This window comes from Metabacillus niabensis (assembly GCF_020524345.1).
GTDB lineage: Bacteria > Bacillota > Bacilli > Bacillales > Bacillaceae > Metabacillus > Metabacillus niabensis_B.
The window spans coordinates 115,344-173,014 of the sequence record NZ_JAIVLH010000011.1 but is presented as its reverse complement, the minus strand read 5'-3'; the positions used below and the strand labels follow the sequence as shown (position 1 = coordinate 173,014).

At 37.2% G+C, this 57,671-nt stretch carries 51 protein-coding genes (2 of these 51 cut by a window edge); 43 read left to right on the top strand and 8 right to left on the bottom strand.

Annotated features, from left to right (window positions below; translation table 11 throughout):
• The 3 genes in view from pcrA to LC095_RS13800 are tightly spaced (at most 51 nt apart) and all read left to right on the top strand, a layout consistent with a single transcriptional unit that may run on beyond the window.
• Positions 1–1,104 carry the end of a DNA helicase PcrA gene (gene pcrA, locus LC095_RS13810; protein ID WP_226528716.1) on the top strand. It extends 1,116 nt beyond the left edge of the window, so only the last 1,104 of its 2,220 coding nucleotides appear in the window; its start codon lies beyond the left edge, outside the window; it ends in the stop codon at positions 1,102–1,104.
• 34 nt (positions 1,105–1,138) lie between these two features.
• Complete coding sequence (gene ligA / locus LC095_RS13805; RefSeq protein ID WP_226528692.1) at positions 1,139–3,145, top strand: NAD-dependent DNA ligase LigA; 2,007 nt, start codon at positions 1,139–1,141, stop codon at positions 3,143–3,145.
• Between the two features lie 51 nt (positions 3,146–3,196).
• Positions 3,197–4,381: a CamS family sex pheromone protein gene (locus LC095_RS13800; RefSeq protein WP_226528691.1), complete on the top strand. Its 1,185-nt coding sequence runs from the start codon at positions 3,197–3,199 to the stop codon at positions 4,379–4,381.
• 238 nt (positions 4,382–4,619) lie between these two features.
• Here the strand turns inward: LC095_RS13800 and LC095_RS13795 are convergent, their stop codons facing one another.
• Entirely contained in the window at positions 4,620–5,033 is a 414-nt protein-coding gene (locus LC095_RS13795; protein ID WP_226528690.1) for a hypothetical protein, read from the bottom strand.
• 555 nt (positions 5,034–5,588) lie between these two features.
• Here LC095_RS13795 and putP point away from each other — a divergent pair.
• The 5 genes from putP to gatB all read left to right on the top strand — a co-directional run bounded on the left by putP (position 5,589) and on the right by gatB (position 11,027).
• A complete protein-coding gene (gene putP, locus LC095_RS13790) occupies positions 5,589–7,052 on the top strand; it encodes a sodium/proline symporter PutP (protein WP_226528689.1) in 1,464 nt (487 codons plus the stop codon).
• Between the two features lie 105 nt (positions 7,053–7,157).
• Positions 7,158–7,544 carry an Hsp20/alpha crystallin family protein gene (locus LC095_RS13785; protein ID WP_226528688.1) on the top strand — a complete coding sequence of 129 codons (387 nt, stop codon included), beginning with the start codon at positions 7,158–7,160 and terminating at the stop codon, positions 7,542–7,544.
• A 276-nt stretch (positions 7,545–7,820) separates the two neighbouring features.
• Positions 7,821–8,111 carry an Asp-tRNA(Asn)/Glu-tRNA(Gln) amidotransferase subunit GatC gene (gene gatC, locus LC095_RS13780; protein WP_216775668.1) on the top strand — a complete coding sequence of 97 codons (291 nt, stop codon included), beginning with the start codon at positions 7,821–7,823 and terminating at the stop codon, positions 8,109–8,111.
• Between the two features lie 13 nt (positions 8,112–8,124).
• Positions 8,125–9,582: an Asp-tRNA(Asn)/Glu-tRNA(Gln) amidotransferase subunit GatA gene (gene gatA / locus LC095_RS13775; RefSeq protein WP_226528687.1), complete on the top strand. Its 1,458-nt coding sequence runs from the start codon at positions 8,125–8,127 to the stop codon at positions 9,580–9,582.
• A gap of 14 nt (positions 9,583–9,596) precedes the next feature.
• Positions 9,597–11,027, top strand: coding sequence for an Asp-tRNA(Asn)/Glu-tRNA(Gln) amidotransferase subunit GatB (gene gatB, locus LC095_RS13770; RefSeq protein ID WP_026562353.1), 1,431 nt, complete (start codon positions 9,597–9,599; stop codon positions 11,025–11,027).
• Between the two features lie 39 nt (positions 11,028–11,066).
• On the opposite strand, the gene LC095_RS13765 is transcribed toward gatB, so the two are convergent.
• Complete coding sequence (locus tag LC095_RS13765) at positions 11,067–11,828, bottom strand: AAA family ATPase (RefSeq protein ID WP_226528686.1); 762 nt, start codon at positions 11,826–11,828, stop codon at positions 11,067–11,069.
• A gap of 235 nt (positions 11,829–12,063) precedes the next feature.
• Between LC095_RS13765 and LC095_RS13760 the strand changes: the two genes are divergently transcribed.
• The 9 genes from LC095_RS13760 (at position 12,064) to LC095_RS13720 (ending at position 20,246) form a co-directional block, all read left to right on the top strand.
• A complete protein-coding gene (locus tag LC095_RS13760) occupies positions 12,064–12,975 on the top strand; it encodes a diacylglycerol kinase (protein ID WP_026562351.1) in 912 nt (303 codons plus the stop codon).
• A 90-nt stretch (positions 12,976–13,065) separates the two neighbouring features.
• Positions 13,066–14,454 carry a 23S rRNA (uracil(1939)-C(5))-methyltransferase RlmD gene (gene rlmD, locus LC095_RS13755; protein WP_226528685.1) on the top strand — a complete coding sequence of 463 codons (1,389 nt, stop codon included), beginning with the start codon at positions 13,066–13,068 and terminating at the stop codon, positions 14,452–14,454.
• 206 nt (positions 14,455–14,660) lie between these two features.
• Positions 14,661–15,353, top strand: coding sequence for a response regulator transcription factor (locus LC095_RS13750; protein WP_226528684.1), 693 nt, complete (start codon positions 14,661–14,663; stop codon positions 15,351–15,353).
• A 104-nt stretch (positions 15,354–15,457) separates the two neighbouring features.
• Positions 15,458–16,381 (top strand): ABC transporter ATP-binding protein, encoded by a 924-nt coding sequence (locus LC095_RS13745; RefSeq protein WP_226528683.1) that lies wholly within the window; start codon positions 15,458–15,460, stop codon positions 16,379–16,381.
• Positions 16,374–17,123, top strand: coding sequence for an ABC transporter permease (locus tag LC095_RS13740; protein ID WP_226528682.1), 750 nt, complete (start codon positions 16,374–16,376; stop codon positions 17,121–17,123). Before LC095_RS13745 ends, LC095_RS13740 begins: the two co-directional genes overlap by 8 nt.
• 46 nt (positions 17,124–17,169) lie before the next feature.
• On the top strand, positions 17,170–18,042 hold the full coding sequence (locus LC095_RS13735) for a sensor histidine kinase (protein WP_226528681.1): 873 nt from the start codon (positions 17,170–17,172) through the stop codon (positions 18,040–18,042).
• 373 nt (positions 18,043–18,415) lie between these two features.
• Positions 18,416–19,381, top strand: coding sequence for a tRNA dihydrouridine synthase (locus LC095_RS13730; RefSeq protein ID WP_226528715.1), 966 nt, complete (start codon positions 18,416–18,418; stop codon positions 19,379–19,381).
• A gap of 197 nt (positions 19,382–19,578) precedes the next feature.
• Positions 19,579–19,893 carry a hypothetical protein gene (locus LC095_RS13725; protein WP_226528680.1) on the top strand — a complete coding sequence of 105 codons (315 nt, stop codon included), beginning with the start codon at positions 19,579–19,581 and terminating at the stop codon, positions 19,891–19,893.
• A 23-nt stretch (positions 19,894–19,916) separates the two neighbouring features.
• Positions 19,917–20,246: a DUF2085 domain-containing protein gene (locus LC095_RS13720; RefSeq protein ID WP_226528679.1), complete on the top strand. Its 330-nt coding sequence runs from the start codon at positions 19,917–19,919 to the stop codon at positions 20,244–20,246.
• Between the two features lie 80 nt (positions 20,247–20,326).
• On the opposite strand, the gene tatC is transcribed toward LC095_RS13720, so the two are convergent.
• The 3 genes from tatC to LC095_RS13705 form a co-directional block, all read right to left on the bottom strand.
• The gene (tatC, locus tag LC095_RS13715; protein WP_226528678.1) at positions 20,327–21,076 is read right to left on the bottom strand and encodes a twin-arginine translocase subunit TatC; all 750 of its coding nucleotides are present in this window, start codon (positions 21,074–21,076) and stop codon (positions 20,327–20,329) included.
• A gap of 67 nt (positions 21,077–21,143) precedes the next feature.
• Positions 21,144–21,380 carry a twin-arginine translocase TatA/TatE family subunit gene (locus LC095_RS13710; RefSeq protein ID WP_026562244.1) on the bottom strand — a complete coding sequence of 79 codons (237 nt, stop codon included), beginning with the start codon at positions 21,378–21,380 and terminating at the stop codon, positions 21,144–21,146.
• Between the two features lie 29 nt (positions 21,381–21,409).
• Positions 21,410–22,861, bottom strand: a complete 1,452-nt coding sequence (locus LC095_RS13705) for an alkaline phosphatase PhoX (protein WP_226528677.1) — start codon at positions 22,859–22,861, stop codon at positions 21,410–21,412.
• Positions 22,862–23,566: 705 nt separating this feature from the next.
• Between LC095_RS13705 and LC095_RS13700 the strand changes: the two genes are divergently transcribed.
• From LC095_RS13700 to LC095_RS13620, 17 genes are all read left to right on the top strand, one after another.
• Complete coding sequence (locus tag LC095_RS13700; RefSeq protein ID WP_226528676.1) at positions 23,567–24,148, top strand: CalY family protein; 582 nt, start codon at positions 23,567–23,569, stop codon at positions 24,146–24,148.
• Between the two features lie 201 nt (positions 24,149–24,349).
• The gene (locus LC095_RS13695) at positions 24,350–24,913 is read left to right on the top strand and encodes a TasA family protein (protein ID WP_226528675.1); all 564 of its coding nucleotides are present in this window, start codon (positions 24,350–24,352) and stop codon (positions 24,911–24,913) included.
• A gap of 64 nt (positions 24,914–24,977) precedes the next feature.
• On the top strand, positions 24,978–25,220 hold the full coding sequence (locus tag LC095_RS13690) for a SipW-dependent-type signal peptide-containing protein (RefSeq protein WP_226528674.1): 243 nt from the start codon (positions 24,978–24,980) through the stop codon (positions 25,218–25,220).
• A 13-nt stretch (positions 25,221–25,233) separates the two neighbouring features.
• Complete coding sequence (gene sipW, locus LC095_RS13685; protein ID WP_264196036.1) at positions 25,234–25,791, top strand: signal peptidase I SipW; 558 nt, start codon at positions 25,234–25,236, stop codon at positions 25,789–25,791.
• A gap of 193 nt (positions 25,792–25,984) precedes the next feature.
• Positions 25,985–26,674, top strand: a complete 690-nt coding sequence (locus LC095_RS13680) for a response regulator transcription factor (protein ID WP_226528673.1) — start codon at positions 25,985–25,987, stop codon at positions 26,672–26,674.
• Positions 26,671–27,936 (top strand): sensor histidine kinase, encoded by a 1,266-nt coding sequence (locus LC095_RS13675; protein ID WP_226528672.1) that lies wholly within the window; start codon positions 26,671–26,673, stop codon positions 27,934–27,936. Before LC095_RS13680 ends, LC095_RS13675 begins: the two co-directional genes overlap by 4 nt.
• Before the next feature lie 134 nt (positions 27,937–28,070).
• Entirely contained in the window at positions 28,071–28,832 is a 762-nt protein-coding gene (locus LC095_RS13670; protein ID WP_226528671.1) for an ABC transporter ATP-binding protein, read from the top strand.
• A gap of 7 nt (positions 28,833–28,839) precedes the next feature.
• On the top strand, positions 28,840–31,179 hold the full coding sequence (locus tag LC095_RS13665) for an ABC transporter permease (protein ID WP_226528670.1): 2,340 nt from the start codon (positions 28,840–28,842) through the stop codon (positions 31,177–31,179).
• Between the two features lie 132 nt (positions 31,180–31,311).
• Positions 31,312–32,940, top strand: a complete 1,629-nt coding sequence (gene nikA, locus LC095_RS13660) for a nickel ABC transporter substrate-binding protein (RefSeq protein WP_226528669.1) — start codon at positions 31,312–31,314, stop codon at positions 32,938–32,940.
• Positions 32,941–32,957: 17 nt separating this feature from the next.
• Positions 32,958–33,899 carry a nickel ABC transporter permease subunit NikB gene (gene nikB, locus LC095_RS13655; protein WP_226528668.1) on the top strand — a complete coding sequence of 314 codons (942 nt, stop codon included), beginning with the start codon at positions 32,958–32,960 and terminating at the stop codon, positions 33,897–33,899.
• Positions 33,899–34,732, top strand: coding sequence for a nickel ABC transporter permease subunit NikC (gene nikC / locus LC095_RS13650; RefSeq protein WP_226528667.1), 834 nt, complete (start codon positions 33,899–33,901; stop codon positions 34,730–34,732). The genes nikB and nikC overlap by 1 nt, the downstream gene beginning before the upstream one ends.
• Positions 34,733–34,748: 16 nt before the next feature.
• Complete coding sequence (gene nikD, locus LC095_RS13645; protein ID WP_226528666.1) at positions 34,749–35,579, top strand: nickel import ATP-binding protein NikD; 831 nt, start codon at positions 34,749–34,751, stop codon at positions 35,577–35,579.
• Positions 35,580–35,603: 24 nt separating this feature from the next.
• Positions 35,604–36,422 carry a nickel import ATP-binding protein NikE gene (nikE, locus tag LC095_RS13640; protein WP_226528665.1) on the top strand — a complete coding sequence of 273 codons (819 nt, stop codon included), beginning with the start codon at positions 35,604–35,606 and terminating at the stop codon, positions 36,420–36,422.
• A 257-nt stretch (positions 36,423–36,679) separates the two neighbouring features.
• The gene (locus LC095_RS27070) at positions 36,680–37,459 is read left to right on the top strand and encodes a MerR family transcriptional regulator (RefSeq protein WP_226528664.1); all 780 of its coding nucleotides are present in this window, start codon (positions 36,680–36,682) and stop codon (positions 37,457–37,459) included.
• Positions 37,437–39,209 carry an ABC transporter ATP-binding protein gene (locus LC095_RS13630; RefSeq protein ID WP_226528663.1) on the top strand — a complete coding sequence of 591 codons (1,773 nt, stop codon included), beginning with the start codon at positions 37,437–37,439 and terminating at the stop codon, positions 39,207–39,209. Before LC095_RS27070 ends, LC095_RS13630 begins: the two co-directional genes overlap by 23 nt.
• Positions 39,210–39,352: 143 nt before the next feature.
• A complete protein-coding gene (locus LC095_RS13625; RefSeq protein WP_226528662.1) occupies positions 39,353–40,060 on the top strand; it encodes a M48 family metallopeptidase in 708 nt (235 codons plus the stop codon).
• A gap of 319 nt (positions 40,061–40,379) precedes the next feature.
• Positions 40,380–41,897: a glycine betaine uptake BCCT transporter gene (locus tag LC095_RS13620; RefSeq protein ID WP_226528713.1), complete on the top strand. Its 1,518-nt coding sequence runs from the start codon at positions 40,380–40,382 to the stop codon at positions 41,895–41,897.
• A 56-nt stretch (positions 41,898–41,953) separates the two neighbouring features.
• Here LC095_RS13620 and LC095_RS13615 read toward each other — a convergent pair whose 3' ends face one another.
• Positions 41,954–43,447, bottom strand: coding sequence for a peptide MFS transporter (locus LC095_RS13615; RefSeq protein ID WP_226528661.1), 1,494 nt, complete (start codon positions 43,445–43,447; stop codon positions 41,954–41,956).
• Between the two features lie 252 nt (positions 43,448–43,699).
• On the opposite strand from LC095_RS13615, the gene LC095_RS13610 reads away from it, so the two are divergent.
• The 3 genes from LC095_RS13610 to LC095_RS13600 all read left to right on the top strand — a co-directional run bounded on the left by LC095_RS13610 (position 43,700) and on the right by LC095_RS13600 (position 46,656).
• Complete coding sequence (locus tag LC095_RS13610; RefSeq protein ID WP_226528660.1) at positions 43,700–44,353, top strand: hypothetical protein; 654 nt, start codon at positions 43,700–43,702, stop codon at positions 44,351–44,353.
• Positions 44,353–46,056 carry a GMC family oxidoreductase N-terminal domain-containing protein gene (locus LC095_RS13605; RefSeq protein ID WP_226528659.1) on the top strand — a complete coding sequence of 568 codons (1,704 nt, stop codon included), beginning with the start codon at positions 44,353–44,355 and terminating at the stop codon, positions 46,054–46,056. Before LC095_RS13610 ends, LC095_RS13605 begins: the two co-directional genes overlap by 1 nt.
• 72 nt (positions 46,057–46,128) lie before the next feature.
• Complete coding sequence (locus LC095_RS13600) at positions 46,129–46,656, top strand: DUF3231 family protein (protein ID WP_226528658.1); 528 nt, start codon at positions 46,129–46,131, stop codon at positions 46,654–46,656.
• Positions 46,657–47,198: 542 nt separating this feature from the next.
• Here LC095_RS13600 and sstT read toward each other — a convergent pair.
• Complete coding sequence (gene sstT, locus LC095_RS13595) at positions 47,199–48,446, bottom strand: serine/threonine transporter SstT (protein WP_226528657.1); 1,248 nt, start codon at positions 48,444–48,446, stop codon at positions 47,199–47,201.
• A 311-nt stretch (positions 48,447–48,757) separates the two neighbouring features.
• On the opposite strand from sstT, the gene LC095_RS13590 reads away from it, so the two are divergent.
• The 6 genes from LC095_RS13590 (at position 48,758) to rlmD (LC095_RS13565) (ending at position 56,972) form a co-directional block, all read left to right on the top strand.
• Positions 48,758–49,531, top strand: a complete 774-nt coding sequence (locus LC095_RS13590) for an NUDIX domain-containing protein (RefSeq protein WP_226528656.1) — start codon at positions 48,758–48,760, stop codon at positions 49,529–49,531.
• A gap of 15 nt (positions 49,532–49,546) precedes the next feature.
• Positions 49,547–50,236: a nicotinamide riboside transporter PnuC gene (pnuC, locus tag LC095_RS13585; RefSeq protein ID WP_226528655.1), complete on the top strand. Its 690-nt coding sequence runs from the start codon at positions 49,547–49,549 to the stop codon at positions 50,234–50,236.
• On the top strand, positions 50,237–51,253 hold the full coding sequence (nadR, locus tag LC095_RS13580; protein ID WP_226528654.1) for a multifunctional transcriptional regulator/nicotinamide-nucleotide adenylyltransferase/ribosylnicotinamide kinase NadR: 1,017 nt from the start codon (positions 50,237–50,239) through the stop codon (positions 51,251–51,253). It begins immediately after the preceding gene.
• Between the two features lie 165 nt (positions 51,254–51,418).
• Positions 51,419–53,800 carry a polyprenyl synthetase family protein gene (locus LC095_RS13575; protein ID WP_226528653.1) on the top strand — a complete coding sequence of 794 codons (2,382 nt, stop codon included), beginning with the start codon at positions 51,419–51,421 and terminating at the stop codon, positions 53,798–53,800.
• 104 nt (positions 53,801–53,904) lie between these two features.
• On the top strand, positions 53,905–55,377 hold the full coding sequence (locus tag LC095_RS13570; RefSeq protein WP_226528652.1) for a protein adenylyltransferase SelO: 1,473 nt from the start codon (positions 53,905–53,907) through the stop codon (positions 55,375–55,377).
• A 230-nt stretch (positions 55,378–55,607) separates the two neighbouring features.
• Positions 55,608–56,972, top strand: coding sequence for a 23S rRNA (uracil(1939)-C(5))-methyltransferase RlmD (gene rlmD, locus LC095_RS13565; RefSeq protein WP_413467487.1), 1,365 nt, complete (start codon positions 55,608–55,610; stop codon positions 56,970–56,972).
• A gap of 171 nt (positions 56,973–57,143) precedes the next feature.
• Here the strand turns inward: rlmD (LC095_RS13565) and LC095_RS13560 are convergent, their stop codons facing one another.
• A protein-coding gene (locus LC095_RS13560; RefSeq protein WP_226528650.1) for a manganese catalase family protein crosses the window boundary here: on the bottom strand, positions 57,144–57,671 show its 3' portion. It continues 369 nt past the right edge of the window; 528 of the gene's 897 nt are visible here — the last part of the coding sequence; the start codon falls outside the window, past its right edge — the gene reads right to left on this strand; its stop codon occupies positions 57,144–57,146.

The following is a 57,671-nucleotide window of genomic DNA, read 5'->3' as shown; positions in this document are numbered from 1 at the left end:
AAGTCAAATTTAAATTATACAATCGTTGGTGGTATTAAGTTCTACGACCGAAAAGAAATTAAGGATTTACTAGCATATCTTCGTTTAATTGCTAATCCGGATGACGACATTAGCTTGGCCCGTGTTATCAATGTACCAAAACGTGGTGTTGGGTCCACATCTTTCGATAGGATTGCAAATTATGCAATCGATCAAGATATCTCTATATTCCGCGCACTTGATGAAATTGAACATATTGGAGTAAGTGCCAGAGTTGTTAATGCCATGGTAGAGTTTCGGGAATTAATTCGAAATCTTGGAAATATGCAGGATTATCTTTCTGTTACAGAGCTTGCTGAAGAAATTATTGAAAAGTCGGGTTATCGAGACATGCTAAAGCAGGAAAAAACACTTGAAGCCCAAAGCCGCCTGGAGAATATTGATGAGTTTTTATCTGTTACTCAAACTTTTGAGAAGCAAAATGAAGACAAAAGCCTTGTTGCCTTTTTAACGGACTTAGCTCTTGTATCAGATATTGACAAACTTGATGAAGAGGAACAGGAACAAAGTGATGCACTCGTTTTAATGACACTTCATTCTGCAAAAGGCCTGGAGTTCCCGGTTGTCTTTTTAATTGGACTTGAGGAAGGAGTTTTCCCACATAGCCGTTCTTTAATGGAAGAAGATGAGATGGAGGAAGAACGCCGTCTGGCATATGTAGGGATTACAAGGGCTGAGCAGGAGCTGTTTATAACAAATGCCCAAATGCGTACATTATTCGGTAGGACGAGCATGAATCCGGAATCACGATTTATTTCTGAAATTCCAAGTGAGTTAATTGAGAACTTGAATGAACAGGTGAAAAAAGCTTCAACTTCATTCAATACTGCACGCAGACAGGAAAAACGTCCGCCAGTGTCAAGGCCTGTTGTTACACCATCTTCTACTGGGGGAGATGAACTTCCATGGGCGGTTGGAGATAAAGCTGAACATAAAAAATGGGGTATTGGTACGGTTGTAAGTGTAAAAGGAGCAGGAGAAGGAAAGGAATTAGATATTGCGTTTCCTAGTCCAGTAGGGATTAAACGTCTCCTTGCTAAATTTGCTCCTATTAATCGTGTGTAAACCAAAGTTCCGGAAGAAAGGATTGGACATCTGAATGGATAAACAATCAGCAACAAAACGCGTTCAAGAGCTTCATAAGCTATTAAACACTTACAACTATGAATATCATGTTTTAGATCAGCCAAGTGTTCCTGATGCAGAATATGACCGCCTCATGCAGGAACTTATAAAGGTCGAAGAAGAATTTCCTGAATTTAAAACACAAGACTCTCCAACCCAAAGGGTTGGAGGGGTTGTGTTAGAAGCCTTTCAAAAGGTTGTTCATCGAACGCCAATGCTAAGCCTAGGAAATGCATTTAATGAACAGGACCTGCGGGACTTTGATCGAAGAGTCAGACAAGCAGTTGGGGACGACGTACAATATGTTGTTGAATTAAAAATAGATGGATTGGCTGTTTCTCTTCGATATGAAAATGGTTATTTTGTCCAAGGTGCTACACGTGGAGATGGAACTACTGGAGAGGATATCACGGAAAATTTGAAAACTGTTCGCTCTATACCGCTAAAGCTAAAATCGAATGTGTCCTTTGAGGTACGCGGCGAAGTATTTATGCCGAAGAAATCTTTTGAAAAATTAAATGAACTTCGACTAGCTGCAGAGGAAGAGCCATTTGCCAATCCCAGAAATGCTGCTGCAGGTTCAATTAGACAACTGGACCCTAAGATAGCAGCCAAGAGAAATCTCGATATTTTTGTTTATAGTATCGCTGATTTAGGGGCAACAGGTATTCAAAGACATAGTGAAGCACTAGATTTTCTTGAGAAAGAAAGCTTCAAAACAAATAAAGAACGTAGAAAATGTGAAAATATTGATGAAGTGATTACTCTGATTGAAAACCTTCAACAAAAACGTGCAACACTACCTTATGATATTGATGGGATTGTTATTAAAGTAGATTCCTTAGATCAGCAGGAAGAACTTGGGTTTACGGCAAAAAGTCCTCGCTGGGCTGTTGCTTATAAATTTCCAGCTGAAGAAGTTATGACAAAACTAATCAATATTGAACTAAGTGTAGGAAGAACAGGGGTTATTACACCAACAGCTATTTTAGAACCGGTGAGGGTTGCTGGTACAACCGTACAACGTGCATCACTACATAATGAAGATTTAATTCGAGAAAAAGACATTAAGCTCGGAGACACAGTTGTGGTTAAAAAAGCGGGAGATATCATTCCCGAGGTCGTCAATGTCTTAGTGGAACATCGTACAGGTGAAGAACAGGAATTTTCAATGCCAACACATTGCCCGGCATGTGAAAGTGATTTAGTAAGAATTGAAGGAGAAGTAGCATTACGATGTATTAACCCACAATGCCCTGCTCAAATTCAAGAAGGTCTCATTCATTTTGTATCACGAAATGCGATGAATATAGACGGTCTTGGAGAAAGAGTTGTCGCTCAACTATTCCATGCAGGATTAATTAAAGATGTGGCAGATCTCTATCGTTTAACAAGAGAACAGCTCCTCGGGCTTGAGAGAATGGGTGAAAAGTCAACAGACAACCTGTTACAAGCAATTGAGCAATCAAAGGAGAATTCACTTGAAAGACTTCTTTTTGGTTTGGGAATTCGTCACGTTGGATCAAAAGCAGCTAAAACATTGGCTCAACAATTTGAAACAATTGAAAACCTTCAAAAGAGTACAGAGGAAGAGCTAGTAGCAATCAATGAAATCGGTGGGAAAATGGCAGATGCCATTACAACCTATTTTCAAAACCCGGATGTACAGCATCTTGTGAGTGAATTACAAGCATTAGGTGTTAACACAATGTACAAAGGTCCTAAACTGGTAAAAGCGGAAGACAGTGATTCTTATTTTGCAGGAAAAACGATTGTGTTAACAGGGAAGCTTGAACAATTGTCACGAAATGAAGCGAAAGAAGGTATTGAAGCTCTAGGTGGTAAAGTGACTGGAAGTGTTAGCAAAAGCACAGATCTTGTCATAGCCGGCGAGGCCGCAGGAAGTAAACTGAAAAAAGCGGAAGAGCTAAATATCGAAGTATGGAATGAAACTCAATTAATAGAAGAGTTAAATAAATAATCGTCAATCCGTCCCAGTGAAATAGGAAAAAATAAGAGGTGTGGACTTACATTGAAAAAGAAACTAGTTATGGTGTTAACAGGCTTACTATTTTTAACGGCCTGTGCACCTAATTTCGGAGAGCAAGAGGAAATCGTTCAGGAAACCGAGGATGAATCTACAGAAACAGCGATCATTCCAAAGTATAATATTTCAGATTCATATTACAAAATGATTTTGCCGTTTAAGCAAGGGGAAGCAAGAGGCTTAGTTTCAGAGCAATTAAATACCCGACTAGATATTGATGAGTTTGAAACAGGATTAATGAGAGTTGCGCAGGAGACATTTTCCACAGATAAATATCTATACCAGGAAGGACAATATTTAACAAGTGATGTTATTACTAGCTGGTTAAAACGAAAGCTAACAGGAGATGCCTTGAAACAGGCACAAGCAGAAGCGAAAGAAGATGGAGAGGAATTTGTGGATTTAGGATTAAATCCTGCTCTGACTGGTGAAGGTGGACTAGAACAACAGAATGCAGCTAATCCTATTTACTTAGCACATATGCTTGAACATAACTACTTAATCCGTGAAGGTGATACCGTAGAGCTTGGTGGAGTTGTTATCGGGTTAGCGATGAATTCTATGCACTACTTTAATCAAGAGGATGGTTATGCTAGGTACCATAACATTAGTAGAAGTGAGGTCTTAGCAAAAGGGAAAGAGATTGCACAGGAAGTCATTAATCGTGTTAGAAATACAAACGGATTAGAAAATGTGCCTATTGTTATTGCTTTATACGAACAAGAAGAGAAGTCCTCAATTGTGCCTGGTAATTTTATTGCGAAAACAACCGTAAAACAGGGAACAAACAATTTAGGGAAATGGGAAGATATAAATGAAGATTACTACTTCTTTCCATCACCGGAAGCAACAGAAGACTACAGAGATGACGCACAAATGTTTAATCGATTTAAGCAGGATATCGAAGAGTTTTTCCCAAATTACACAGGTGTAATCGGAAAAGCATTTTACAAGAATGAGGAACTTAACTACCTTGATATTGAAATTCCAATGCAGTTTTATGGAAAAGCAGAAGTAGTGGCATTTACTCAATTTGTTACAGGGAAAATCATGGAATACTTTCCGGATTACATGAATGTAGAAGTCAATATTATGTCAACATCTGGTCAGGAAGCACTCATTTTGAAAGAGCCAAATCAAGAGGAACCAACCGTTCATATTTATAAATAATAAAACCGCTTGGAGATCATCTCCAAGCGGTTTTATTCTATTCAACATGACAATAAAAATATTCTATCTTTGTACCAGACTTTCAATAATAGGAAAGCCTCCTTGGGTCTTACAACTACCAGAGAGTGATTGTACCTCTTTATAACTAAAGTAAAATTGAGAGATAACCAATGATCCTGCTATTAGTAACATGGTTGAGAGTATACATATAAGTATGGGCTTCTTTTGTCTGAGCATGTTATCCATTCCAATAAAGCCGCTCATTTTGTGGCTGTTCATAAAGTGGAATTTCATCCTCTTTTGAATTCTGCTGTGGTGTATTTTCTGTTTGTTGTGGTTGGGGAGAAATAACATTTATTTTTTCATCTGAATCTTTGTTTGATAAAGTATGAATTAACTGTGATGTGAGGTCATTTCTTTTTTCGTATGCAGTTAAAAAGGCTGCAATGGCAATAATGATTCCTCCACCTATCAACGCAAATAAATAAGGTCCGAAAGAACCAACCATTTGAAGTAACATAAAGTCGATTGACCCGCCATACATTTCTCTTTCTGCCTCAGCAGCTTTAAAGGTCATAGATATATGATTGATTAATCCACCTGCACCCAGGAGGATTAAAAATCCACCAAAGCCAATTAAGAATTTCTTCAATTTTACCACTCCTGACGAAATGATTCTCGTCCAATTTTACCATAAATTAATAGATATCTCCAGAAACTTGAAAATATAAGTAGTGTTTTAGATAAGTAAATAGAGGGAAAAATAAATTATTATATCATGAAATTCTGAGTGCTGTAAGACAAATATCATCAAAAAATATGTGGAAAAACGAAATTTTTGCGAACTTAATTTTATGAATTTTAATGAATAGATATAATCTATAACAAGGTATTTTGACTGATAGATGCGTTTTTATGAATAAATATACAATTTCTGTTTAATATCCAAGATGGGAATTTGTTTGATCTGTCAAATTGTGTTAAGATGTTAAACGTCTCGCGCCTATTGTTAGTCTATTGACCTATAAATATCTTTCATCATGAAATTGCATATGACTGCATAAGGATTTGGTAATAGCGATTTAGGAGGTGAAGAAACGATGGAACACGCATTAACAGGGGCTACATGGTTCTGGTTATTCGTACCAATGTTAGCATTAGTGGCAATATCAATTATTACAGTATTTACAGAGAGGAGTGACTAATTATGGAAACAGGTGTTTTGGTAACGTTTATTATTTATTTAGTGGGTATGTTAGGTATTGGTGTAGCGGCATACAAAATGACAAGTAATCTATCAGATTATGTTTTAGGTGGAAGAAGATTAGGTCCTGGTGTGGCAGCTTTGAGTGCCGGTGCATCAGATATGAGTAGTTGGCTATTATTAGGATTGCCTGGTGCCGTTTATGCTTCAGGTGGTATGAACCAAATATGGTTGGCAGTAGGATTAGCGATAGGAGCGTATTTAAATTGGCAATTTGTCGCAAAACGTTTACGTGTCTATACCGAAGTGGCAAATGATTCTATTACAATACCGGATTTCTTTGAAAATCGTTTTAAAGATGGTTCCAGACTTTTACGTGTTATTTCAGCATTAGTTATTTTACTATTTTTTACGTTCTATACTTCATCAGGCATGGTAGGTGGAGCAAAGTTATTTGAAGCATCATTTGGTTTATCATATACTCAAGCTCTTTGGATTGGGGCAATTGTTATCATTTCTTACACATTCCTTGGAGGGTTCTTAGCAGTAAGTTGGACTGATTTTGTTCAAGGAATTCTAATGTTTTTAGCATTAATTATTGTGCCAATTGTTGCTATTAACAAGCTTGGTGGATGGGGAGAAACCGTTAATCAAGTTGGAGATATCGATCCGATTTACCTTGATGCATTTTCAGGTATGTCAGCATTAGCTATTATTTCTTTATTAGCGTGGGGATTAGGTTACTTTGGTCAGCCTCATATCTTAACACGTTTTATGGCACTACGTTCAAAGAAAGATGTTCCAAAAGCACGTATGATTGGGACAATTTGGATGATCTTTGCACTGTTTGGAGCAATATTTACTGGATTCGCTGGTATCTCCTATTTTGCAGATAGCCCGCTTCCAGATGGAGAACAAGTATTTATCATGTTTACACAAGTATTATTTGATCCTTGGGTGTCTGGTATTCTATTAGCTGCTATTTTAGCTGCAATTATGAGTACTATTGATTCACAGCTTTTAGTTTCTTCAAGTGCTGTAGCAGAAGATTTCTATAAAGCCATTTTAAGAAAAGATGCTTCTGAGAAAGAACTAGTATGGGTAGGTCGTATTTCCGTTGCAGCTATTGCATTAATTGCGATTTTACTAGCTTCAAATCCGGATAGCTCTGTATTAGATCTTGTAAGTTACGCTTGGGCAGGATTTGGCGCTGCATTTGGTCCTGTAATCATTCTCTCCCTTTTCTGGAAACGTATGAATCGTTGGGGAGCTTTGTCGGGAATGGTCGTAGGAGCAGTTACAGTTGTTGTATGGCAGAAATTAACCGCTGCGGAAGTAATTCCATTTAGCCTATATGAAATTGTCCCAGGATTTGTCTTCGCGTGGATTGTTGCTATGGTGGTAAGCTTAGTGACAGAAGCTCCTTCAAAAGAGATTGAGGAAGAGTTTGAACAAGCGAAATTATAAGCGTTAGAGAGTAGGGGTCATGATTTGACCTCTACTTTTTATTTAGAGGCAATCTCTTCCTTAAATCATATAATAAAGTAACGAGGATATGAGGAGGGGTGTGTCATGGGGAATGATCCGATGAAATTGATCAATGAGTTTTTTCAAAGTCGACCAAAACGTACACTTTTAGATTCGATTGATGATGCGTTTCGTAAGAACTCAACGTTTGCAGCAAGTTTTTTAGTTGACGTAAAGGAAACATCTGAACACTTCAAAATTCTTGCTGAATTACCTGGTGTGCCGAAGGAAGATATTAATGTAGAGATTCAGGGTGATGATGTTATCATTCATGTAAAAGAACAACAACACCAAAACCGTAGAATTGGTGGAGTGAAAAGTGTTTCATTGCCTCATTATGTATTGAGGAAAAATATGAAGGCCATGTATAAACACGGATTACTGGAGATTCAGTTGGATAAAAAGAAGCCAAAGAAGATTGAGATTGAGTAGTACTTAACGTGTCCCGCTAGTATGAAGCTAGCGTTTTTTTATTCCCAAATTGTAGGTTTTTGTCGAATAGTCGATAAATTTAAAAAATCGAAGATAAGATAGAAGGAATCGAAGATATAACTTAATAATCGTAGATGAAACCCTCAGAATCGAAGATAATCCATAAATTTGATCTCTAAGTATGGTAGCTTTTCTTTACAATTGTTGATTAAATATATGTTCATTTGGTATCATCAGAGTATTGTGATTGTACGATTTTGTGGAGGTGAGTGTTAGATGTCTAGAATTTCAACTGATCAAGTAAAGCATGTTGCGAATTTAGCTCGTTTGGCTATTTCTGAGGAAGATGCGGAGCTTTTTACAAAACAATTAGATGCAATTATTACATTTGCAGAGCAATTAAATGAAGTCGATACCGAAAATGTTAAGCCTACTTCTCATGTATTGGATATGAAAAATGTGATGAGAGAAGATATTCCGAAAAAAGGTTTAGATAACGAAGAGGTTGTTAAAAATGCACCAGATCATGCTGATGGGTATATTCGTGTACCATCAATTTTAGAATAAAGGAGGGATAATCATGGCATTATTTGATCATAAAATATCAGAATTAAAAGAACTTTTACATAAGAAGGAAATAACTGTTTCTGATTTAGTGGATGAATCTTATCAACGCATCCAAGCGGTTGATGATAAAGTTGGAGCGTTTCTTGCATTAAATGAAGAGAATGCCCGTACATATGCTAAGGAATTAGATGAAGCGTTAGAAAGCCGTAATGAATTTGGGCTATTATTCGGTATGCCGATCGGGGTCAAAGATAATATCGTAACAAAAGGATTACGTACAACTTGTGCTAGTAAAATCCTGGAAAACTTTGATCCTATTTATGATGCAACGGTTGTGAAACATCTTCAAACTGCTGAAGCAGTGACAATCGGCAAGCTAAACATGGACGAATTTGCGATGGGTTCGTCAACTGAAAACTCCGGTTATAAACCGACTCGAAATCCTTGGAATTTAGAAACTGTACCAGGTGGTTCAAGTGGCGGATCTGCTGCTGCTGTAGCTGCTGGTGAAGTTCCTTTTTCACTTGGATCAGATACAGGTGGCTCCATTCGTCAACCGGCTTCTTTCTGTGGAGTTGTTGGATTAAAGCCTACATATGGACGTGTTTCCCGTTTTGGTTTGGTTGCATTTGCATCTTCTTTAGACCAAATTGGACCAATTACACGTACAGTTGAAGATAATGCCTTCCTCCTGCAAGCGATCTCTGGTATAGATGAAATGGATTCAACTTCTGCAAATGTAGAAGTACCGGACTTCCTTTCTTCACTAACAGGTGATGTGAAAGGATTAAAAATCGCTGTACCAAAAGAATATCTTGGTGAAGGTGTAAATGAAGAAGTAAAGCAGTCTGTTCTTGATGCATTAAAAGTGTTGGAAGGACTAGGAGCAACATGGGAAGAGGTTTCATTACCACACTCTAAATATGCTCTAGCAACTTACTATTTACTATCTTCATCTGAAGCTTCTGCAAACCTGTCTCGTTTTGATGGTGTGCGTTACGGCTACCGCTCAGATAATGCCGAAAACTTAATTGATTTATACAAGCAAAGTCGTGCTGAAGGCTTTGGTAATGAAGTGAAGCGACGTATCATGCTTGGAACATTTGCATTGAGCTCCGGTTACTATGATGCTTATTATAAAAAAGCACAAAAAGTACGTACATTAATCAAAAAAGACTTTGAAGATGTATTTGAGAAATATGATGTCATTATTGGACCAACTACACCAACACCAGCCTTTAAAATTGGTGAAAATGTAAAAGATCCATTAACAATGTATGCAAATGATATTTTGACCATTCCAGTTAACTTAGCAGGTGTACCAGGAATCTCTGTTCCATGTGGTTTATCAAATGGATTACCACTTGGTTTACAAATTATTGGTAAGCATTTTGACGAAAGCACGATTTACCGCGTTGCTCATGCGTTTGAGCAGGCAACAGAACATCATAAAGCAAAACCTGAATTGTAAGGGGTGAGGAAACAATGGAATATGAAACGGTCATAGGACTTGAGGTCCATGTTGAGTTAAAAACTGAATCAAAAATCTTTTCAAGTGCACCAAACCACTTTGGTGCTGAGCCGAACACAAATACAACCGTAGTCGAGCTGGGCTATCCAGGTGTATTACCTGTCTTGAATAAAAAAGTTGTTGATTTTGCGATGAAGGCATGTATGGCTTTGAACTGTGAAGTTGCTACTGAGACGAAATTTGATCGTAAAAATTATTTTTATCCGGATAATCCGAAAGCATACCAGATTTCTCAATTTGATAAACCGATTGGGGAAAACGGATGGATTGATATTGAAGTAAATGGTGAAACAAAACGTATCGGTATCACGCGTATTCATATGGAAGAGGATGCAGGTAAATTAATTCACTCAAATGACGGCTACTCTTTAGTTGATTTAAACCGTCAAGGTACACCTCTTATTGAAATCGTATCTGAACCGGATATCCGTACACCTGAAGAAGCTTATGCTTATTTAGAAAAGCTTAAAGCGATCATTCAATATACTGAGGTATCAGATTGCAAAATGGAAGAAGGCTCACTACGTTGTGATGCGAACATCTCTTTACGTCCTGTAGGACAAGAAGAGTTCGGAACAAAAACAGAGCTTAAAAACTTAAACTCCTTTGCATTTGTTCAAAAAGGACTAGAATATGAGGAAAAGCGTCAGGAAAAAGTTCTTCGTTCAGGTGGGGTGATTGACCAGGAAACTCGTCGCTATGACGAAGCTACGAAGAAAACGATTCTTATGCGTGTAAAAGAAGGCTCTGATGATTACCGTTATTTCCCTGAGCCGGACCTTGTAGAGCTTTATATTGATGATGAATGGAAGAACAGAATTCGTGCGTCCATTCCTGAGCTTCCGGATGCTCGCCGCAAACGATATATTGACGAGCTTGGCCTACCTGCGTATGATGCACAGGTGTTAACGATGACGAAGGAAATGTCTGATTTCTTTGAAGCTACACTTACAGCTGGTGCTGAAGCAAAACAAGCATCCAACTGGATCATGGGTGAAGTTTCTGCTTACTTAAATGCTGAAGGGAAAGAGTTAAATGATGTCGCTCTTACAGCAGAAGGTTTAGCAGGGATGATTAAGCTGATTGAAAATGGAACGATTTCTTCAAAAATTGCGAAGCAAGTATTTAAAGAGCTTATCGAAAACGGTGGAGATCCTGAAACGATTGTAAAAGAAAAAGGCTTAGTTCAAATTTCCGATGATGAAACATTACGTAAATTTGTTAATGATGCGATTGATGCAAATCCACAATCGGTTGATGACTTCAAAAATGGTAAACAAAAAGCAATTGGCTTCTTAGTTGGTCAAATTATGAAGGCAACAAAGGGACAAGCAAATCCACCGATGGTAAATAAATTATTGATGGAAGAAATCCAAAAAAGATAAAAGCAAAAAGAGAGATCTGCTCTGCAAGGGATCTCTCTTTTACATGGTATCTTGTTGTAATAAATGATGAAGCATGCGATCTTTGTCATCAAAAAACTGTTTCATTAATTGATAATGGTTTGTGTCCTCAAGCTTTGTTTCACGAATCCCTTCTTCTGATAGTTCATAAATTTTTGCTTGGGGATAAGCCATAATAATCGGTGAATGAGTGGCGATAATAAATTGAGAATCATCATGAACAAGTTCATCAATTCTGGAGAGCATTGATAGTTGCCGTAAAGGTGAGAGAGCCGCTTCAGGCTCATCCAGTAAATAGATACCTTGTCCACGAAATCGGTTCTTAAAAGTGGCAAAGAAGGACTCGCCATGTGATTGTTCATGTAAGGATACCCCGCCATATCCGTCGATGACCCGGGGACCCCGACCTTCCTTGTCTAATTCTTCAATATTTGAAGCAACATTATAAAAGCTTTCAGCTCTTAAGAAAAAACCGTCTCTAGGTCTAATTGTTCCTTTTATTAGTCTTAGGTAGTGATCAAGGTTTGAGTGAGAATCATAGGTGGAAAATGTAAAATGGAGTGAACCGCCTTCAGGATTAAAGCCTATACCAAGGGCAATAGCTTCTAATAATGTTGACTTACCCATTCCATTTTCTCCAACCAAAAACGTTACATTTGGATGAAGTGATATTTCCTCAAGAAATTCTATACTTGGCAGATTAAAGGGAAATTGTTGAAAAGAAGGAACAGAATTTCTTAAAAGTTGAATACGCCTAATATACTGGTCATTCAGCTCATCCATATGTATACCTGCCTTCCATATGATTTGCTAATAATTGTAACAAAAATGCGAACGGGTTCATACTGCTTCTGCATGGAAAATCGAATGAAAAACTTTACTTTTATTATAAAACATGGTGATAATGGTAGTTGGGTTAAAATGTTTTGTACCCATCAAAATGGGAGACAATGATAATAGTATATAAATGATTTTAAAAAAGACTTAAATGTCATTTCATGAATATAGGATGATGTGTATGAAAAGAGCTAGAATTATTTATAATCCAACCTCGGGACGTGAGCTTTTTAAAAAGAATCTTCCAGAGGTATTACAAAAATTTGAACAAGCAGGCTATGAAACGTCCTGTCATGCTACAACATGTGAAGGAGATGCCACGAAGGCAGCAAAAGCTGCATGTGAACGTGACTTTGACTTGATCGTTGCAGCTGGTGGAGATGGAACGATCAATGAGGTCGTGAATGGCGTGGCTGATCAAGAAAACCGTCCGACACTTGCCGTTATTCCAGTTGGGACAACAAATGATTTTGCGCGGGCTATCGGTATTCCGTTAAATAATGTGCTTCAAGCAGTTGAAGTCATACTAGCCGGAAAGGCGAAAAAAATCGATATTGGGAAAGTGAATGACCATTACTTTATTAACATTGCAGGTGGCGGTCGTCTCACAGAGCTTACCTATGAAGTGCCAAGTAAGCTAAAAACAATGGTAGGACAGCTGGCTTATTATTTAAAAGGAATGGAGATGCTTCCGTCCATTCGTCCTGCTGAGGTGGAAATTGAGTATGATGGAAAGCTGTACGAGGGAGAAATTATGTTGTTTTTAGTTTCTCTTACAAACTCAGTTGGAGGATTTGAAAAGCTTGCACCAGATTCAAGGTTAGATGATGGAATGTTTGATCTGTTAATTTTAAAAAAGACAAACCTTGCAGAGTTTATCCGAATTGCCGGCTTAGCCCTTAGAGGCGAGCATATTAATGATGAGCATCTTATTTATACAAAAGCGAACCGTGTTAAGGTACAAAATAAAGATAAAATGCAGCTCAATTTAGACGGTGAATATGGTGGATTGCTGCCTGGAGAATTCGTTAATATGTACCAGCATATTGATGTTATCATGTCAGCGGAAAAAGTAAAGCAAATGGAAGAATAAGAAACTTGGCATAGGGTAACAGCCAGGTTTTTTACTTTCACTGAACTATGGTAAAATAGTGAAAATTATTGTACGTAAAGGAAGAACGACATGTCAAAAATTCAAGTACCTGTTGCGAAAAATGAATACTACGATGTGATATTTGAGGATTTAACACATGAAGGAGCAGGCGTTGCTAAAGTGGACGGCTTTCCCATCTTTGTTGAAAATGCTCTGCCAGACGAACGAGCAAAAATAAAAGTCATCAAGGTGAAAAAAGGTTTTGCCTTTGGTCGATTAATTGAAACTTATGAACAAAGTAAACATCGTACAAACGCACCCTGTCCCATCTATTCACAATGCGGAGGATGTCAGCTCCAGCATCTTAGTTATGAAGGACAACTTGACTTCAAGAGAAAACAAGTGGAACAGGTCTTAACACGAATTGGGAAACTGGATTTAACAAAAGTTCATGTACATCCTACATTAGGAATGAACGATCCCTGGAACTATCGAAACAAAGCACAGGTCCCAATTGGTGAACGTGAAGGTGGACTTGTAGCTGGCTTTTATCAGAAAAGAAGCCATGACATTATCGATATGGAAAGATGTCTCATTCAGCAAGCTGAAAATGATGACATTGTACAAGCTGTAAAGAGCATATGTGAAACCTATGGAATCCGGGCATATAATGAGGAAAAGCACAAAGGCTGGCTGCGTCATATTATGGTACGCTACGGCCTTGTTACAAAGGAAATGATGGTTGTATTTGTCACAAAAACAGCAGATTTTCCTCATAAGAATGACATTATAAAGGAAATAACCACTCAATTTCCACAAGTAAAATCAATCGTACAAAACATTAATAACAAGCGAACCAATGTTATTTTTGGTGACGAGACGAAGGTGCTTTGGGGAGAGGAATATATTTACGATAAAATCGGTGACGTGAAATTTGCCATTTCAGCCCGATCTTTCTATCAAGTAAATCCCGAACAAACAAAAGTCTTATATGACAAAGCTCTTGAATATGCCGGTTTAACTGGTGAAGAATCTGTCATCGACGCCTATTGTGGAATCGGGACAATTTCATTGTTTCTGGCTCAAAAAGCAAAACGGGTTTTTGGAGTAGAAATCGTACCTGAGGCAATTGAAGATGCGAAGAGAAATGCTGAGCTGAATGGAATGACAAATACAGAGTTTGCTGTTGGTGAAGCGGAGGTTGTTATTCCTGAATGGTACAAGCAGGGGAATACGGCAGATGTCATTGTTGTAGATCCTCCTCGTAAGGGATGTGATGAGGCGCTGTTGAAGACCATTATCGATATGAAGCCAAAGCGTGTTGTTTATGTATCTTGTAATCCCGGAACGTTGGCAAGGGATTTGCAGGTGCTTGAGTTAGGAGGATATGAAACGGTTGAGGTGCAGCCGGTGGATATGTTTCCGCATACGACACATGTTGAAGTAGTTGCTAGAATTGAATGGAGTAATAACCGGTAATTTTCACAGACCACTTTTACTGAAGTGGTCTGTTTTTGATTGAATAGTAAAAAAGATCGTTATAGCTAGCAAGGATTGTCAGGGTTTTAGTGGATTCATTTGAGTATCATGAAGAGGATCTTTTGTCCTTCTTATAACTTTGTATTCACTTGACATTACCTTCATTTCAATGGATGAGCATGTTAATAATTGTGAGGATGATTAAGATGAATGATTCAGTAAATATTTTAATAATTGAAGATGATGAGGACATTAATCGCTTATTATGCAATATTGTCAGTAAAAGCGGCTACTTGGCTAAGTCGGCTTATTCCGGGACGGAGGCAATGATATACCTGGAAAGAGGGATATGGGATATGGTTCTGATTGATCTGATGCTCCCGGGTTTGTCTGGTGAAGATATTTTAAAAAAGGTAACGAAAGAGAGTGATATTCCTGTCATTATAATATCGGCAAAGCTTGAAACTCAATCAAAAATTAATGCATTAAGAGCTGGGGCTGATGATTACATTACAAAACCCTTCGATATTGAAGAGGTTTCTGCCAGGATCGATTCATGCCTTAGAAGATTTCGTGATCAATCGAGTATGCGGTTAACCAATCAGATTACCCATAAAGATATGATTTTGGATAAAAATGCAAAGGTTGTGACAGTGAATGGAAAGGAACTCAAATTAACAGCACGGGAATATGAGATATTACTCCTGATGATGTCGTCTCCTAATAAGGTTTTTTCCAAGGCAAATTTGTTCGAGAGCGTGTGGAATGAAAAATTCTATGGGGACGAAAATACCATAAATGTTCATTTAAGTAATATTAGGAGTAAGCTTGCGAAAGCAAATCAAGATGCAGAGTATATTGAAACAATCTGGGGAATGGGCTACAAACTCAAATCTTAAGGTTTTCTTAAGGTTTCACTTAAGACTTTCTTATGTTTCCCTTCTTATAGTATAAGAGTGTTCAAGCAACAAGTTGAATATAGGACTTAAGGAGGAAACTCTTAATGAATGAATATGTATTGACAACCAGCCAATTGTCGAAAAGATATCAAAAGAATATGGCGCTTGATAAGGTGAGTGTAAAAATCGAAAAAGGGTCTATTTATGGTTTTATTGGACAAAACGGTGCGGGGAAATCCACTTTGATACGTGTGATAACCGGCCTTGCGTATCCATCCTCGGGGACATATGAATTGTTTGGAGAGAATAGTGAGAGGGATATTATTGAGGCAAGAAAGAGAATTGGAACTATCATTGAAGGGCCGGCTATATATCCTCAGATGACTGCCAAAGAAAACCTGGAAGCACACCGTTTTTTGAAAGGAATACCAGGCAAAGAATGTATTGAAAAAACGCTTAGTTTGGTTGGCTTGCATAATACAGGGAAAAAGAAAGCTAAGAATTTTTCTTTAGGTATGAAGCAACGTCTCGGTCTGGGTATTGCGTTATTAGGAGATCCTGAATTTTTAATTTTGGATGAACCTATTAATGGGTTGGATCCAATGGGTGTTGTGGAAATTCGGGAACTTCTTAAAAAGCTTAACAGGGAATACGGCATTACGATTTTAATCTCAAGCCATATCTTAAGTGAGCTGCATTTATTAGCCACTCATTATGGAATCATCCATAAAGGAGAGCTGTTAGAACAATTATCTGCTAAAGAACTGCAAGAAAAATGTCAGCAGTACTTGCATATTAAAGTAGATAATCCAAGCAAGGCTGCAACCATAATAGAAAGCAGGTTATCTACCCAAGAATTTGAAGTAATGCCGGATGGAACCATTAAATTGTTTGCTTCTGTTGCTGCACCGGGAAAAGTCTCCAAATTCTTAACAGATGAGGGCTTGATCATCGAAGAATTTATGCCTATGGGAGAAGATTTGGAAACGTATTTCAGCAATCGTATCGGGGGTGTGCAGCATGGGTAACTTAATGAGAACAGAGTGGTATAAATTAAAGAAAGATCGATCATTCCGTTTCCTGACATGGATGTTACTTGCTGCTGCAGTGTTGTTTCCTCTTATAGAATTTGATAATGGTGCTGCAGGCCTGCCGGCTGTAAAGGATTATTACCGGGAAAGTATTCTTGGACCTCATGCGAATATAGTAAAGCTTATTCCTAGTATTCTCGCCGGTTTCTTTATAACGAGTGAATATTCCATGGGAACGATGAAAAGTATCGTATCTTCGGGTAAAAGCAGGCTCCAAGTCTACTCTGCGAAGCTTATTGTGTTTTCAATTGGAGCGGTAATCATATCACTGCTTTTACCTATCGTGATGACTGGGGCAAGTGCAGTTTATTTTGGATTTGACAGTATGCCTGGAATAACCTATTACTTCCAAACCATCGGACTGATTATTTTATACGCTGCTGCCTTTGCATCAATCATGGCAATTTTTTCGATTCTGTTTACCGATAGTGGAAAAACGATAGGATTTCTTCTGATGTTTTTTATATTTGCTGACTGGCCGCTGCAAATGTTAGCAGCAAAAGTACCAGTTTTTGAACCAATACTCAATCATTCTGTTTTTAAGTTGATCTACGACATCAGTATCGTGGACAGTTTGAAGCGTGGTGACATGGTATTTCTTGTAGTAATTCCCATTCTAACGTTTCTATTATTTTGGGTTATAGGAGTCTTTATTTTTCAAAGGAAAGAAATTAAATAAACTTGAAAGCGGGTGAGGCCAGATGTTCTACTTATTCATAATTGTCATGATAGCATTCGTGTATGTCCTCACTCGTTTCTGTTTGCTGAAAAAAGAAATTAAAAATACGACTCGGCAGCTCCATGATTTCAACGTAAATAAAACAGCCAAGAAAATTGATATTAACTATAATGACTCTCATTTTGAGGAGTTGGCAAAGGAAATTAATAACCAGATTGAATTAACAAAACAGGCCGAGGCAGTTAAGCGTTCTACAGAAAACGAGTTGAAACAGGCTATCTCTCATATTTCACATGATATTCGAACGCCTATGACATCGATACTGGGGTATATTCAGTTTTTGGAGTCCGATGAAATAAGTCCTGAGCTGAAAAAGGAATACATAAAAACGATTAAAAATAGTGCAGGAAGGTTAAAAATCCTTCTTGAGGATTTTTTTGAGCTGTCGATTATTGAACAAGCAGATTATCCTTTAAAGGTAGAGAGAGTCAGGTTGAACGATTTGATTGTGGGGTCACTATTCGGGTTTTATGAGGAATTTAATAGAAGAAAAATAGAACCGGAAATTCGTATTCCAGACAAGGACATTATGATGATGATCGATCCCTCAGCTGTTAAAAGAGTCGTGGAAAACTTAGTAGTCAATGCTATTAGATACTCAACCGGTAATGTAGCCATCAGGCTTGAAAAATTTGAAGCGTCTGTTCAACTTAGGGTCTCTAACACCGTCGATAAACTTAATGAACAGGATGTAAATCAAATGTTTGACCGTTTTTATAAGGCGGACCAGACACGGACAGGAAAAGGTACTGGGTTAGGTTTGCCGATTGCTAAAAGTTTGATGGAAAAGATGAATGGGAGTATTTATGCTAAGTTAGAGGATAATCAAATTACTATAACTTGTGAATGGAGATTATGAACAGGCATAAATATATCCTTCTCCAATTGACCCTTTTGAGGGAAGGTAACACTGCTACCGATTTTCCTTAGACCATCACTCACTCAAGCTATGTGGAAGTCTTGGCGAAGTTGGAATTGGACATGGATGTCTAAACTAATACTTCGACTTTGTTCTCATAAGTATACGATTTCAGGGTCTTTTTCCTGTGAAATTCTTACCCAAATATCTTTTGTATTGTACAAAAATTGTGAATATAAAATAAACATTTCGAAAGTTTGATAAAAAGTGCTTAAGCATGGTATAAGTGTATGGTAGCAGGGACATTTTACTTTTAAACTTTTGGAAAAGGGCTTGCCTTGGCATCCCATAATGAAAGGAAATGAATTTGAAGATGATCGATAATTTTTGGCGTGAATTACCACGACCTTTTTTTATATTAGCACCAATGGAAGAAGTGACAGATGTTGTTTTTCGTCATGTAGTGAGTGAAGCAGCAAGGCCTGATGTATTTTTTACAGAGTTTACAAATTCAGAGAGCTATTGTCATCCGGAGGGAAACAAAAGCGTGCGTGGGCGTTTGACTTTTACAGAAGATGAACAACCGATTGTTGCCCATATATGGGGAGACAAGCCTGAATACTTTAGGCAAATGAGTATTGGTATGGCGAAACTTGGGTTTAAAGGAATCGATATCAATATGGGTTGTCCTGTACCTAATGTGACGCAACACGGAAAGGGAAGTGGTCTTATCCGCCGTCCCGAAGTTGCAGCGGAATTAATACAAGCAGCAAAAGCAGGAGGATTGCCTGTCAGTGTAAAGACAAGGCTTGGGTTCTCGGAAGTTGACGAATGGCACGACTGGCTGAGACACATATTGAAACAAGACATTGCGAATCTTTCCATTCATCTGCGTACAAGAGATGAAATGAGCAAAGTAGCTGCTCATTGGGAGCTAATCCCGGAAATTAAGGAACTTCGTGACCAGGTGGCACCAGATACACTCTTAACAATCAATGGGGACATCCCTGATCGCCAAACTGGTTTAAAGCTTGCTCAACAATATGGAATTGATGGAGTTATGATTGGGCGTGGAATCTTCCATAATCCATTTGCTTTTGAAAAAGAGCCGAAAGAACATAGCAGTAAGGAATTGCTGGATCTCTTAAGGTTGCATATGGATCTTCATGATAAATATTCAGGTTTAGAGCTGCGTCCGTTTACGGCTCTTCATCGATTTTTTAAGATCTATATCAAAGGGTTTAGAGGGGCAAGTGAGTTAAGAAATCAATTAATGAGTACAAAGTCAACAATGGAAGTGCGTGAATTGCTTGATAACTTTGGTTCAAAAGAATCCTGATGGCATAGGGAACAGTAAACCTCACGTGCACATATAGGTGTGTAACTTAACTCACTTTTAACAAGGCAACTAACTTAATTCTAGGTTGTTGCCTTTTAATCTTTCTTAAATTTATAAACTGGATATATATTTAATACTGTTAAATATTTCAAATGATTTTATAATAGAAGTAAACAATTACTGAAAAAATCCATCGAATGGATGAATTTACTATGTTGGAGGAAACGATGTTTTTCATTGGTTTAACTGTATTTCTAATATTGCTTATAGCGGGTATTGTTCTTCTTATAGAAGCTTCTTATTTGATTGGAAGTATTTTATTAGGATTAGCCATTATATTATTGATTTTATTAATTAGGTATTATCGAAAAAGAAATCATAAGAAAGAAAAGAGTAGTTCGGATTGTACAGACTGTAACTCGGCAGCAATTGATTGTCCGGATTTCTCTCTGATGAAAAAAATGGATTGTGATGGAGATAAAGGATTTGATTGTGACTGTAGCCCAAATTAATTGTCAGCATGGGAGGAAAAACAATGAATGAAATTTTATACATAATCCCATGCCATCGTATGCCTGAGAGGTGTTTTCATTTTAAGGGGAAACCTATGCATCTTTGTGCTAGATGCTTTGCCATGTTGCTTGGCTATATGTGCACTCCGGTTGTTGTAGTTATTCATATGGTTCTTCCTTTTTGGGTTCCAATTATTATGGCAATTCCACTATTAATTGATGGATTTACACAAAGATGGGGCTGGAGGAAAAGTTCAAACTCTATTCGTTTTATAACTGGAATTTTATTTGGTATCGGACAATCAATCTTAATATCAACTATTGTTTGGACTATTGTCCAGTATGTTAAATGAATAAAGAAATATTGCCTCTTATTTGCATGCATCAGGTGTAATCAATCATCAGAGGGGAATATCCCCCAGCTGACGGTTGATCACACTTTAAAAGCCGTATCATTAGGAGAGACATTCGATTCTGATGCTAGTCTTTTGCGAAAAACAATCTTGCTTAAGGTAACGCTTAGTTCGTACAAGAGTAGTAAAGGAATGATAACTAGAACGTCTGATATAAAATCAGGAGGGGTAATTAAAATCGAAATAACAATTAGAGAAAAATAGGAGATTTTCCGCGCCTTTACTAGTTTTTTTGGATTAATAATTCCTAATTTTGTTAAAAACATGATAACCGCAGGCATTTCAAATAAAAAACCAAAAGGTATTGTCAGATTAAACATAAACTTAAAGTATTTTTCGGCTGTAAAGAAAGTTGCAAATTGATCATCTATGAGTCCTGTTAAGAATGAGAGAACAATCGGAAACAGAATTAGGTAACCAAATGCAATCCCTATAATGAATAGGAAAAATAAGGATGGAATAAAGGCTAAAGAGTGTTTTTGTTCCTCTTTAGTAAGGGCAGGTTTGACGAACTGCCATAGTTGGAATGCTGCAATCGGAATCGTGGCAGCAATAGCCATTACTCCAGCAATCATCATGTAAATCCAGATGATATCCCCAGGCCCCAGTAAAGCTAATTTACCGTCAAGATCTTTAACTAAAAAGTGATAAATATCCTTCACAAATATAAAAGATACTATAAAGGAAAGAACAAAAGAAATACTTGTGATAATTAATCGTTTACGTAATTCATCTAAATGGTCAATGAATTTCATTTTAGTTTCTTCCATAAATAAACTCCTTTTACAAGTGAACGATGTAGGCGAATTAAAATTATGCCTACATCGTTCAGTTTGTTTAACTACCGGTCTTACTGTCTGTTTTTTCAATTCCCACTAACTTATTTTTTTCTTTAGTAGAATTCTTTTGTTCTTGATCATTATCTCCGTTTACCAGATCATTGGTTGCTTTTTTAAATTCTTTTAATGTGCTTCCGAAAGCTCGTCCAATTTCAGGTAATTTGGATGGACCGAAAATAATTAACGCAATGACGAGAATGAGAATAAGACCAGGGATTCCGATATTTGATAACATTCCTTCACCTCCAGATGAATTCAGTCTGATTAAAGAATTGGCATTCCATGACGCTCTAATGCTGCTGCTTCTAACCGGGACATTCCTTGTTCTTCAGCAAAACTGAGAAGCTTGTCAGAAACAGCAGGTGCTAAAGATGCTGGTGGTGCGGCAAGTCCCATCGCACGTTGGCGCGCAGTATTTCTGCGAGCGAAAGGTCCCCAGATCGCAAAGGTAATCCCAGGTGTTTGCATATTTACGAAGAACGTTTTTCCATCTGGTGAGAATGTAGGGCCTGCGAACTCAGAGCCGTTCATCATATTTTCTGCAAATGTATAAATAGCGCCTTCCGGTGTTAATCCGACGATGCGGTCATTTCCGCCGCCATCTTCTGCAATCCAAAGGTCCCCCCATGGAGTGATTGTGATATTGTCAGGCATTTCTAATTCATTTTGTTCAGTAGATTCATAGAAAAGCTCAAGTGTATTTGTCGCAGGGAAATAGCGATACACACGACCAAGTTTTTTAGAGCCGGCACTTGTGTCATCAAACCAAAATGTTCCTGCAGAAAAATAAGCTCCTTCTAAGCGGCTAAATTGAATACATCCTAGATCCTTGGCATCCTGTTGAGCACGTTCCGGGTTTAGTTTTTTCCAAACGATACCAAACTTTTGTCCGCTGTTTAGCTGACTAGGTGAAGAAGTTGAAATTTCATCAATCGCTGCTGCTTCAAGAATTCCACCCTTTTGAAGCGAACCAAGCGTTTGGCTGCGGTCATGCGGAGTAAAACGATACAGGAAGCTTGGGCTGCTATCTTCTGTTAAATACCAAATGCCGGTTGAAGGATCCACAGCGCATGCTTCATGTGAGAAATAGCCCATATCACGAATAGGTGTTTTGGACATTTCATTCTCAGGATCTAGTGGATTTACTTCAAACACAAAGCCATGGCCTAAATCGCGTGTTTCTTCACACGTTAACCAAGTGCCCCAAGTAGAAGCTCCACCAGCACAGTTACGGATTGTTCCGGAGTTGCTTACATACTCATCAATGACTTCTCGGTCAGGTGTCACAATTAGAGTTGTCGTACCGCCAGCAGCTCCTTTGCTCCAAGGGTTTTTTCCGTTTACAGGATAATCAGAGTTTGTTCCATTCTCATGGTTACGGACAAGGATCGTCGTATTTTTCTCACCCTTATATGCAGCCATTCCATCCAGCATAGCGGGTACCAAGTCTCCGTTAGGCATTGGATCTCCTGTTTTTGAAATGATCCGATATTGAAACCCTCTTGGGAGATCAAGAATTCCATTAGGATCTTTTACTAAAGGACCAAACCCTTCAAATCCACTGGTTGCTTTTCTTGAATGACTTGCTGCTGCAAAACTTTCAGGTCCTCCTGTTAATGACAATACTCCAGTTGCTCCTAGTGTTAATGCGACAGTACTCATTCCGCCGACTTTTAAGAAATCACGTCTGTTCAGTTCGTTTTTCCCCAAATTCACCACATGTTCCTCCCTACTATTTTTTGAGGATGTCAATCATCTATGAAACTAGCTCTAGTAGAAAAGTTAACAGGGAATTATAAAGGGTATGTTAATTTAATGTAATTTCCTAAAAAACGATGAACTTGTTCCTAAAGTATGTAGTGATGGAAGATAAAGGATAAGTTTGATTAGTCATTTGGTCGTAATGAGGGCATGTTAATTCATTATTACGTACTCTAGTAGGAAAAAGAGAGGAAAGAAGTACTAAGTATTTAGTATAGGAACGACAAAATAACCCATTTAGAATATGAATGTTTTATTAAAAATGTAAATGCTATGTGAATAAACGACAACTTTTGAGAAGCAGTCTATTTGAAAGTAAATTTAATGTAAATATTATTTACTAAAAATTAACATAAAATGGAATATATTATGGTATCCAGAGAAAATAGAAGAAAACAGGAGAAACTTGTCTATAAAATAAATAATTGTCAGTTTTTGAGGTTTTTCAAGTAAAAATAGATTTCTTTATAATGCAGGGTGTGTTGTTCTTTATTTAGTGTATTCATTCTTAAAAAAGAACAATGGTTCACTAATAGTTATCAAAAGGAAGGGAGCTCACTCACCGTACACCTAGAGGCAGATGTCAATTAGTTTAGATGGAAATGGTAGATTTGATCGTGTCTTTAGAATTCTTAATATGATTATGGGGAGGAAATGAAATTGAGTATTAAGAGTAAATTAGGTTTAGGTGTAGCAACAGCAGTTTTGGGAATGGGATTAATCGGTGGAGGTACGTTCGCCTATTTTAGTGATACAGCAGAAGCTAGTAACACTTTTGCTGCGGGTACGTTAGATCTTGCAGTAGATCCTGAGGTAATTATTGATGTGAATGATTTAAGTCCAGGGAGTTGGATGATTCGTGCTTTTGATCTAGTAAACAATGGATCACTTGACATCTCTGAAGTTCTTTTATCGACAAGCTATGAGGTTGAAGATGCAAAAGGTGACAATACAGATGATTTTGGTAAACATATTCGAGTAAATTTTCTTGAAAACAGTGATAAGAGTGAAGAATATGGCCCTAATGATATTATTTTTTCAACAACTTTATATGAATTACAACAAATGAATCCAGATGCTGTTGAGAAAAACGTAATTGGATTTGAAAATGAGGGTAGTGGATTACCAGCTGGAACGCAAGACACAATGTATGTTGAGTTTGAATTTGTGGATAACGGTGAAGACCAAAATCAATTTCAAGGGGATAAATTAAGTCTCAATTGGTCTTTTGAAGCTAGATAAAATTTTTATTTAAGTAGAAAGGGAGAGAAGCTCATTCTCTCTCTTCTACTATTCTATACTATCAGAGAGTATATGATTTTATGGATGATAGTATAAGAAAAACTTGGCGACAAGCCAAGTTTTTCTAATCTTAAAATATTATGAGTCTAGTATTCATCATGAGATTAACAAAGTGAAAATCTTATGTGTGGAGGAAGTAAAATGAGCCTTAAAAGAGATATAGCATTAAGTTTCGCAACAGCAGCACTAGGGTTAACTTTCATATCTGGAGGAACTGTTGCTTATTTTAATGATACAAAATTAGCAAATAATACGTTTACAACCGGATTATTAGAGCTTGGAATGAATAAAGAGACCATTATCCAAGTTGGAGACATAGTGCCGGGGGATACGATGCATGGTAATTTTGTCCTTACTAATGATGGAACAGTTAATATTAAAGAAATCATTTTACATTCTTCTTATGAAGTCGTTGATAAGGGGAAGTCAAATCAAGAGGATGATTTAGGTGATCATATAAAAGTGAAGTATTTATATAACGTAAATACTAGGGAAAGAGTTGTGGTCGAAAAAACGTTATCTGAATTAAAAGATAACCCTCAGCAAATTTTGAAAGAATTCCCTGTTGGAAGTAAAGAAGAGAAGTTTGCCGTTCAATTTCAATTTATAGATAACGGTGAAGATCAAAATCATTTTCAAGGTGATGAATTATTACTCAATTGGAATTTTGAAGCTGTACAAAGAGATGGGGATTCTGACCTCTAAAAGAGAGCAACTAAGTTTGTAATGAAGCAAGGTGGAGATCGTTTTGAAGAGTTACCACACTAAAGTGATTATAAAAATTATGCTCATATGGTATTTGCTGTTAGTGTCAGCTGGATTTTTATCAACAAGTACTGTTGCATATTACAGTGATCAAAAGCAAGCACACGGAAGTTTGACCATTGGTACTTGGAAAAGTGAAGAAAGTGAACAGCAAAAAGAAGAAACTGAGAAAGAGATTGAGAGAGCTAAGGAAAATGGAGAAGAACAAGAAATACAGTCAGAAAGTGGAGAACATACTAACGAATAGGAGGGAGATTGAGTTGGATTTTTTAAAATGGGTGAATCGTATTGTTACGAGTATATTAGTGCTTTTACTAGTGAGTGTAGCAGGACTCGTGCTTTCCACAAAACTTACTAATGGTGAACCATCGGTATTTGGCTACCAGTTAAAAACAGTACTGTCAGGGTCAATGGAACCAGGGATTCAAACAGGATCAGTTATTGCTGTGAAGTCAGTAAACGAAGATGAAAGGGAAAACCTTCATAAAGGGGATGTTATTACATTTATAGAAGAGAATAGACTTGTTACCCACCGAATCGTTGAAGTTACACAGACAGACAGCCGTATTCAATATATGACCAAGGGGGATAATAATAATGCGCCAGATACAAACCCTGTTTTAGCTGAAAATGTTGAAGCGGTGTACAATGGATTTACTATTCCTCTTGTGGGTTATTTCATAAATTTTGCCCAGTCTCCTAATGGGAGTATTTTGTTTATGATCATACCTGGTATTTTGTTACTGGGGAACTCTATATGGACTATATGGAAAACGTTGAGACATTTAGAAGATAAATATAAAAACAACCCAATCTAAAAAAAGATTGGGTTGTTTCATAATGTGAAAACTCTCCATATTACATGACAAGTAATAGGCTGCTCACCAGGTAGTTTAGAATACAGAATCACACTTCATTCATGCCAAAAATTTACACTTCATTAACCGAATGTAATGTATAATTTAACTTATCCTTACCAAACAAGGATAATCTTTTTCTAGGGGATTTACGATGAAAGTAGATTGTTTGATTGTTGATGATGAGATTGCTTTAGCTGAAACAACTTGTGAATATTTTACAATGTTTGAAGTTGAAACGGCATTTGTTACTAGTGCCGAAGAGTGTGAACGTTTTTTGGAGGAACATGAACCTTCTTTGATTCTTCTTGATATTAATCTTGGGAATTCTTCTGGATTTGATTTATGTAAAAAATTGCGTCAAACAACACAGGTTCCTATTTTATTTATCAGTGCGCGTTCCAGTGATGACGATGTATTGATTGCACTTAACATAGGCGGAGATGATTATATACAAAAGCCTTACACATTAAGTATCTTACTAGCAAAAGTAAAAGCAGTACTCAAAAGATATGGCAGTGGTTTTAACAGCCAACAAGATGTTTTAGAGTTTGGACAGATCCGAATTGATACAAAGCTGCACCGTGTCATAGTAAATGGTGCTGTTGTTCAACTGAAAACGATGGAGTATAAGCTTTTGTCCTATTTGGCGAAAAATAAAAATCGTATTCTCACAAAAGAAGAATTGTTTCAGCATGTATGGGGAGATTCTTTTGTAGGCGATGGGACCCTAAATGTACATATTCGACATTTGCGTGAGAAAATTGAACGTAATCCTAATAAGCCGCAATTTATAAAAACTGTATGGGGAACAGGATATGTTTTAGAGGATAGCAGTCGATGAGAGTAAAGCTATTAATTGTGACCATTTTAATTGTATTCACTGCAAGTGTTACTTTCTCCTTTATCGTTATTAAGAATAAACGTATTTCTGAAGCAGATGTTGTAGCCATAAATGATGTGGTTAAAAAGGTTGAGGAAAACTGGGGGCAAGTGAGTGAAAAAACTTTTCATAACAGTGATATAAATCAACCATTTGCTATTATCGATCACTCAGGGAACTTGATTTATCAAACACCAGACAATCATTTTGTTGACCTATATGGTTCCATAAAAAATAGAGACATAATGATAGATTTGAAGAAAAGTAACAAGATTGTAGGGAAGATCATTATCTCCAATAACGAACAAGAAATCATGGAGGAAATGAAAGAAGAACTGATTACATCCATAAGTTTGATTATTGGTGTATTAATGATTTTTAGTATTCTTTATATAATCTATATTTACAAAACGTTTTTAAAACCATTTCAGCAGCTTCAACATTTCGCAGCAGGTGTAGCTAGGGGGAATTTGGATATCCCTTTAAATATGGAGAAGAACAATTACTTTGGTGCGTTCACGGAAAGTTTTGATTTACTGCGTGAAGAACTTGATGCTGCAAGGCAAAGAGAATATGAATTAAATCGTAGTAAAAAAGAGCTTGTAGCCACATTAAGTCATGATATTAAAACACCTGTTGCTTCAATCAAAGCAATTAGTGAATTAATGCTTATGCAGGCAAAAGATGATAAGGTGATGAAGCAAGTGAATACGATCTATTCAAAAGCAGAGCAAATAGACTTACTTGTTACTGATATGTTTCATGCCACATTAGAAGAACTTCAACAATTAAAACTAACAGTGAGAGAAGTATCAAGCGAAATACTTGGTGATATGATTGAGAATGTTAATTATGATGATCGAATTGTCTATGATCCAATACCAGCATGTATTATTTTAACAGACCCTTTACGGATGCAGCAGGTAATAGACAATGTGATAAGTAATTCATATAAATATGCAGGCACAAAGATTACAATTACATCTCAAATTCATCAGGATTTTCTTGAACTTCATATCATTGACTACGGTTCAGGAATTAGTGAAGAAGAATTACCTCTATTATTCAATAAATATTATCGAGGGAAAAATGTCGATGGTAAGAATGGTTCAGGATTGGGTCTATATATATCAAAGTACTTTATGGAAAATCTGGATGGCCAAATTAGCTGTTATAACCGAAGAGATGGTTTTACTGTAGTCTTGAAAATCAAGCTTGCTTGATAATTAAGAATTGGTTAAGAATTGCACAAAGATTTACTAAGAATTCATTTTGTATGATAAGACTGTAAGCTTCATTACAGTCTTTTTTTAATGACCTAAGAAATAAAGATGCAAAGGGAGATGTCAACAAAACGATGACAAAAACAGTGATTCGAACGGAGAAGTTGTGTAAAACCTTTTCTAGCGGAGGAATTCAGCAGCATGTTTTAAAAAACCTAGATATCAGTTTAGTAGAAGGGGATTTTACTATTATAATGGGTAGTTCCGGATCAGGAAAAACCACACTACTTTACGCAATTAGTGGTATGGATAAACCAACATTAGGTGAAATCAATTTTGCAGGTAAAAATATTTCTAAGTTAAACAATGACCAATTAGCGATATTCAGAAGAAAGAATTGTGGGTTTGTGTTCCAGCAAATTTATTTGCTGGACAATATGAGTGTACTCGATAATGTACTGACAAGTGGTCTTTTAATTTATAAAAATAAGCGGGAGCTTGTTAAAGTGGCGAAAGGATTATTACAACAAGTAGAAATTAATGAAAGTTCATGGTCAAAATTTCCAACTCAGCTTTCCGGGGGAGAAGCCCAACGGGTTGGGGTTGTTAGAGCAATCATTAACAACCCGAAAGTATTATTTGCAGATGAACCAACCGGTGCATTAAACTCTGCATCTAGTGACAGAGTTTTAGATGTATTCACGAATGTAAATCGTCATGGACAAAGTATTGTCTTGGTAACCCATGATATAAAAACAGCTTTGCGCGGAAATCGAGTTTTATATTTGAAAGATGGCGTCATTTGCGGTGATCTGCATCTCGGTCTGTACAGTGAGAATGAGCATCTCGAGCGCCATGAAAAGCTTAAGCATTTTCTTGCAGAAATGGGGTGGTAGTGTGAAGATGATGAATCTAGCTTTGGCAAATATTAGAAAGAGTAAATCTGCGACGGCTTCTTTATTTTTATTTATATTAATTGCTTCGCTCTTACTAAATATAGGCCTGATGGTTATTACACAATTAAATACATTTTTTGATCATAAAAATGACCAATTAAATGATTCGCACGTCACGTTTGTCATGGACCAAGAAAGTTACCAGCCGGCATATGGTGACTTTCTAGCAAACTATCCCGGGGTCACAGAATTGGAAATAGAAGATATTATCTATATGGACATTGCTAATTTTAAATTTGGTAATGGTGAATTATCTAGTAGTGCAATTTTTTATAATGCAGATGATAATCGTGACATTGGGTCGTTAAAGTTGATTGAAAAGGTAAATACATTAAGTACCAATGATATTTTTGTTCCGTACAGTTTTCAAACGAATGGGGGGTATAAATTAGGTGATTACATCACCTTCACGTACCGAGAACATGAATATGAATATCGAATTTCCGGATTCTTTGAGACAACGATGATGGGAACAAATAACATAGGTGTTATGAAATTTATGTTACCGGAAACCTCATATCAAAAATTAGAGAATGAACTAGATGATCAATCAGAAGCGTTGAGCTTATCTGCTATCATGGAAGATAAAATGCAATCGTCGAAGTTAAATAATGATTTTTTAAAGGAAGTTCAGCAATTTCAATTAGATAAACCGGCTTCTTATATTTTGGGATTAGATATTGAGTTGGTAAAAAATGTGAGTGTGTTGACTATTAACTTCATCGCTACAATCTTAGTAGCTTTTGCAGCCATTATCGTGCTTGTATCCCTGATCGTCATTCGATTCCGTGTTTCAAATAGCATAGAAGATGGGATGGGAAATATAGGTGTTCTTAAAGCGGTTGGTTATACAAGCAGGCAAATTCTTTCATCCATTATTCTACAGTTTATTTTAATTGTTATTTGCGCAAGTGTGGCAGGGATTATATCGTCATATGTACTAATGCCATTCTTCGGAGGTATTATTTCATCCTTATCCGGCTTAATATGGAATCAAAGAATTGATATCATCATCAATCTAGTCAGTATCATCCTTATCGTTTTTTGTGTTGTGATCGTTACATTACTATCTGCCTTTCATGTTAGGAAAATTTCACCAGTTATAGCGCTTCGTGGAGGTATTCAAACGCATAATTTCAGAAAAAATTATTTTCCTTTGGAGAAAGCAAGAGGAGGTCTTCATTTCTTACTTGCTATGAAATCGATGTTAGCAAATATAAAACAAAATATGATGATTCTTTTCATTATTATTTCGATAACTTTTGCTGCTGTCTTTTCTACAGTTCTTTATTACAACATTGCTTCAAACAATACTGCATTTATTAACTTATTCGGATCTGAACCGGGTAATGTGTTCATCACCGTTAAGCAAGATGCAGATACAAGAAACCTCTTAAGGGATATTGAAAAAATGGATCATGTTCGAAAGGTAAATATCTTCGACTTAATCGAAACAAAAATTGATGATCAAACGGTATATACAAATGTTACAGATCAATATAGTCGATTGGAAAATAATATTGTCTTTGAAGGGCGGCAACCTGAGCATGAAAATGAAATTTCGATATCTTGGGTTGTATCTAATCGAATTAATAAAGGAATTGGTGATACAGTTGAAGTAGAATACGGGAACAAAACAAGTAGGTACTTGGTAACTGGCCTCAGTCAATCAATTGGGAATTTGGGGCAGGTAGCTGGAGTCACAATGGAAGGAATACAGCAATTACATTCAGATTATAAAGGTACGTCCCTTTATGTATATTTAGATGGCATAGCAAACAAAGATTTTATTAAACTTGTCCAAGAACAGAACGGGGATTCAATTGTTGAAATGATGGATATCGATGAAAATATAGAGAGTCAAACAGGTATGTATACAGCTGCAGTCTTTGCTGTGATGCTGATGGTTTTAGCTATTACCGTTCTAGTCGTCGTAATGATTCTGTATTTGGTTATCAAAACAATGATTATTAAGCGGAAGAAGGAGTTTGGGGTAATGAAAGCGATTGGTTATTCTACGATTCAACTAATGAATCAAATCTCGATTAGTTTTCTTCCTGTTATTATGTCGGGTGTTGCAGTTGGTGGTGTGCTTGGTTACTTTTTTACTAACCCTATGCTCTCTTTATTACTATCAAGTGCAGGTGTTAAACGGTTGGATTTTATTATTCATCTTCCAATTATTCTATTGCCCTGTGTAGGCATCCTTATTTTAGCCTATATGGTCTCCATGCTCGTCTCTCGCAGAATAAAGAGGATTTCTGCCTACGGATTAATTACAGAATAGAGTAAATGGTGATTTATGGTTATGAAATATAGTTTGGTGAATTTAATGAATAATTTGAAATAATATTGACATTAACTTGTTTAGACTTTATATTGACAATAGTTCTCATTATCAATAAAAGGAGCAAGTAAAATGTCAAACATATTAAATAAAAAACAATCTTTATTTACTTTTGTAATAGTACTTATTCTATCCCTATCTTTACTAGGATGTTCAAGTGAATCAATAGATAATTCAGGAGAAGCTTCAAATGAAAGTGAAGATATGCTTACTTTTGCTTGGCCTAGAGATATCGGTGATTTAAATCCACATCTTTATAATCCAGCTCAATTATTTGCTCAATCTATGGTATATGAACCTTTAGTTAGTTATCAGGATGATGGTGAGTTAAAACCTCACCTGGCTGAATCTTGGGAAATTTCTGAAGATGGAAGAGAATATATTTTTAATTTACGTCAAAATGTGAAGTTCTCTGATGGCACAGTTTTTAATGCTGAGGTTGTGAAAAAGAACTTTGATGCTATTTTAAATAATATAGATTTACACAGTTGGTTAGGATTTATACCGAAGGTTGCTCAAACAGAGGTAGTAGATGAGTATACATTTAAATTAACATTAACAGAACCTTATTATCCTACTATTCAGGAGTTAGCTGTTGTTCGGCCAGTTCGATTTCTAGGAGAAGCAGGTTTCCCTGAAGATGGAGACACATCTAAGGGAATAACAACACCGGTCGGTACAGGACCATGGGTATTGGATGAATATAAAGTAGATGAATATGCTATTTTTAAACGTAATGAAAATTATTGGGGTGAACGACCAAGCGAAGAGAAGATTAAAGTAAAAGTCATTCCAGATGCTGAAACACGCGTACTTGCTTTTGAAAAAGGCGAGTTAGATCTTGTATATGGTGAGGGTGTAATCAGTTTAGATTCCTTTAAACAACTAGAATCTACAGGTTCCTATGAAACTAGTATTTCTGAACCAATTGCTACTAGACAATTAGTTATGAATACGAATAAGGAACAACTATCCGATATACGTGTTCGTCAAGCATTACATTATGGGTTTAATAAAGAAGCAATGGTCGAGGGAGTGACATCTGGAATAGAAGAGAAGGCTGACTATATTTTACCTACTAACTTCCCTTACACTTCAAATGTCAGTGCAAACAAGGTTAATTATGATAGTGAAAAAGCGAAACAATTATTAGATGAAGCAGGCTGGAAGTTACCTAAAGGAAAAGATATTCGTGAAAAAAATGGGCAACCCCTCGAAATTGAATTAATGTATAACTCGGCTGAATCAATTCAAAAAACAATGGCAGAAACATTACAGTCCGAGTGGGCGGGTATAGGTGTAAAATTAAATATTACCGGAGTAGAGCTCACCACTCAAGTAGAAAGATTTAAAGCGAATGAGTTTGATATGAATTTCTTTAGCAATTATGGCGCTCCATATGATCCACATACTTTTGTAAATATCGTTGCAACAGAAGGGTTCGGATTTAGGGAATCTATTTCAGCTTATCCGAATAAAGAGGAGTTACTTAACCAAATAGCTGAAGTTCAACAAACCATCGATGAAAATGAGCGTCAAAACCTTTACACAGAAATATTGGGTTCACTACAAGAACAAGGGGCAATCGTACCAATCTCTTATATTAAGCAAGTAGCAATCTATCAAAAGAGTGTTTCTAATTTCACATTCCCTGCTAATCGAGATGAACATCCATTCACAGGTATTAGTATCGAGAAGTAAGCGTTAGGAGATTTATTATGGGCACATATATCCTGAAAAGAATTATAACAATCATTCCTATATTCCTTTTAGCTACTTTATTAACATTTGGTATGATTCACTTATCACCGGTGGATCCCGCTGAGGCATACTTAACTGCTGCGCATATCCAACCAACAGAAGAGATACTTGCCCAAAAAAGACATGAGTTTGGCTTAGATCGACCTCTTTTAGTTCAATATATGAACTCCATTGTAAAGATTAGCCAACTTGATTTTGGAACCTCTTTTGTATCTAATAAACCCGTATGGGAAGAGGTTTCTTCTCGAATACCAGCAACCATTCAATTAACAATAGTCAGCATCATCATTGCGATTTTAGTTAGTGTTCCTCTTGGATTTTTAGCGGGTATAAAAAAGAACAGTGGAATCGACCATTTCAGTCGATTCCTCTCATTTTTAGGGGCCTCTATCCCTTCCTTTTGGCTTGGATATTTATTGATTTTTTTCTTTTCTGTAAAACTTGACCTTTTTCCAGTTGAAGGAATCGGAACATGGAAACATGTGATTTTACCTTCCATCACGCTGGCATTACCTTTAATTGCTTTATATACCCGGCTATTACGTGCAAGTGTTCTTGAAAACTTACAAGAACCATATGTACTTTTTGCACGGACGAGAGGAATTCATGAAAGAGTCATTATGGGAAAGCATGTATTAAGAATGGCCATTTCCCCTATGATTACAGGACTTGGAATGAATATAGGTAAACTAATGACTGGAGCAATTATTGTAGAGGCAGTCTTTTCCTGGCCGGGATTTGGCCGTTATTTCATTGAGGCTACATTTAATCGTGATGTTCCTGTTATTCAATGCTATGTGCTATTGGCAGCTGGGTTATTCTTAATAAGTAATTTGGTTGTAGATATTATCCAAATGTATATTGACCCACGTATTTCGAGAAAAGGAAGGCAACACTAATGATTGCGAAATTACGGGATAATTTAAAAAGTAAAAAAACGATTGTTATATGTTCTCTTATCATGCTTGTGTTATTTCTTATCACACTCTTTGCTCCCTGGCTTGCACCTAATGATCCCATCGCTGTTAATTTAGCTCATAAACTTCAGCCGCCTTCTTTGAATTACCCTTTAGGAACAGATCACTTAGGACGATGTACGTTATCCCGTATTTTATATGGAGCTCGGATTTCGCTTGGGTTTGCTACATTGATATTTATTTCCTCATTAAGTATCGGTTTAGTCGTCGGGATTATCGCTGGGTTCAAAGGTGGTTGGGTGGACCAGTTATTGATGAGGTTGGGCGATGGTGTGATGGCATTTCCAAGTCTTTTGCTAGTACTTGGGTTAGTCGGTATTTGGGGAGCGGGTCTTAAACAAGTGGTATTAGCATTAATTCTCGTCCAATGGGTCTATTATGCAAGGGTAATTCGAGGAATTGTCTTAAGCCTTAAAGAACAAAATTATATTGCTGCAGCCAAAATAAGTGGTTCTTCTCAATGGACGATTATGAAGAAACATATTATTCCAAATGTACTTCCACCGATAGCTGTAATGGGAACATTGGAAATGGGATGGGCTATTATGGATTTATCTTCTATGTCATTTTTGGGGTTAGGTGTGCAACCACCTACACCGGAGTGGGGGGCAATGATTCATGAAGGGAAGTCATATATAAGAACGAATCCTACCTTAATGATTTATCCGGGCTTAATGATCTTGTTAGTGGTTGTTACCTTTAACTTATTAGGAGAAGCACTATCAGAACAATTTGGAATTAAACGTCGTCAGTAAAAAGGATTGTTGAATAATGGAGATAAATAATTCAGATATTCTACATGTAAAAGACTTACATGTAAAAGTAAGAACCGCGGATGGTGTAGTAACACTTGTTCAAGATATAAATTTCAAAATGAAAAGAGGACATATTCTTGGTCTTGTTGGGGAAAGTGGTAGTGGAAAAACCGTGACTAGCATGTCAATTTTACAGTTGCACGATAGAAAAAATATGAATATCGAAGGAAGTATTACACTACAGGGTAAGGAATTGAATGGATTAGGTAATAAAGAAATGCAAAAAATACGAGGGAAGGATATTGCCTTTATTATGCAAAATCCGATGAATGCTTTTACCCCTGTTTTTCCAATTGGCCAACAGTTTGTTGAAACGATTCAAACTCACACCTCATTAAAGAAAAAGCAGGCTAAGGAGCTTGTTATTGATGTGATGAAGCGAGTCAATTTGCCTGACCCTGATAGATTATTAAAAAGTTATCCTTTCCAATTGAGTGGCGGGATGCTCCAAAGGGTGGTGATTGCTATGGCTGCGTGCTTACATCCTTCCCTTATTATTGCTGATGAGCCAACTACAGCACTCGATCCTCATAACCAATTAATCGTCCTTCGGCTATTAGATAAAATTCGATCTGAATATGGAACATCTATTTTACTCATTTCTCATGACCTTGGAGTTATTTCTGAAATGGCAGATGATGTAATTGTAATGAAACATGGAAGAATAGTAGAGAGTGCCAATGTGATTGAATTATTTGATAACCCACAGCATGAATATACAAAAAAGCTGTTAAGAACAAGGCCAACCTTATACTTACAAAAGCATCCTTATACCTATATGGTGTGATTACGAATTCAAGGAGGGATAACAATGAGCTTATTAGATGTAAAGCAAATAAATCATAGCTATCATTCTAACAGGTTTTTTAAATGGAAAGAAACATCAAAAAAAGCGCTTGTTGATATTTCCTTTTCTATTGAAGAAGGATCATGTTTAGGATTACTTGGTACAAGTGGTGCGGGGAAAAGTACGTTAGGAAAAGTAATACTTGGCATGCAACGTCCAGAGCAAGGTCAGGTGTTGTTTCAAGGGCATGATATTTATAAAATGGATAAGCTTACTCGTCAAAAACTACGTCGAGATCTTCAAGTTGTTTTTCAAGATTCCTATTCCTCAGTTAATCCCCGAATGACAGCTGAACGAATAATAAGCGAGCCGTTAGAGAACTATGAAAAGCTGACCGTAGGAGAGCAAAAGAGAAGAGTTGGAGAGTTAATGGAAAGAGTTGGCCTAAGTGAAAGGGATATGAAAAAATACCCACATCAATTTAGCGGTGGTCAATTACAAAGGATTAATATTGCCAGAGCAATCGCTCTTAAGCCAAAGTTAATCGTACTGGATGAATCAGTTAGTAGCTTGGATATGGTTACACAAAGCTTAATCTTAGAATTGTTAAAAGAACTAAAAGAAGATTTTGGATTATCTTATTTATTTATTACCCATGATATCAAGGCAGCTTTTACAATCTCAGATCGATTGGGTGTTCTAGAAAAAGGAGAGTTAATTGAACTTTACGATTCAAAAGATCAGTTTTTTTACTCGAAAAATCCCGTCGTATTACAAATGAGGGAGTCAATTCTTGCTGAACACCCACGCTTCCGTTCAATTTCAAAAAGTGAAATGATATAAGCAAAGAAATTTTTAATTTTTCTTGATGTAGACTCTTTAAAAAATGGAAATTAATTCAATTACTTAGGCCACTCCATTATGGAAGTGGTCTTTTTTAAAAGTTAACTTGTGTTCCATTTTTTCACTTCATGTAGCCTTCGATGGTCCTCACATCATTTTGTTAAATAAAAATTTTTTCAAGATATTACATTTCCACTTGCTTCTCACGTTAGGTAAGGTTTTATGATAATGATAGAACCTAAAGGGAGGGATCATTCGTGAAAGAAAGTTACTCAATTGGCGAGTTTTCTAAGAAAACAGCTACAACGATCAGAACGTTACACTATTATGATGAGTTAGGTCTACTAAAGCCTTCTTATGTAACAGAAAAGGGCAGACGCTTTTATACAAATCATGATTTCGTTATTTTACAAAGAATCCTTACATTAAAATACTTAGGATATTCATTGGAACAAATTAAGGGGTTTTTTCAAAAAGAAACATGGGACTTAATGGACACTCTTTCCTTTCAAAGAAAAGAAATGATCAAAAAGAAAGAACATATTGAAAATGTGATAAAGGCATTGGATCGTGCTCTCCATGTTTTAGAAGATCGTAAGGAAATAGTCCCTTCTGTTTTTATTACACTCATTAATACTATTCAAATGGAACATGAGCAAAAGGAATGGTTAAAAGGATATATAGATGAAGAGCTTGTTGAAGTAATTTATGATGTTCCTGAGAGTAAGCAATTGGAACTGGAAAAGAAGTGGGTCGAAATATCAACAGAATTAAAAAAATTAAATGACCTTGCTCCGGAAGATGATCGTGTTCAAGAACTCATTGGTGAGATGATGGCTCTTGTAAAAGAGTTAACGGGAGATGATCTTGCTTTTGTTCAAGAGATTGCTGATAAAGAAGTAGAGGATGAAACATGGCTTTTCCATTCACCGTTCTCTAGCGAAGAAGAAGATTGGATCGCGAGTGCCTTAAATGCCTATTTAAAAAGGAAAGGAGTGAATCTAAGCAATGGAGATGGAACAAAAGAGTATTCCTAGAGCAGATCATATTCGTGCTTTTTGGTCCTTAATTAAAGTTTCCAAGCCGCCTGTGAAAATTTTTTATGTGGCTGCTATTTTAAGCCTGCTTGAGACAGGAGCAGGACTAATTGTTCCTCTGTTTACAAAGTCATTGGTTGATCAGCTTTCCCAATCTACTCTAGAATTGTCCATTATCTTTTTATTACTGTTTGCATTTATTTTACAAACTGTCTCATCAGGCCTATCCTATTATTTTATGACCTATATAGGAGAATCAATTGTAGCTTCAATAAGAAAAAGACTTTGGAAGCATGTTCTTCATTCCCCCATCCCTTATTTTGATCAACAAGAGTCGGGTGATACGATGAGCAGGATTACCCAGGATACGAACACGATCAAAACGCTCATTACTCAGCACTTAATTACGTTTATATCTGGGTTAATTACCATTATCGGCTCGATTGTTATTCTGCTTATTATTGATTGGAAAATGACATTGATTATGCTCATCGCTGTACCAATATCCATTGCAATTATCATGCCACTTGGACAAAAGATGTATAAAGTTTCAAAGCTAACTCAAGATGAAATGGCAGGTTTTTCTGCAAATTTAGGGAGGGTATTGTCTGATATCCGGCTTGTAAAAGCATTTCATGCCGAGAAAACAGAACAAGCAAAAGGAGATGAAAGAATAGACCATTTATTTAAATATGGATTAAAGGAGGCACGAATCCTTGCGGTTATTTCTCCTTTAATGTCATTTACTATGATGGTCGTACTTGTCTTATTAATTGGGTATGGCGGTGTTCGCGTAGCATCTGGTGCTTTATCTGCAGGTTCTCTTGTAGCGATTATTATTTACGTGTTTCAAATTGTTGTTCCCTTTAGTCAGATGGCAGGTTTTTTTACAGCATTTCAGAAGGCGATGGGAGGCGCCGAACGAATTCAACTCATCCTTTCGCTTGACAAAGAAACAAGTGAAGATAACCTAGTAGTCCAGAACTCCTCTCAAGATATTCATTTCAAAGATGTTTCCTTCAGCTATAAACAAGGTGACTCTATACTGAAGCAAATGACATTATCCATTCCCACTGGAAAAACAACAGCATTTGTCGGTCCCAGTGGCAGTGGAAAAACGACATTATTTGCTTTACTTGAAAGATTTTATGTACCAAATACAGGTGAAATCTTACTGGGAGATACAAATATAAAGCAATTTAATTTGAAGTCATGGCGTAGTCAATTTAGTTATGTATCTCAGGAAAGCCCGCTCATGTCAGGGACAATTCGCGATAATATTATGTATGGTATGGAAAGAAATGTGTCAGATAAGGAAATTGAAGCATCGGCAGAACTCGCAAATGCATTAGAATTTATTTCCCGGCTTCCACAAGGATTTGATACAGAGGTAGGTGAACGGGGGATAAAGCTATCAGGTGGACAAAGGCAGCGAGTTGCAATCGCCCGGGCATTAATACGTGATCCGAAGATTCTCTTATTAGACGAGGCAACTTCTAATTTGGATAGCGCATCAGAACTGCTTGTTCAAAAAGCACTTCAACATTTAATGAAGGGTAGGACCACGCTTGTTATAGCACATCGGTTATCAACTGTTGTAGACGCTGATCAAATTGTTGTTTTGGATGGGGGGAATATTACGGGTATTGGCACACATCAACAATTAGTTAAACATCATGATTTATACCAAAAGCTTGCAAAACAACAGCTGCAGGATTCTGATATGGAGAACCATACAGTTGCTTTTTAAAGAACATATTTTGGTATGGCTCATCTGAATTATCCACCTGTTCCATAGGCGATGTATACTGTGTATACTATTCACTAACGTACCTGTTGCTTTTAAAGTGACAGGTTATTTGTAAAAAATTAATTTTTAATACAGGTGATGACATGATCCATACATACTTAGGTGAAACAATCCATGTTGAAATAAAGTACAAAAACCGGAAATCTATAGGTATTTCCATTGATAGCTTTGGGAAAATTGAAGTGCAGGCTCCGAAAAAGACACCTGATGAAAGAATACTTTGGGCATTAGAGGAAAATTGGGATCTCATTCAGCGAAAAGTAAAAGAAAAGAGCGAGAGGATGAAGGGACCTCAGAAAAAAGTATATGAGAATGGTGAGAGCTTTCTTTATTTAGGAGAAACCTATCCAATAAACATCATACATGATGTAAAGATCACCCAAGATCATGTTGTGTTTGAAGGAGAAAACCTATATGTCTATGTGAAGCAGCTTGATGATGATAAATATAAACAAGCTTTAAAACGATTTTACTATCAGCAGTGTAAGGTATTAGTAGAAAAAAGTGTTTCTTATTATAAAAGTAACTTCAAACCAAAACCTCGTTCTATTCGTATTACGGACAGTAAAACAACTTGGGGAACCTGTGACTCAAAACTTCATTTAACATTTAATTGGAGATTGGCAATGGCGCCACAGGATGTTATTGACTATGTAGTTGTTCATGAGATGTGTCACATGGTCCACTTAAACCACGATCGTTCCTTCTGGCGACTGGTTGGGAAAATAATGCCTGATTATAAGGAAAAAGAAAATTGGTTGTCACTAACAAACTGGAAGATGACCGTTTAAAAGCTAAAGGAGTTTAATCCATTATGGATTGGCTCTTTTTTGTGATGGAGATGAATGATGAGAACACAAAAAAACAAAGAATATGCCTATGAGCGGAAAAAGGCATCAATTTATGTTAAGGTAGTATAGGTAATTCTTTTTTGTCAACATTTTTTTGATCCGGTAATCTATAACGTTTTATTAAGTACATAGTCTAACACCTTGGAAATCAGTGGTGATTAAGAAATCATCTCCTGATGGAAATGTTGTCGTGATTAAGGGAATAGTAATAATAACGAAGTTTTCTAAAGAAAAAGATTATGAAAGAAAGGAACATTCGATGAAAAAAGTATCAAACGTGTTTTGGATCACTGTTGCAATTGTTCTTGCAGCAGTAATATTTGGTGTTTCAGCGCCAGAAAGTTTTGAAGAAGCTACTGGGAATCTGCAGGCCTTTCTGACATCAGCTTTTGGTTGGTATTATTTAATATTGGTTACAATCATTGTTGTATTTTGTGTTTTTCTTATTTTTAGTCCAGTTGGAGCCATTAAACTGGGGAAGCCTGATGAAAAGCCCGAATTCTCAAAAGGCTCTTGGTTTGCTATGTTATTTAGTGCCGGAATGGGGATTGGTCTTGTATTCTGGGGAGCTGCGGAACCTCTTTCCCACTTTATGGATCCACCGTTAGCAGAGGGTGGAACAGCTGCTGCTCATAAAGAGGCGATGAGATATACCTTCTTTCACTGGGGAATTCATGCTTGGGCCATTTATGCAATTGTAGCCCTTTCGTTAGCTTACTTTCAATTCCGTAAAGATGAGCCAGGTCTTATTTCAGCTACATTAAAACCTGTGTTGGGGAAAAAAGTGGAAGGTCCTTTAGGAACAGTTATCGACGTTCTTGCAGTCTTCGCCACTGTAGTTGGGGTTGCGACAACGTTAGGGTTTGGTGCAGCGCAAATTAATGGAGGTTTGTCATTATTATGGGACGTACCAATTAATTTCACGGTACAATTAATTATCGTTGTGATTGTTACAGTCCTTTTTATGATCTCAGCTTCAACTGGTTTAGGGAAAGGAATCAAATATTTAAGTAACGCAAACATGGTCTTAGCAATTGCCTTATTTGTTTTAATGTTTATTGCTGGTCCTACAATCCTTATCTTAAATATGTTCACTGATACATTAGGAGGATATATACAAAATATTGTACAGATGAGTTTCCGAATTGCTCCACTTAATGAGGAACATCGTTCTTGGATTAACGGGTGGACCATTTTCTATTGGGCATGGTGGATTTCATGGTCGCCGTTCGTTGGAATCTTTATTGCCCGTGTTTCAAGAGGTAGAACCATTCGAGAATTTATTATTGGTGTTTTATTACTGCCGGCACTCGTAAGCTTTATCTGGTTTGCTGTGTTTGGTACTTCAGCGATTGAAGTACAAAATGCGGGGAATATCGATTTAACAAGTTTTGCTACAGAGGAAGTCTTATTTGCGATATTTAGTGAAATGCCATGGTCGACACTTCTGTCCATTATAGCCATAACACTTGTTTGTACATTTTTTATTACATCTGCCGACTCAGCAACATTTGTGTTGGGAATGCAAACAACTTATGGTTCACTTACACCACCAAATTCAGTGAAACTAACATGGGGAGTTGCACAGTCAACTGTAGCATTAATTCTTTTATATAGCGGTGGTTTACAAGCTCTGCAAAATTCATTAATTGCTGCTGCATTCCCATTTTCAATTATCATTGTGTTAATGATGATTTCTCTGTATCGCTCATTAACGAAAGAAAAGAAAGAACTCGGTTTATATCACAAACCGAAACCACGTAAAAAACAAGCCTGAATGCTGAATAAACAAAAGGTGCAGTTCATCAGAACTGCACCTTTTGTTTTAAAATCTTATCGAACGCCCTTCATAAATACCTGAATTTTCGGTGAAAACAGGAATAGAATGATCGCCAGAACGATAGCTACCCCTCCAATCGTACCAAAGTAAAGGTTCTCTTTTTCGGGCGTATAGAAGCCTACAATTTGTGCATTAATCGCTTGGGCAGCTGCACTTGAAAGGAACCACAAGCTCATCGTTTGGGCTGAAAAGGCATTTGGCGCTAATTTCGTCGTAGCTGAGAGCCCTACAGGTGATAAGCATAGCTCACCAAGTACGACAATGAAATAACTTAGAACAAGCCATAATGGGCTAACTAATGCACCTTCACCAGTTAAAGCACCAGGCACAAGAATGACAATAAAGGATAAACCGGCAAACAATAATCCAAGTGAGAATTTTTGAGGAACTGTTGGCTGACGGTCCCCAAGTTTCATCCAAAGACCAGCAAAAACCGGTGCTAAGATGATAATAAATAATGGATTTAATGATTGAAACCAAGCGGGAGAAATCGTAAATCCTAAAAACTCCAAATCTGTACGTTTATCCGCATAATGAGCAAGGATTGTGGATCCTTGTTCCTGAATTGCCCAGAACATAACAGCCGCAATAAACAGCGGAATATATGCGATAATTCTAGAACGCTCGGTTGCTGTTGTTTTTGGACTGCGGTACATAACAATGAAATAAATTGTTGGGATTAAAATTCCTAAAATACCAATAAGAGCAACAAATGTATCAATAGTAAGAATGCCCATTGAGATAGTAATCGCAATGATTGCTGCTAATATAACAGCACTTATTCCTATTGTGGCAAAGACTTTTTTCTTTTCAGTTGGTGACAGTGGGTTTGGAACAACCGTACCAGCTAACCCAAGGTTTTTCTTCTTTGTAAAAACAAACACTAGTAATCCGAAAAACATACCAATTGCCGCTATACTGAAGCCTAAGTGGAAGTCATGTTTCATTCCAACTTCTCCAACAATTAGTGGAGCTAAGAAACCACCAAAGTTAATCCCCATATAAAAGATACTAAAACCGGCATCACGACGATTATCAGTCTCGCTGTAAATATCACCAACAACACTAGAAACATTTGGTTTTAGTAAGCCTGTTCCTATTACTATGAGGACCATAGAAACAAAGAACATAGATAAGTTTCCAGGTATTGCTAAGGAGATATGACCTAGCATAATGAAGATTCCACCATAAAAAATGGCTTTTGATGTTCCGAATATCCGGTCAGCGAGCCATCCGCCAATAATTCCCGACATATAAACAAGTGATCCATAAATAGACATGATTGCTAAAGCGGTGCTCTCTTCAAGACCTAATCCGCCTTTTGACACTTCATAGTACATATAGTAAACGAGTATAGCTCTCATTCCATAATACGAGAAACGCTCCCAGAACTCTGTGAAGAAAAGAGTGAATAATCCCTTAGGATGTCCAAAAAATCCTTTTTGAGGAACACTTTCCACAATTTTCTGTTTATTTATGTCTGACATCTTACAACCTCCTTTATTCTATTAATATAATATATTTTATCCGTTTATTTTGTCAAAAAACTGAATATTTATAAAATGTTAGGAATTTTAATTATAAATAATACTATTTTAGTAAAATATGGATAGCGTTATTGAAAGCGTTATCTATATTGTGGGTCAAAGTACCTGTTGTACTTTAAAACTTCCTGACATAGAAAACAAAATCATAAATAATATCTAAGATGGGAAGGAATTTTTGAAAAGGGGTGGAAAATGGAGATTACAGGAAGTGAGAGAAGGGTTAATTGTTATATTAAATCCACCTTCCAGGCTCTAGTGCATGCTATTATTCCACCAACTCCATGCTTGGCAGATCCATTTGGAGTTGTTTTTCTTCCGGGGGCATTGGAATTCAAGGTCTATAGATATGTGATATGGATATTGAATCATTCAATATCTTATCCTGTAAAATTGAAAATTAATGTGCAATCAATGGCTTTGTCTACAGCTGAACTGTTGGATCTTGGAGCAGCTCGCTTGATTGTAACCTGTCAAAATGTATCCCCTCTAAATTTTAGAAGATTTCCTCATGGCGGATTGTTTTCTAAGTTATCACCCTTAGACCGCTTAAGGGCGCTTACTCTCATTGACAAACTTGAAATAAATATTGACTATGTAAAACCTCCTTATAAGAATAATCCTGATCTCGTCCGGCAAATGACCGCTGTATTAAATCAACTGACAATGTTTGGCTTCTATTCAGAATGGATCGGGTACGGAACAACCAGTCAATGTCCTCCAAATCAGAGAAGGGTAGAATATTTTCCGCCAGGATGGATTCAGGCCAAATATCCAGGTCCAACTTATGCATACCGTGACTTTCGGGGGTTCTTAGCCTATATCACACATGAAAAGGAGAAAAAATAATGGACTATCAGGATGTGATTATCATTGGAGCAGGCGGAGGTGGAGCTGTTGTTGCAAAGGAATTGGGAGAAAAAGGATTGAACGTACTAGTCCTGGAAGCGGGACCATGGTACGGGAATAAAAGGTGGCCAAATCCAAATGGTGCACCTGGAGATATATATAGCTCTACACCAGCAGATTTGGATGTCGCTTTATATAAACAATTAATAGATCAAAATGAAATGAACATGAATGATTTGGTTACTGGGAGATATCGTTGGGGGCCGGCTGACCGCAGACGGGCCCAGTGGTTTCGGACGAGTAGCCAGAAGGGAATGATTTGGCAATGTGCTGGGGTTGGAGGAACCACCCAAGTCTATACAGCCAATTGTCCCCGTGCCTATCCAATTGCAATTGATGATAAATGGCCTCTATCTTATCGAGAACTTATTCCTTACTATGAAAATGTAGAAGCTACATTACCGGTTAATTTCGCTCCTGTAACTGCTAAGGAGGAATTATTTTATTATGGAGCCAAAAAGCTCGGATTGCTCATGATCCCTACACTTGATGTGACAGGTCCAGGTTATAGACCGCAGCCTAACGCCATTTTACTTCCCAATGAAAAGATCAATAATCCTACTATTTCAAATGAACAACTATCTTGGATGGAGGGATGTACACTTGCTGGACATTGTATCAATGGATGTTCAAATGGACCATCTGTAGATAAAGTCGCAAAACGTTCAACAAATGTAAGTTATGTCCCTTTAGCTTTGAAAACAGGAAATGTTAGGATACGTCCTAATGCATTTGCTGTTAAAATCCTTACTGAAAAAGATGGAGCCACAGGGCTTAGGGCCAATGGGGTAAAAATAAGGAATACATGGACAGGGGAAGAGGAAGTAGTAAGAGCAAAAGTCATTGTGATGGCTTCCGGAAGTATTGAAAGTCCGCGCCTTTGGATGAATTCAGGATTACCGGAAAATCCATGGGTAGGGAGAGGGTTAGTCAATCATTATATGGACTGGGTAACTGGAATTTTTGATGGGAAAGATTTACTCTCAATCATTGGAAATACAGAAATTAATCCGTTTGTGGGAAATACATGTGGAGCAAGGCTGGATTATCCAGGTTTGGGTGCATTACAGTCAGTGGGGATGAGTCCTGGTTTAACAGCTTCTTTTTATGGAATCAGTGAATCTGGATATTCCTTCTTACATTCTCCTGAACCTGGTGATCCATGGGATGTGAAGGGAAGTCCCTATGGGTATGAGTTAAGTGAATGGATGGACGCCTATCGTAGATCCTTAAGTATCTTAGTATCAACAGATGATGATGTCGATCGGTGGAACGGAGTGACTGTAAATCCTCAGATTAGTGATGAAAATGGGCCTGTTCCAATCGTGAAATATTCTCCAACTTTCCAGTCAGTTAAAAAACGCAGTGAGTTGATGAAATTAGCTGCGGACCTTTTACGTAAAGCAGGAGCAAAAAGAATTATATGGTCAAATTGGCCGCCTGGCATGATGATTCATATAGAGGGCACGATGAGAATAGGTTTTGTTGTTGATGAGAATTGTGAATCATTGCAAGTAAAGCGGCTATATATTGCTGATAATAGTGTCCACTTCAATGGTTTGGGTGGAGCAAACCCGACTCTTACTACACAAGCGTTAGCTGTACGTACTGCTGAAAAACTAATGGAAAGTTATTTTTATTAGCATTTTTCCTAATAAAATGGAAAAAATACCACCATAACAAATTATATCCAAGGATTGGTGGGAATTTAATATATGAGATTTTTTGAAGTGATTCATGATGCATTTGCACCTTTTATGGACGGAGAAAAAAGACCATTGACTGTAATGGAAGTATCAAACCTGTGGTTTTTTCTTTTAGGTACTGAAACAACATTACGTAATGAAGAGCTCGGGATTAATCTAGCTCAAGATCCAGAGTTGAAAAGAATCTTGAAGGATACAAGGGAAACATTACATATCCCGATAAGAGATGAACTTATTGAATTCTTAAAAAAGGAAAACGTCCCATTACCAAATTCAACTCCAGAAAAACCACTAGGAGATTTTCAAAGTATACCGGAGGGGGCAAAATTAAACGATGAAGAATTGGCAAATTTAATGTCCTTTAATCTTTCCCAAGGGATCAATTATGCAGCTAGAGGACTTTCGGAGTCAATTCGTGCCGATGTTGGATTAATTTTCTCAAAAATCATCTATAGGAAAACAGTAGCCGGTTTAGTTGTCAAACAGTATTTGGATCAGCGGGAATGGCTTCGAATTCCACCTTTTTATAAAGCTTAGCTTATAGGTGATATAGTATTAGAAGAACTGGCTTTCACCATTAGATTGGTGATAAGTCTTAGTTCTCCTTAGAATCTTCTTGAAGTGAAAAAAGTGTTATTTAAAAAATTAAAGGTAGATCAGCTGTTGAATGAAACAGAAGAAGAAAGTACTGGAAGTAATAGTACAGCTTATATAGCCATATTTTTTATTTTTATAGTTACTGCTGTTTGTATGGTTTTTATTAGGGTGGAAGATTTCCTGCTTACATTGTTCTCTCCTGCAATCCTAATAATGGTGATCCGACCACCTTTTCAAACAAAGAAAGGACTATTTCGGGTGGTTAGCTTGTTGTATCTGTTGTTTCTCCTTTTTATTACGATCTTATGGTCTTCGCAATTATGTAAAATTGAATATATTTAAGATATAGGATTATATAAAAACTGTAGCGGTTTATCAACATTGAATAAACCGTGTTGTTTAATAAGAGAGGAAAACCCCTTCACCATTTGTATGTGAAGGGGTTTTTTTTCTAAGTTTTTATGAGAACAAATCTAAGCTTTTTATTTATGGGACAATGAACCTGTCCCTCCGTACCTTTTGCCTTCTTTACGCTTTTTTGCGTATTCTGCAGTTGCTGTGTAAAGGACGTCGGAGGAGGAGTTAAGAGCTGTTTCGCAAGAGTCTTGTAAAACACCAATAATGAATCCTACTGCTACGACTTGCATGGCCACATCGTTTGAGATTCCGAATAAGCTGGATGCTAATGGAATGAGTAAAAGTGAACCACCGGCTACACCTGAAGCACCACAGGCAGAAATCGCTGATAAAACGCTAAGGATGAGTGCCGTTCCCATATCAACTTCAATACCTAGAGTGTTTACAGCAGCAAGAGTTAAAACAGAAATTGTTACAGCTGCTCCAGCCATATTAATTGTTGCGCCTAATGGAATGGAGACAGAATACGTATCTTTATCTAAATCAAGTTTTTCACATAGACTCATATTAACAGGAATGTTTGCTGCTGAACTACGTGTAAAGAACGCTGTGATTCCACTTTCTTTTAAACATCTAAATACAAGCGGATATGGATTTTGGCGAATGTTGATAAACACGATAATTGGGTTTACAACAAGAGCGATAAAGAACATACAGCCTAGTAAAACTAACAATAATTTTCCGTAATCAAGCAGTGCTGACAACCCATTAGTTACAAGGGCTTCAAACACAAGTCCCATAATACCAAGCGGAGCTAAATTTATGATCCACTTTACAAGTTGAGAAATGGCATCTGAAAAGCTAGCAAGCATATTTTTAGTTGAGTCAGGTGCATGCTTTAATGCGATGCCAAGTAAGACAGCCCATGCAAGAATACCGATATAGTTAGAATTTATGAGAGCATTAACAGGATTGTCGACAATGTTAAAGAGCAATGTCTGAAGTACCTCGGTTATGCCGCTAGGTGGTTCAAATCCTTCGGCCCCTGTCTTAAGTGTTAGGGTTACAGGGAAGATAAAGCTTGCCACAACAGCGACAAGACCTGCAAGAAATGTACTAATTATATATAGGATAATAATAGATTTCATGTTTGTTTGCTGGCCGCTCTTATGCTTAGAGATGGCATGCATGACCAAAAATAAAACCAATACAGGTGCAACAGATTTTAATGCACCTACAAATAAAGAACCAAATATCGTAACCCATTTTGCTCCATCAGGGACAGTTAAAGCAAGAATAACACCGATGATAATCCCCACAATAATACGAGTTACCAAGCTGAGTTGGTTCCATTTGTGAAATAAACTCTTCATTTTTGTGTGCCTCCGATTCTATGTTGAAGTCTTAGAAGTCCTTCATTGCGTTGATACATTAATACGTATAATCATACATAGAAGTTAGTTTAACACGAATAATGTTGATTGTGAATGGAAGGTAAAAATTGTTTTTTAGAATTTTATGAAAAAATAGATCATTGAGGTCAATTGATAGATTAATAGCGAAAGTTGAAAGATTTATGAGAATAAAATCTATAGTGATATATTTTCCAAAATTTTCTTGACTCTATTAAGGAAAGAGATTATATTTTAATTAACAAAATGTTAATTAATCGGTGGTGCTTGGAGTGAGTAGAAAATCGACTGGATTTATAACACCGGATGGATATACGAGTGATATTGCTGTATTTACCATTACTTCTGAACATAATGGAGATCACAAGCCTCCTTTAAAAAAACTTAAAATCATGCTTATTAAACGCAGTGAATCAGACCATGAGGGTAATCCAAATATGGAGGCGGGGAAGTGGGCATTACCGGGAGGGTTCGTCCGTTCTAACGAAACTGCATTACAGGCAGCAGAACATAAGCTTGAAGAAGAAACAGGTGTCAGCGGATTGAGGATAAAACATTTTGGCACGTATGATTCTCCAAACAGAGATAAACGGGGATGGATCATTTCAAGTGCTCATTATGTCATTGCGAAAGAAGAAGCATTGAGAAACCGTAAGACAACATATGATGCATCAGATATTCAACTCTTTACGATCAAAGAGGCTCTTAACCTTTCTCTTGCCTTTGATCATCGTCAAATTATTGATGATGCGCTTTGGTTTATAAAAAAGGATATGGCTCTTACAACACTTGCCCAACACTTTTTACCAGAAGAGTTTGTGCTATCTGAATTGCAGGGTGTTTTATTAACAATTCTAGATGATTTATCCATATCTACCGATGCTGCTTTCTTTAGAAAGGCACCAAAGCTGCCGTTTATTGAAGCAGTTACGGAGAATGGTCAACTGAAGAAATCAAATCGATACTCGAAAACACCTGCTCAGCTATACCGGTTTACTGATTTCCAGCCGAAGGTTTCAATCTATAACCAAAAACTTAAGGGATAAAGGAGAGGTGTTTGGATGTTGAGAGATTGGACATTATTTGAAAAGTTATGGCTGCTTATTTTTACTGTTGTTAATGTTTATCTTTTCTTCGCTTGGTCTGATTCACTCATTGGGTTAATTTCTTCTATAACAGGAATGCTTTGTGTTGTGTTAGTAGCAAAAGGGAAAATATCAAACTACTATTTTGGGATTATTCAAACATCAACCTATGCGTATATTTCTTATGGGTACGGTCTATATGGAGAGGCAATGTTAAATGGATTGTTTTATCTTCCGGTCCAATTTATCGGGATCTATCTATGGAATAAGCATAGAACAGATCAAGGAGTAAGTGGTGAGGATGTAAAGGTAAAGCGGCTCTCAAAGGCAGGATGGTTCTATACCATATCGACTGCTGTGATTCTTATAATCGGCTATGGATTTTTTCTGAAGTATTTAGGTGGAAATAGTGTCTGGGCTGATTCAGCGACAAATGTATTGTCTGTAATGGCACAAATTTTAATGTTAAAACGCTTTGCCGAACAATGGTTACTATGGATATCAGTCAATATCCTATCTATTTATCTATGGATTAGTGTACTCCTTACACAAGGTGGAAACGACTTCTCGATGCTGGTTATGTGGACGGCGTTTTTAGTAAACAGTATTTATGGATATATCAATTGGAGAAAGTTATTTTCAAAGCAAAATACGGAGGCGGAGTAAATGACAGTTGGATTTATAGGCGGAAAATTTCTGCCGCTTCATCTTGGGCATGTTTATGCCATCATTCATGCATCTACAATGGTCGATGAACTTTATGTTGTATTGTCTCATAGTAAAAAGCGTGATACAGAGCTGTTCTCTGAGTCAAAAATGAAATATATACCGCCTCAAGTTCGATTGCGTTGGCTATCCCAATTAACAAGAGATATGCCGCAGGTTAAGGTTATTTCAATAGAGGATGATCAGGGAAATGATGATTATAATTGGGCAGAGGGTGCAGAGTTAATAAAAGGGAAAATTGGAAAACAGATTGACTATGTATTTAGTTCTGAGTATGAATATGGAGAGATATTTCAGGCGCTGTACCCGAACTCCAAGCATGTGTTGATTGATCCGGAACGTCATTCAGTCAGCATATCTGCAACAAAAATCCGTCAAGAAGGTGTATTTAATCATTGGGAGTTTATACCTGATGTAGTGAAACCTTATTTTATAAAGAAGATTGTCATCATTGGAACAGAGAGTTGTGGAAAATCAACCCTTACCAGAAACCTTGCAAAATTATATAACACAACCTATGTCTCTGAATATGGTCGTACTGTTTGTGAGGAATTAGGCGGGTGTGATGGGGTTATCGCCAAGGAAGATTATCAAAAGATTGCATATGGTCATAAAATGGAGGAATATAAGGCGATAGAAAAGGCGAATAAACTTGTCTTTGTTGATACAGAGGCAATAGTTACACAGTTTTACTCTAACCTTTATAATCAGGAGCATCAACCTGTTCTGGATGAAATGGCCAAATTGCAAGACTATGATCTTTGGTTATTTTTAGAGCCTGATGTTAAGTGGGTTGATGATGGTTTAAGGGTTCATGGGGAAGAAGCAATGCGTGTTCATAATAATGAATCCTTAAAAGAATTACTAGATAACCAAAACATCACGTATAACATCTTGAGTGGTGATTATCACAGGCGTTTTATCTCTGCTGTTGAATTAATAGAAGAGTTGATATAAAAAGGTTCAAATTTTTCTTCGTGTATTGGAATCGTCTGTTTTAAAAGGAATTTAAAAACTTTATTCATGGTGAGTTGAATTAATGAGAATAACCAGGTCAATTTTCGCTTATATTTCACTATACTTTGGTATAATTTTTGGAAGCATCAAACAAGAAGTAGAGGAATGTTCACTATGAATAAAGTGTTTATTAAAAATGCAGATGAAGGCTATCTTTTAGCTGAAAAGCAAGCATCTCATTATTTTTCATCATTATATAAGCAGTTGTTACAGAAAACATATGTAACAACGTTAACGAACGATTTTGCTTCATGGAAACAGCATCATCTTGGAACTAACAGGTTATTGTCCTTCTTTTCTCGTTGGGAGCAAAAAGATGATTCACAGAATTACAACAAATATATTCAATGGATGGAGAAGAAAGGGAAACTCGATCATTACTTGGAGAGAAGTGTTTCATACATTTATATGCGGGATCTAGGCAAGACATTGTATGAGTCTGAAACAAAGTCCAGGATTCAACATGTTGTTCAATCATTAAAAACGCAACTTACGCAAACTTCTGACTCATTAGAGGAGAAGTTTGACATGTCCTCTTTATACCGATGGGCTAAGAAGGAAGGAATTGAAACAACCTTCATTTGGCTGATTCATAAACTTAAAACGGTATCTCTTCATATTCCGAAGGGGATGGATGCGACTCATGCTCAAAGGAAGTTAATCAAAATCATTGCCGGTGTGGTCATGCATGCAATTGAGGAGATGGAGGAGGATCTTTTACCGACAGAGCGGTCTCGACAGCTTAATGAGGCCATTAGACTAGGGTATGCTTATGGTCTTACCTACCCTTTTATTGATGATCTTCTGGATTCCAACGTTCTATCCGAATATGAGAAAAGGGCGTATTCTGAGTTAATCCGGACAACACTCGTTACAGGATCAGTACCTGATTTAGGAGAGTGGAAGGGCGAAAATAAAGAATTAATGACATTTATCCACTCTGAACTTCAACAAGCGTTTGATTATATTAAGGTCTATCAGAGTCCTGAAAAGATGTCCTCCTTCTTAGAGCAGTCATATGTGTTCTTTCATTCCCAGGAAGAGGATCGTATGAAGGATCTTGAGAATGAAAAGTATTCAAATGAGGAGTTGTTCATCCCCGTCATATTAAAATCAGCTTCATCCCGTTTAATCGTTCGGTCCGTGTTGAATACACCTGAAGATGAAGGATTTGAAAGCAGAACATTCTTTTATGGAATTTATAATCAATTGGCTGATGATTTTGCTGATATGTTTGATGATATGAATGCTGGAGCGGTTACTCCCTACACCTATTATTTAACATACCATGATAAACGGGATGATCTTATAAACCCGTTTGAATTGTATTGGACCGTCATTTCTCATTTAATCCATAATATCTACCATTCTGATCCGATGACATGTGAAGTCATGCTTGATCGTGCGATAAATGGATTAAAGAGGTTTAAACAGAGAATTGGAACAAAAAAATACAATGAAGTAATGAAGGTTTTTACTTCTGACATCACTGAGTTCAATCATATGATTCAACAATTCGTCAAAAAAGCAACGAATGTGGACTTTTTTGATAAGTTGCTCAGAGATCATATTATCACATCTATAAACAGTAACCGTGAAGAACAGGATAAGTTCATCAAAACCGTCCGTGAAGTCAGGAATATGATCAATCCACTATTACAGCTTCCTTATGAAACTTCTACTTCTATTGAAGAGAATTCTATTGTTGAGGCAGCGAATTACAGTCTTGAAGGTGATGGAAAGCGATTAAGACCCATCATGACATGGGTAATTGGAGTGGATGTCTACGGATTGGATATGACAGCCATTCAGCCGCTATTAAAATCGTTAGAATATATGCATACCGCCTCTCTCATATTTGATGACCTGCCAGCTCAGGATAATGCACCTATTCGCCGAGGGCGTCCTACTCTTCATGAAATGTATACAACAGCTACAGCAGAGTTAACAGGACTTTTTCTTACCCAAAAAGCAGTGAAGGAACAAGCAACTTTAGACATGTATGATCCAAGAACAGTCTTAAATTTGATCCAATATTCTGCACAAATGACAGCGGATATGTGTAAAGGACAGGCAATGGATTTAGAGTCAAAGGGAAAGAAACTGACGTTGGAGCAATTAAATGAAATGTGTTTTTATAAAACAGGTCTAGCCTTTGAGGCTTGCCTCATCATGCCGGCCATCCTTGCTCATGCAGATGAAAAGGAGATGGAAGATTTAAAAACCTTTGCCTATCATGCAGGCATAGCTTTTCAAATTAAAGATGATTTGCTTGACTTTGAGGGAGAATCCAATCAACTTGGAAAGTTAGCAGGTATAGATGCAGAAAATGATAGTTCAACCTTTGTGTCTGTTCTAGGTGTTGAAGAGGCGAAAAAGGAGATGTGGGAACACTACTGTTTAGCTATGGATGCATTACAAGAGATGCCCCGTCATATTCCTTTTTTGAAACATTTATTATCTTATTTTGTAAACAGAGACCGCTAACTTTAGAAATGGACCTTTAATTGGGTATAATAGAATGAACACAAGAGAGACTAATTTTGAATCGATTCAGACAATAAACAATTGTAAAAAGGAGATCCATCCAAATGACAAATGATAAAGTAGAAAAAGCCGGATGGAATTTAGATAATAGCTATGCCCGTCTTCCGAAAAATCTGTTTAGTCATCAACATCCAACTCCTGTAAAGGCCCCAACACTCATTAAGCTTAATGAGACTTTAGCAAAAGCACTTGGGTTAAATGTGCAGGAGTTGAAAAGTGAGGAGAGTTTAGCTGTTTTTGCGGGTAATCGAATTCCAGAAGGAGCAACACCTCTTGCACAAGCTTATGCAGGTCATCAATTTGGACACTTTAATATGTTAGGGGATGGTCGAGCTGTTTTGCTTGGCGAACAGCAGGATCCTCATCATGAAAAATATGATATTCAGCTAAAAGGATCAGGACGTACACCGTACTCTCGTGGAGGAGATGGTCGTGCAGCCCTTGGACCGATGCTTCGTGAATATATCATTAGTGAAGCTATGCATGGACTTGGGATTCCAACAACGCGAAGCTTAGCAGTTGTCACAACAGGAGAATCCATCCTTCGTGAAACAGAGCTACCCGGGGCTATTTTGACACGAGTAGCAGCAAGTCATATTCGTGTTGGAACATTTCAATATGTAGCTCAATGGGGCACAGAAGAGGAATTAAAAGAGTTAGCTGATTATACTATAGCCCGACATTATTCAGAACTAACATCAGATGAGAACCGATATCTTTCATTTCTGAGGACTGTAGTAAAGCGTCAGGCAAAGCTTATTTCGAAATGGCAACTAGTTGGATTTATTCACGGGGTAATGAATACAGATAACATGACAATCAGTGGGGAAACAATTGACTATGGTCCATGTGCTTTTATGGATACATATAACCCTGCGACAGTGTTCAGTTCTATTGATGTTCAAGGTCGTTATGCATATGGTAATCAACCGAACCTCGCCGGTTGGAATCTTGCCCGTTTTGCAGAAACGTTATTACCTCTTCTTCATGATGATATAGAAGAAGCGGTTAAAATTGCCCAAGGGGTTATTTCAGAATTCCCTGATCTGTATGACTCCTATTGGCTTGATGGAATGAGAGCCAAATTAGGAATTTTTAATAAAGAGGCAGAGGATCTTGCCCTTGTTGAAAATCTTTTAACTATCATGCAAAAATACAATGCAGACTATACAAATATGTTTAGAGCATTAACATTTGATACCATTGAGGAAACTGATTTAGCTAGTAAGGAAGATTTCAAAAATTGGTATGATCAGTGGAAGGAAAGACAAGGCAGACAGAAGGAATCAGATAAGGAAGCATTAGAGCTGATGAAGCAAAGTAATCCGGCAATTATTCCGAGAAATTATCGCGTGGAAGAAGCGTTGGATGCGGCCGTTGAAAAAGGGGATTACCACGTGATGGAACAGCTGCTCGAAGCTTTATCAAACCCTTTTGCACACTCACCTGATCAGGCTAAGTATTGTACAGTCCCAACTGATTTGGATGGGACGTATAAAACTTATTGTGGAACATGATATACGATATAGAATGTTAATACCCAATAAAAATGCTGCCCTCTCGTGTAGAGGGGGCATTTTTGTGCTGGAAACTGTTAATTCATTCCAGGTACGAATAGATTCCATAATTGTTTATAGTCCTTTATACTAGTTTAGTATGTGTTTTGAAGATAAAAGACTCATTTGTAGTCGTTTTTATAGATTAATAGTGAGAAGGAGGAACACAATTGACCATAATTAAAGGAGAAATGATGGTGGCTGAAATTAGCCATTTAGATGAAAAGGGTTCAGGACGAGCAGAGGTTTGGCGAAAAAATGAATTGGGAAATCCGAAGAAACTAAAGCTGACCATACCAATGACACTTCCGGGAGAGAAAGTGCGCGTGACGGTTGACCAGCCTGAAAGAAAAAGAAGAAAGGCAATGCCTGATGAAATTGTGGTGGCGCACGAGGATCGAACAGCACCACTGTGTCCACATTTTGATAAATGTGGAGGATGTGTATGGCAGCATTGGAGCTATCCGGCTCAACTAAACGAGAAAACGAAACATGTTCAGCATGCGATCCAGGCTCAAGGGTTTGATCCAAAACTAGTGAACGAGACAATAGGAATGGACGAGCCTTGGCGCTATCGTAATAAAATGGAGTTTACATTTTCTCCTGAAGGTGCTCTAGGTCTACATGAGCAAGGCAACTTCCGTAAAATCATTTCCCTTGAAACTTGTTTAATTGCAGGAAAAGAAATGGTAGAAGCGGCAATGGAAGTGGCAGAATGGGTGAAAGTTCATCAATTGAAGGGGTATAATAAGGACCTACATGAAGGTTTGCTTCGTCACTTGATGGTGAGACAATCTTTTGCAACAGGTGAAATCATGCTGGCTGTTTTTGCAACAGAATCACCGCTGGAACATCAAGAAGCTGTTCGTGACTTGGCAGAACGTATTGAACAGAAGTTTCCGCAAGTTAAAAGCTTATTATGGCTTGAAAATACAAATTGGGCTGATCGAACGCAAGCGGAGAAAAGTCATATCTTAGCTGGCCGCGATTTTATTCATGATGAAATGGATGGATACAAATTCCGTCTTTGGTTTGATACATTTTTCCAAACAAACCCTACTCAAGCACAAAAATTAGTTGACCTAGCTATAGAAATGGGAAAACCGCAGAAAACAGAAAGAATGATCGATTTATTCTGTGGGGTTGGAACATTCTCCCTTCCGTTTGCTAGTAAAGTAGGGAAGCTTGCAGGAATAGAAATAGTAGAAACGTCGATTGAGTCAGCTAAACGAAACGCAGAAGACAATGGGATTTCAAATACGGAGTTTTTAGCGAAGGATGCACGAAAAGGAATTGACCAAGTATTAGAGAGCTTTGGTCACCCGGAACTTCTTCTACTCGATCCGCCTCGTTCAGGTGCCGGTGGTAAAGTGATGAGAAGAATTGGACGTTCAAAACCGGAGCGAATTGTTTATGTATCATGTAATCCAGATACATTTGCTACAGACATTAAAGAGCTTGAACCATTCGGTTATCAACTAAAAATGGTACAGCCGGTTGATCTATTTCCACATACTGTTCATGTGGAGTGTGTAGCATTATTGGAACTTCAATAATTTATAGAGATAAGAGGAGGGAGGATTTCTCCCTCTTTTATTTGCATCAAATTTTGTCGAAAATTCCCGAATAGTGAATAAATCTGGAAAATCGAAAATAAATGAGACGGAACAGTATATAAATTCAAATAATAGAAAATAAATTAGAAAAATAGTAAATAAAAGCTCAACCTAAAGATTTTCCATTAGTCGTTTCGCGATTTTTTCGTAATCATCCCGGTCAATTCCAGGTGCAAATTCCTCAGGTAATTCTTCTAAGTTCGGAATTGGTGCCCCTTTTGGAGCTCCCTCTTTTACAGTCAGCCGATCTCCGCTTTCAGGATTCGTCCCTTTCCAAATTTGTCTTATATCAGCATAATCCCCTACATCATTCCATGTATAAAGGATGTTACCTAGTCCTTGATCTTCAAACTTGCGGGCATGATCAAATTTTCGGTTAGATAGATCAGGGATAGGGACCATTTTTTTGACATCTACGCCAGTTGCGATTTCCAGTGCTTTGGCATAGGCTAAAACATGTGTACCGCCGCGAACCAGCAAATAACCGATCATTTCTCTGGCTGTTTCATGCTCAGTCATTTCATAGACTCGCATTTTATGAGTTCGTGCACCAACTTCAAGGAAGAAGTTATGAAGTAAGTCTAGTACAAGATTTCCGCTACTAAATACATTGTCACCATTCCATGGACGTCCCATTGA

Coding starts and splice junctions, on each gene's coding strand:
- ligA (WP_226528692.1), top strand. CDS start 1,139: ATGGATAAACAATCAGCAACAAAACGCGTTCAAGAGCTTCATAAGCTA.
- putP (WP_226528689.1), top strand. CDS start 5,589: ATGGAAACAGGTGTTTTGGTAACGTTTATTATTTATTTAGTGGGTATG.
- LC095_RS13785 (WP_226528688.1), top strand. CDS start 7,158: ATGGGGAATGATCCGATGAAATTGATCAATGAGTTTTTTCAAAGTCGA.
- gatC (WP_216775668.1), top strand. CDS start 7,821: ATGTCTAGAATTTCAACTGATCAAGTAAAGCATGTTGCGAATTTAGCT.
- gatA (WP_226528687.1), top strand. CDS start 8,125: ATGGCATTATTTGATCATAAAATATCAGAATTAAAAGAACTTTTACAT.
- gatB (WP_026562353.1), top strand. CDS start 9,597: ATGGAATATGAAACGGTCATAGGACTTGAGGTCCATGTTGAGTTAAAA.
- LC095_RS13765 (WP_226528686.1), bottom strand. CDS start 11,828: ATGGATGAGCTGAATGACCAGTATATTAGGCGTATTCAACTTTTAAGA.
- LC095_RS13760 (WP_026562351.1), top strand. CDS start 12,064: ATGAAAAGAGCTAGAATTATTTATAATCCAACCTCGGGACGTGAGCTT.
- rlmD (WP_226528685.1), top strand. CDS start 13,066: ATGTCAAAAATTCAAGTACCTGTTGCGAAAAATGAATACTACGATGTG.
- LC095_RS13750 (WP_226528684.1), top strand. CDS start 14,661: ATGAATGATTCAGTAAATATTTTAATAATTGAAGATGATGAGGACATT.
- LC095_RS13745 (WP_226528683.1), top strand. CDS start 15,458: ATGAATGAATATGTATTGACAACCAGCCAATTGTCGAAAAGATATCAA.
- LC095_RS13740 (WP_226528682.1), top strand. CDS start 16,374: ATGGGTAACTTAATGAGAACAGAGTGGTATAAATTAAAGAAAGATCGA.
- LC095_RS13735 (WP_226528681.1), top strand. CDS start 17,170: ATGATAGCATTCGTGTATGTCCTCACTCGTTTCTGTTTGCTGAAAAAA.
- LC095_RS13730 (WP_226528715.1), top strand. CDS start 18,416: ATGATCGATAATTTTTGGCGTGAATTACCACGACCTTTTTTTATATTA.
- LC095_RS13725 (WP_226528680.1), top strand. CDS start 19,579: ATGGATGAATTTACTATGTTGGAGGAAACGATGTTTTTCATTGGTTTA.
- LC095_RS13720 (WP_226528679.1), top strand. CDS start 19,917: ATGAATGAAATTTTATACATAATCCCATGCCATCGTATGCCTGAGAGG.
- tatC (WP_226528678.1), bottom strand. CDS start 21,076: ATGGAAGAAACTAAAATGAAATTCATTGACCATTTAGATGAATTACGT.
- LC095_RS13710 (WP_026562244.1), bottom strand. CDS start 21,380: ATGTTATCAAATATCGGAATCCCTGGTCTTATTCTCATTCTCGTCATT.
- LC095_RS13695 (WP_226528675.1), top strand. CDS start 24,350: ATGAGCCTTAAAAGAGATATAGCATTAAGTTTCGCAACAGCAGCACTA.
- LC095_RS13680 (WP_226528673.1), top strand. CDS start 25,985: ATGAAAGTAGATTGTTTGATTGTTGATGATGAGATTGCTTTAGCTGAA.
- LC095_RS13675 (WP_226528672.1), top strand. CDS start 26,671: ATGAGAGTAAAGCTATTAATTGTGACCATTTTAATTGTATTCACTGCA.
- LC095_RS13670 (WP_226528671.1), top strand. CDS start 28,071: ATGACAAAAACAGTGATTCGAACGGAGAAGTTGTGTAAAACCTTTTCT.
- LC095_RS13665 (WP_226528670.1), top strand. CDS start 28,840: ATGATGAATCTAGCTTTGGCAAATATTAGAAAGAGTAAATCTGCGACG.
- nikA (WP_226528669.1), top strand. CDS start 31,312: ATGTCAAACATATTAAATAAAAAACAATCTTTATTTACTTTTGTAATA.
- nikB (WP_226528668.1), top strand. CDS start 32,958: ATGGGCACATATATCCTGAAAAGAATTATAACAATCATTCCTATATTC.
- nikC (WP_226528667.1), top strand. CDS start 33,899: ATGATTGCGAAATTACGGGATAATTTAAAAAGTAAAAAAACGATTGTT.
- nikD (WP_226528666.1), top strand. CDS start 34,749: ATGGAGATAAATAATTCAGATATTCTACATGTAAAAGACTTACATGTA.
- nikE (WP_226528665.1), top strand. CDS start 35,604: ATGAGCTTATTAGATGTAAAGCAAATAAATCATAGCTATCATTCTAAC.
- LC095_RS13630 (WP_226528663.1), top strand. CDS start 37,437: ATGGAACAAAAGAGTATTCCTAGAGCAGATCATATTCGTGCTTTTTGG.
- LC095_RS13625 (WP_226528662.1), top strand. CDS start 39,353: ATGATCCATACATACTTAGGTGAAACAATCCATGTTGAAATAAAGTAC.
- LC095_RS13620 (WP_226528713.1), top strand. CDS start 40,380: ATGAAAAAAGTATCAAACGTGTTTTGGATCACTGTTGCAATTGTTCTT.
- LC095_RS13615 (WP_226528661.1), bottom strand. CDS start 43,447: ATGTCAGACATAAATAAACAGAAAATTGTGGAAAGTGTTCCTCAAAAA.
- LC095_RS13610 (WP_226528660.1), top strand. CDS start 43,700: ATGGAGATTACAGGAAGTGAGAGAAGGGTTAATTGTTATATTAAATCC.
- LC095_RS13605 (WP_226528659.1), top strand. CDS start 44,353: ATGGACTATCAGGATGTGATTATCATTGGAGCAGGCGGAGGTGGAGCT.
- LC095_RS13600 (WP_226528658.1), top strand. CDS start 46,129: ATGAGATTTTTTGAAGTGATTCATGATGCATTTGCACCTTTTATGGAC.
- sstT (WP_226528657.1), bottom strand. CDS start 48,446: ATGAAGAGTTTATTTCACAAATGGAACCAACTCAGCTTGGTAACTCGT.
- pnuC (WP_226528655.1), top strand. CDS start 49,547: ATGTTGAGAGATTGGACATTATTTGAAAAGTTATGGCTGCTTATTTTT.
- nadR (WP_226528654.1), top strand. CDS start 50,237: ATGACAGTTGGATTTATAGGCGGAAAATTTCTGCCGCTTCATCTTGGG.
- LC095_RS13575 (WP_226528653.1), top strand. CDS start 51,419: ATGTTCACTATGAATAAAGTGTTTATTAAAAATGCAGATGAAGGCTAT.
- LC095_RS13570 (WP_226528652.1), top strand. CDS start 53,905: ATGACAAATGATAAAGTAGAAAAAGCCGGATGGAATTTAGATAATAGC.
- rlmD (WP_413467487.1), top strand. CDS start 55,608: ATGATGGTGGCTGAAATTAGCCATTTAGATGAAAAGGGTTCAGGACGA.